The 57,671-nt window shown below is 38.3% G+C and carries 53 protein-coding genes and 1 pseudogene (1 of these 54 running past the window's edge); 39 read left to right on the top strand and 15 right to left on the bottom strand.

Annotation, left to right across the window (positions count from 1 at the left end; all coding sequences use genetic code 11):
* The 4 genes in view from pglZ to EHQ58_RS10270 are tightly spaced (at most 16 nt apart) and all read left to right on the top strand, a layout consistent with a single transcriptional unit that may run on beyond the window.
* On the top strand, nt 1-66 hold the final stretch of the coding sequence (pglZ, locus tag EHQ58_RS10285) for a BREX-1 system phosphatase PglZ type A (RefSeq protein ID WP_135623816.1). 2,433 nt of this gene lie to the left of the window's left edge; 66 of the gene's 2,499 nt are visible here — the last part of the coding sequence; its start codon lies beyond the left edge, outside the window; its stop codon occupies nt 64-66.
* A gap of 16 nt (nt 67-82) precedes the next feature.
* Nucleotides 83-2,137: a BREX system Lon protease-like protein BrxL gene (gene brxL, locus EHQ58_RS10280; protein WP_135623815.1), complete on the top strand. Its 2,055-nt coding sequence runs from the start codon at nt 83-85 to the stop codon at nt 2,135-2,137.
* An 8-nt stretch (nt 2,138-2,145) separates the two neighbouring features.
* Complete coding sequence (locus EHQ58_RS10275) at nt 2,146-5,148, top strand: DEAD/DEAH box helicase (RefSeq protein ID WP_135623814.1); 3,003 nt, start codon at nt 2,146-2,148, stop codon at nt 5,146-5,148.
* Between the two features lie 13 nt (nt 5,149-5,161).
* On the top strand, nt 5,162-6,016 hold the full coding sequence (locus EHQ58_RS10270; protein WP_135623813.1) for a hypothetical protein: 855 nt from the start codon (nt 5,162-5,164) through the stop codon (nt 6,014-6,016).
* A gap of 23 nt (nt 6,017-6,039) precedes the next feature.
* Here EHQ58_RS10270 and EHQ58_RS10265 read toward each other — a convergent pair whose 3' ends face one another.
* Together EHQ58_RS10265 and EHQ58_RS10260 are read right to left on the bottom strand one after the other, a co-directional pair.
* Entirely contained in the window at nt 6,040-6,420 is a 381-nt protein-coding gene (locus EHQ58_RS10265; RefSeq protein ID WP_135623812.1) for an ASCH domain-containing protein, read from the bottom strand.
* 24 nt (nt 6,421-6,444) lie between these two features.
* Entirely contained in the window at nt 6,445-7,251 is an 807-nt protein-coding gene (locus EHQ58_RS10260; protein WP_135623811.1) for a DUF488 family protein, read from the bottom strand.
* Nucleotides 7,252-7,565: 314 nt separating this feature from the next.
* Here EHQ58_RS10260 and EHQ58_RS10255 point away from each other — a divergent pair, with 314 nt between their 5' ends.
* The 3 genes from EHQ58_RS10255 (at nt 7,566) to EHQ58_RS10245 (ending at nt 10,480) form a co-directional block, all read left to right on the top strand.
* Nucleotides 7,566-8,855: a transglutaminase domain-containing protein gene (locus tag EHQ58_RS10255; RefSeq protein WP_167883599.1), complete on the top strand. Its 1,290-nt coding sequence runs from the start codon at nt 7,566-7,568 to the stop codon at nt 8,853-8,855.
* A complete protein-coding gene (locus EHQ58_RS10250; RefSeq protein ID WP_135623809.1) occupies nt 8,852-9,637 on the top strand; it encodes a hypothetical protein in 786 nt (261 codons plus the stop codon). Before EHQ58_RS10255 ends, EHQ58_RS10250 begins: the two co-directional genes overlap by 4 nt.
* Before the next feature lie 327 nt (nt 9,638-9,964).
* Nucleotides 9,965-10,480, top strand: coding sequence for a hypothetical protein (locus EHQ58_RS10245; RefSeq protein WP_135623808.1), 516 nt, complete (start codon nt 9,965-9,967; stop codon nt 10,478-10,480).
* Nucleotides 10,481-10,484: 4 nt separating this feature from the next.
* Here the strand turns inward: EHQ58_RS10245 and EHQ58_RS10240 are convergent, their stop codons facing one another.
* From EHQ58_RS10240 to fic, 3 genes are all read right to left on the bottom strand, one after another.
* Nucleotides 10,485-10,838: an ASCH domain-containing protein gene (locus tag EHQ58_RS10240; RefSeq protein ID WP_135623807.1), complete on the bottom strand. Its 354-nt coding sequence runs from the start codon at nt 10,836-10,838 to the stop codon at nt 10,485-10,487.
* A 32-nt stretch (nt 10,839-10,870) separates the two neighbouring features.
* The gene (locus tag EHQ58_RS10235; RefSeq protein WP_135623806.1) at nt 10,871-11,731 is read right to left on the bottom strand and encodes a hypothetical protein; all 861 of its coding nucleotides are present in this window, start codon (nt 11,729-11,731) and stop codon (nt 10,871-10,873) included.
* Nucleotides 11,732-11,933: 202 nt separating this feature from the next.
* Entirely contained in the window at nt 11,934-13,052 is a 1,119-nt protein-coding gene (gene fic, locus EHQ58_RS10230; protein ID WP_135623805.1) for a protein adenylyltransferase Fic, read from the bottom strand.
* Nucleotides 13,053-13,237: 185 nt separating this feature from the next.
* Here fic and EHQ58_RS10225 point away from each other — a divergent pair, with 185 nt between their 5' ends.
* From EHQ58_RS10225 to EHQ58_RS19050, 8 genes and pseudogenes are all read left to right on the top strand, one after another.
* Nucleotides 13,238-13,642, top strand: coding sequence for a hypothetical protein (locus tag EHQ58_RS10225; protein ID WP_135623804.1), 405 nt, complete (start codon nt 13,238-13,240; stop codon nt 13,640-13,642).
* Nucleotides 13,605-14,078 carry a DUF3293 domain-containing protein gene (locus tag EHQ58_RS10220; RefSeq protein WP_167883598.1) on the top strand — a complete coding sequence of 158 codons (474 nt, stop codon included), beginning with the start codon at nt 13,605-13,607 and terminating at the stop codon, nt 14,076-14,078. The genes EHQ58_RS10225 and EHQ58_RS10220 overlap by 38 nt, the downstream gene beginning before the upstream one ends.
* A gap of 842 nt (nt 14,079-14,920) precedes the next feature.
* The gene (locus EHQ58_RS10215) at nt 14,921-16,459 is read left to right on the top strand and encodes a P-loop ATPase, Sll1717 family (protein WP_135623802.1); all 1,539 of its coding nucleotides are present in this window, start codon (nt 14,921-14,923) and stop codon (nt 16,457-16,459) included.
* A gap of 196 nt (nt 16,460-16,655) precedes the next feature.
* A complete protein-coding gene (gene kwaA, locus EHQ58_RS10210) occupies nt 16,656-17,234 on the top strand; it encodes an anti-phage protein KwaA (protein WP_135623801.1) in 579 nt (192 codons plus the stop codon).
* Entirely contained in the window at nt 17,224-18,177 is a 954-nt protein-coding gene (gene kwaB / locus EHQ58_RS10205) for an anti-phage protein KwaB (RefSeq protein WP_135623800.1), read from the top strand. Before kwaA ends, kwaB begins: the two co-directional genes overlap by 11 nt.
* Before the next feature lie 114 nt (nt 18,178-18,291).
* Nucleotides 18,292-20,808, top strand: a complete 2,517-nt coding sequence (locus EHQ58_RS10200; RefSeq protein ID WP_135623799.1) for a DEAD/DEAH box helicase family protein — start codon at nt 18,292-18,294, stop codon at nt 20,806-20,808.
* A gap of 177 nt (nt 20,809-20,985) precedes the next feature.
* Nucleotides 20,986-21,777, top strand: a pseudogene (locus tag EHQ58_RS18940) (DUF2167 domain-containing protein).
* 10 nt (nt 21,778-21,787) lie between these two features.
* Complete coding sequence (locus EHQ58_RS19050) at nt 21,788-22,015, top strand: SRPBCC domain-containing protein (RefSeq protein ID WP_342776236.1); 228 nt, start codon at nt 21,788-21,790, stop codon at nt 22,013-22,015.
* A 215-nt stretch (nt 22,016-22,230) separates the two neighbouring features.
* Here the strand turns inward: EHQ58_RS19050 and EHQ58_RS10170 are convergent, their stop codons facing one another.
* Nucleotides 22,231-25,335 carry a DEAD/DEAH box helicase gene (locus tag EHQ58_RS10170; RefSeq protein WP_135623796.1) on the bottom strand — a complete coding sequence of 1,035 codons (3,105 nt, stop codon included), beginning with the start codon at nt 25,333-25,335 and terminating at the stop codon, nt 22,231-22,233.
* A 241-nt stretch (nt 25,336-25,576) separates the two neighbouring features.
* Here EHQ58_RS10170 and EHQ58_RS10165 point away from each other — a divergent pair, with 241 nt between their 5' ends.
* The 8 genes from EHQ58_RS10165 to EHQ58_RS10135 all read left to right on the top strand — a co-directional run bounded on the left by EHQ58_RS10165 (nt 25,577) and on the right by EHQ58_RS10135 (nt 31,078).
* Complete coding sequence (locus EHQ58_RS10165) at nt 25,577-25,762, top strand: hypothetical protein (protein WP_135623795.1); 186 nt, start codon at nt 25,577-25,579, stop codon at nt 25,760-25,762.
* A 224-nt stretch (nt 25,763-25,986) separates the two neighbouring features.
* Nucleotides 25,987-27,066: an ATP-binding protein gene (locus tag EHQ58_RS10160; RefSeq protein ID WP_210412804.1), complete on the top strand. Its 1,080-nt coding sequence runs from the start codon at nt 25,987-25,989 to the stop codon at nt 27,064-27,066.
* Between the two features lie 339 nt (nt 27,067-27,405).
* Nucleotides 27,406-27,546: a hypothetical protein gene (locus EHQ58_RS18725; RefSeq protein ID WP_167883595.1), complete on the top strand. Its 141-nt coding sequence runs from the start codon at nt 27,406-27,408 to the stop codon at nt 27,544-27,546.
* A 798-nt stretch (nt 27,547-28,344) separates the two neighbouring features.
* Nucleotides 28,345-28,653 carry a hypothetical protein gene (locus EHQ58_RS10155; protein WP_135623793.1) on the top strand — a complete coding sequence of 103 codons (309 nt, stop codon included), beginning with the start codon at nt 28,345-28,347 and terminating at the stop codon, nt 28,651-28,653.
* Between the two features lie 74 nt (nt 28,654-28,727).
* Nucleotides 28,728-29,024 carry a hypothetical protein gene (locus EHQ58_RS10150; RefSeq protein WP_135623792.1) on the top strand — a complete coding sequence of 99 codons (297 nt, stop codon included), beginning with the start codon at nt 28,728-28,730 and terminating at the stop codon, nt 29,022-29,024.
* Between the two features lie 4 nt (nt 29,025-29,028).
* Nucleotides 29,029-29,274: a hypothetical protein gene (locus EHQ58_RS10145; RefSeq protein WP_135623791.1), complete on the top strand. Its 246-nt coding sequence runs from the start codon at nt 29,029-29,031 to the stop codon at nt 29,272-29,274.
* Between the two features lie 66 nt (nt 29,275-29,340).
* A complete protein-coding gene (locus tag EHQ58_RS10140) occupies nt 29,341-30,288 on the top strand; it encodes a hypothetical protein (protein WP_135623790.1) in 948 nt (315 codons plus the stop codon).
* 310 nt (nt 30,289-30,598) lie between these two features.
* Nucleotides 30,599-31,078, top strand: coding sequence for a VOC family protein (locus EHQ58_RS10135; protein WP_135623818.1), 480 nt, complete (start codon nt 30,599-30,601; stop codon nt 31,076-31,078).
* 67 nt (nt 31,079-31,145) lie between these two features.
* Here EHQ58_RS10135 and EHQ58_RS10130 read toward each other — a convergent pair whose 3' ends face one another.
* Nucleotides 31,146-32,669 carry an adenylate/guanylate cyclase domain-containing protein gene (locus EHQ58_RS10130; protein WP_135623789.1) on the bottom strand — a complete coding sequence of 508 codons (1,524 nt, stop codon included), beginning with the start codon at nt 32,667-32,669 and terminating at the stop codon, nt 31,146-31,148.
* A gap of 141 nt (nt 32,670-32,810) precedes the next feature.
* Between EHQ58_RS10130 and EHQ58_RS10125 the strand changes: the two genes are divergently transcribed.
* From EHQ58_RS10125 to EHQ58_RS10115, 3 genes are all read left to right on the top strand, one after another.
* Complete coding sequence (locus tag EHQ58_RS10125) at nt 32,811-33,200, top strand: HEPN domain-containing protein (RefSeq protein ID WP_135623788.1); 390 nt, start codon at nt 32,811-32,813, stop codon at nt 33,198-33,200.
* Complete coding sequence (locus EHQ58_RS10120) at nt 33,197-33,580, top strand: nucleotidyltransferase domain-containing protein (RefSeq protein ID WP_135623787.1); 384 nt, start codon at nt 33,197-33,199, stop codon at nt 33,578-33,580. Before EHQ58_RS10125 ends, EHQ58_RS10120 begins: the two co-directional genes overlap by 4 nt.
* A gap of 93 nt (nt 33,581-33,673) precedes the next feature.
* The gene (locus EHQ58_RS10115) at nt 33,674-34,231 is read left to right on the top strand and encodes a dihydrofolate reductase family protein (RefSeq protein WP_135623786.1); all 558 of its coding nucleotides are present in this window, start codon (nt 33,674-33,676) and stop codon (nt 34,229-34,231) included.
* Between the two features lie 273 nt (nt 34,232-34,504).
* Here the strand turns inward: EHQ58_RS10115 and EHQ58_RS10110 are convergent, their stop codons facing one another.
* Nucleotides 34,505-34,837, bottom strand: coding sequence for a helix-turn-helix domain-containing protein (locus EHQ58_RS10110; RefSeq protein ID WP_135623785.1), 333 nt, complete (start codon nt 34,835-34,837; stop codon nt 34,505-34,507).
* Nucleotides 34,838-35,062: 225 nt separating this feature from the next.
* On the opposite strand from EHQ58_RS10110, the gene EHQ58_RS10105 reads away from it, so the two are divergent.
* Nucleotides 35,063-35,500: a hypothetical protein gene (locus EHQ58_RS10105; RefSeq protein WP_135623784.1), complete on the top strand. Its 438-nt coding sequence runs from the start codon at nt 35,063-35,065 to the stop codon at nt 35,498-35,500.
* 134 nt (nt 35,501-35,634) lie between these two features.
* Here the strand turns inward: EHQ58_RS10105 and EHQ58_RS18720 are convergent, their stop codons facing one another.
* On the bottom strand, nt 35,635-35,805 hold the full coding sequence (locus EHQ58_RS18720) for a hypothetical protein (protein ID WP_167883594.1): 171 nt from the start codon (nt 35,803-35,805) through the stop codon (nt 35,635-35,637).
* 135 nt (nt 35,806-35,940) lie between these two features.
* On the opposite strand from EHQ58_RS18720, the gene EHQ58_RS10100 reads away from it, so the two are divergent.
* Nucleotides 35,941-36,891, top strand: a complete 951-nt coding sequence (locus EHQ58_RS10100) for a hypothetical protein (protein WP_135623783.1) — start codon at nt 35,941-35,943, stop codon at nt 36,889-36,891.
* Nucleotides 36,892-36,974: 83 nt separating this feature from the next.
* Here the strand turns inward: EHQ58_RS10100 and EHQ58_RS10095 are convergent, their stop codons facing one another.
* Nucleotides 36,975-37,220 carry a hypothetical protein gene (locus EHQ58_RS10095; protein WP_135623782.1) on the bottom strand — a complete coding sequence of 82 codons (246 nt, stop codon included), beginning with the start codon at nt 37,218-37,220 and terminating at the stop codon, nt 36,975-36,977.
* 308 nt (nt 37,221-37,528) lie between these two features.
* Between EHQ58_RS10095 and EHQ58_RS19010 the strand changes: the two genes are divergently transcribed.
* Both EHQ58_RS19010 and EHQ58_RS10090 read left to right on the top strand, forming a co-directional pair.
* Complete coding sequence (locus tag EHQ58_RS19010) at nt 37,529-37,651, top strand: hypothetical protein (protein WP_281277111.1); 123 nt, start codon at nt 37,529-37,531, stop codon at nt 37,649-37,651.
* A gap of 892 nt (nt 37,652-38,543) precedes the next feature.
* Nucleotides 38,544-41,507 (top strand): hypothetical protein, encoded by a 2,964-nt coding sequence (locus EHQ58_RS10090; RefSeq protein WP_135623781.1) that lies wholly within the window; start codon nt 38,544-38,546, stop codon nt 41,505-41,507.
* A 30-nt stretch (nt 41,508-41,537) separates the two neighbouring features.
* Here EHQ58_RS10090 and EHQ58_RS10085 read toward each other — a convergent pair whose 3' ends face one another.
* The 5 genes from EHQ58_RS10085 to EHQ58_RS10065 form a co-directional block, all read right to left on the bottom strand.
* A complete protein-coding gene (locus EHQ58_RS10085) occupies nt 41,538-42,461 on the bottom strand; it encodes a HipA domain-containing protein (RefSeq protein ID WP_135623780.1) in 924 nt (307 codons plus the stop codon).
* A gap of 250 nt (nt 42,462-42,711) precedes the next feature.
* On the bottom strand, nt 42,712-43,272 hold the full coding sequence (locus EHQ58_RS10080; protein WP_135623779.1) for a helix-turn-helix domain-containing protein: 561 nt from the start codon (nt 43,270-43,272) through the stop codon (nt 42,712-42,714).
* 469 nt (nt 43,273-43,741) lie between these two features.
* Nucleotides 43,742-44,617, bottom strand: a complete 876-nt coding sequence (locus EHQ58_RS10075; RefSeq protein ID WP_135623778.1) for a ParB/RepB/Spo0J family partition protein — start codon at nt 44,615-44,617, stop codon at nt 43,742-43,744.
* A 27-nt stretch (nt 44,618-44,644) separates the two neighbouring features.
* Nucleotides 44,645-45,376, bottom strand: coding sequence for a ParA family protein (locus EHQ58_RS10070; RefSeq protein ID WP_135623777.1), 732 nt, complete (start codon nt 45,374-45,376; stop codon nt 44,645-44,647).
* Nucleotides 45,377-45,522: 146 nt separating this feature from the next.
* Nucleotides 45,523-46,047: a DUF6933 domain-containing protein gene (locus tag EHQ58_RS10065; protein ID WP_135623776.1), complete on the bottom strand. Its 525-nt coding sequence runs from the start codon at nt 46,045-46,047 to the stop codon at nt 45,523-45,525.
* 431 nt (nt 46,048-46,478) lie between these two features.
* On the opposite strand from EHQ58_RS10065, the gene EHQ58_RS10060 reads away from it, so the two are divergent.
* The 9 genes from EHQ58_RS10060 to pglX all read left to right on the top strand — a co-directional run.
* Entirely contained in the window at nt 46,479-46,886 is a 408-nt protein-coding gene (locus tag EHQ58_RS10060; protein WP_135623775.1) for a hypothetical protein, read from the top strand.
* A 1-nt stretch (nt 46,887) separates the two neighbouring features.
* Nucleotides 46,888-47,079: a hypothetical protein gene (locus EHQ58_RS10055; protein ID WP_135623774.1), complete on the top strand. Its 192-nt coding sequence runs from the start codon at nt 46,888-46,890 to the stop codon at nt 47,077-47,079.
* A gap of 3 nt (nt 47,080-47,082) precedes the next feature.
* A complete protein-coding gene (locus EHQ58_RS10050) occupies nt 47,083-47,694 on the top strand; it encodes a hypothetical protein (RefSeq protein ID WP_135623773.1) in 612 nt (203 codons plus the stop codon).
* Between the two features lie 93 nt (nt 47,695-47,787).
* The gene (locus tag EHQ58_RS10045; RefSeq protein ID WP_135623772.1) at nt 47,788-48,903 is read left to right on the top strand and encodes an AAA family ATPase; all 1,116 of its coding nucleotides are present in this window, start codon (nt 47,788-47,790) and stop codon (nt 48,901-48,903) included.
* Nucleotides 48,904-48,933: 30 nt separating this feature from the next.
* Nucleotides 48,934-49,821 carry a hypothetical protein gene (locus tag EHQ58_RS10040; protein WP_135623771.1) on the top strand — a complete coding sequence of 296 codons (888 nt, stop codon included), beginning with the start codon at nt 48,934-48,936 and terminating at the stop codon, nt 49,819-49,821.
* Between the two features lie 138 nt (nt 49,822-49,959).
* Complete coding sequence (locus EHQ58_RS10035; RefSeq protein WP_167883593.1) at nt 49,960-50,574, top strand: DUF1819 family protein; 615 nt, start codon at nt 49,960-49,962, stop codon at nt 50,572-50,574.
* Nucleotides 50,571-51,167 carry a DUF1788 domain-containing protein gene (locus EHQ58_RS10030; protein ID WP_135623769.1) on the top strand — a complete coding sequence of 199 codons (597 nt, stop codon included), beginning with the start codon at nt 50,571-50,573 and terminating at the stop codon, nt 51,165-51,167. Before EHQ58_RS10035 ends, EHQ58_RS10030 begins: the two co-directional genes overlap by 4 nt.
* A 14-nt stretch (nt 51,168-51,181) precedes the next feature.
* A complete protein-coding gene (gene brxC, locus EHQ58_RS10025; protein WP_210412803.1) occupies nt 51,182-54,655 on the top strand; it encodes a BREX system P-loop protein BrxC in 3,474 nt (1,157 codons plus the stop codon).
* Nucleotides 54,656-54,658: 3 nt separating this feature from the next.
* The coding region (pglX, locus tag EHQ58_RS10020; RefSeq protein ID WP_135623768.1) for a BREX-1 system adenine-specific DNA-methyltransferase PglX at nt 54,659-57,671 on the top strand (3,013 nt) is incomplete at its 3' end.

Genomic DNA, 57,671 nt, shown 5'->3' with positions numbered 1-57,671 from the left:
TATGTGGAATACAAATCGATACGATATCAGATTCGAAGGTCTTTTGACTCTGATTTTGATTTTTAAATAAAAAGGGAAATTTATGAGCACAATAGATCAAAAAATCAATACCTTCTTTCCTGGTCTCGTAGTGAGAAAGGATCTCGTAAAAATCGTGAAGGGAAATGCGATTGTTCCTTCTTATGTTTTAGAATATCTTTTGGGGCAGTACTGTGCAACCAATGACGAAGCTTCCATCCAGACAGGTATTGAAACTGTAAAGGAAGTGTTACGCAAACATTATGTGCATCGCAACGAGGCAGGACTCGTCAGGTCCAATATTAAAGAAAAAGGTCGCTATAAGGTCATTGACAAAATTTCAGTTGCCTTAAATGACAAATCGGATGCTTACGAGGCGGAGTTTTCAAACTTAGGCATCAAAAAAGTTTTAGTTGACTCCGATACCGTCAAAACTCACCCAAAGCTTCTCGTAAGTGGCGTTTGGTGTATTGCAGATTTAGAATATACGTATTCAGAGGATAAAAATGCGATCCCTTGGATCATGACAAGCCTCAAGCCCATCCAGCTTTCTCATTTCGATTATGAAAGCTTTATTGCTGCCCGGAAGAATTTTTCAACGGATGAATGGATCGATTTATTGATTCAAAGTATGGGTTTCAATCCCGAAATGTTTGGGAAACGAAGCAAACTGTTGCAACTTGTTCGTTTGATTCCTTACTGTGAACGAAACTACAATCTCATCGAACTTGGTCCCAAAGGTACAGGCAAGTCGCATATTTATTCAGAGTTCTCACCTCACGGGATTTTAATTTCTGGCGGGGAAGTCACAGTTCCTAAGCTTTTTGTTAGCAATGCGGTAAATGGCAAGATCGGTTTAGTCGGATATTGGGATGTAGTCGCCTTTGATGAGTTTGCTGGAAAACAAAAGAAAGTGGATAAGGCCTTAGTAGATATCATGAAAAACTACATGGCAAATAAAACCTTCTCGCGAGGCATCGAAACCTTAGGCGCCGAAGCCTCCATGGTATTTGTCGGAAATACACAACATAGCGTTCCGTATATGCTAAAACATAGTGATCTGTTTCAAGATTTACCCGATAAATTCTACGATTCTGCCTTCCTCGACCGATTGCATTTTTTTATCCCTGGTTGGGAAGTGGACATCATTCGCGGAGAAATGTTCTCCGATGGATATGGTTTTGTCGTAGATTATTTAGCCGAGATATTACGTTCGCTTCGAAATCATGATTACTCAGATCGGTATTCAAAATACTTTACTCTGTCATCCGATATAAGCACACGGGATCGAGACGGGATCAATAAAACCTTTTCTGGTCTAATGAAGATCATCTACCCTCAGGACGGCGCTACAAAAGAAGAAGTAAATGAGATCTTGAAATTTGCGATGGAAGGCAGAAAACGCGTAAAAGACCAATTAATGCGAATCGATGCGACTTATAGCAAAGTTAATTTTTCGTATTCGGACAAAGAAGAAAAAACGGAGAGAGTAACCACACTCGAAGAGGTGGAATTTCCGAATTATTACCATCATATGATCAGTGAATCCGAAGATGGGGTAACTGAAGTAAATTCGGAACCAAGTCCCACTATTCCCCAGGCCGTGGCGAATCCAGTCTATAAGAGCCAATTAAAAGAACAGCACTTTAGCTACCAAGAAAATCAAAAGGGTGTCAGCTATGATGTCCTCTTTGGCGACTACCTTCGAAATTGCAAAACAATTACCATCGTAGATCCGTATATTCGAATGTTCTACCAGGTTCGCAATTTGATGGAATTCATTGAGACCGTCGTTAAAACAAAAAGCCAAGATTCTGAAGTAAAAATACATTTAGTAACCGTAGTCGATGAATTAAAACCAGAATTACAAAAAGAAAATTTTGAAAAAATCCAATCATCCTCTTTAGCATTGGGCATTCAATTTTCTTGGGAGTTTGATGCTTCCAACTCGATCCATGCTCGCCATGTAACAGTGGACAAAGAATGGAAAATACTCTTAGATCGTGGGCTTGATATTTTCCAACATTACGAAATGAATGATGCCCTTGCGATTTCAAATCGCTTACAGCAGTTTAGGTCGATTAAGGCATTTGAGATTACGTATATAAAGCAGAAGTAGGGGATGTGATGCAGGTTGGGAAAAAGGTATCTATAAAGAGCGATCCTTCTCGAATTGGTATCGTCCAAGAGATTCAACTTGGATATCCCAAAAATATTATCAGAATATTCATAGATAATGAAACTAAAGAATTTTTCGAGGATCAAGTAGAGGTTGCAGAAGAAAAGGGTGGATATCAATTTCAATCCACCTCGCATTTTAAAGCCTATTTAACTTCACTCTATTTAAATTTTCCTGACAAATCCAGCCTCTACTCTTTGAGTTCTGCTCGGATAGAAATGATCCCTTTTCAATTTCGACCTGTGATTAAGATCATTCAAGCGGATCTACCACGTATCCTAATTGCAGACGATGTCGGTATTGGTAAAACCATTGAAGCAGGTCTCATTCTAAAAGAACTCTCCGCTCGTTCAGAACTTAATACTGTTTTAATTATTTGTCCAAAGCCATTAGCGGTATCAAAGAAATGGAAGTATGAGATGGAAAGATTTGATGAGCAGTTTGATCAAATTGAATCATCCAAAGAATTAAAATTCTATTTAGGAGAATTTTCAAAACATAATATTTGGCCCGAAAAAAAATCCAGAATTATTATACCATTTTCAATAATTCTTGAATCGACTTTTAAAGATTTCGATTTTGAAGAAAATCCGATTTCTTTTGATTTAGTGATCGTTGATGAAGCTCATAAAATCAGAAATCCTTCTACTCAAGCTCATAAATATGTTAAGAGATTTACGGATCATGCCAAAGCAGTAGTTTTTTTAAGCGCTACGCCCATTCAAACGAAGTCCCAGGATTTATTTAATCTACTGAAAATGCTAAGAGAGGATATGTATAGACGATACGATTTTTTTAAAGACTTAATTGGGCCTAATCAACACCTAAATAATGCTATTCGAATGACTCGCGAGATGAAAAAATTTGAAAAAACCCAATTCTTAAATGAATTAAATAGTTTTGAACACTATCCTGGTCGTGAACCCTCGGAAAAACTGGCTGAAAAGTTAACGGAGATTCGGGAGATTCTAAATTCAAAAAAAAATCCCGAAGTTGATATGGTCGATATTCGGCGACATTTGGAAAAATTAAATTCGATGAACTTTTTAATGAATAGAACAAGGCGTAGGGATATCGGTAAAGAATATTTTAAGCCGCGACGTGTAAAGGCCATTAAGGTCTCTTTGAGTGTTGAAGAGAAAAAGTTTATAAAATATTTTGAAGAAATATATAAGACACTATGGAATTCTCAATTTAACAATAATGTGCTTCACTTAGTTTTAGCAAGTTGGAAGCAACAGCTTTCGAGTAGCATATTTGCGCTACTTCCGTCTTTGGAAGAATCTCTAAAAAGAAAATTTTATACAGTAAATCTAAACGAAATGGACGATTCTGAGCATTCATTAGATGAAGAAGAAGAGATCCCTACCCCTCTGAATGAGGTTACCTTAGACCTGATAGATCAAGTTATAAACTCTGGTCGCCAACTGAAAGCAGATTCGAAATTAAATCATCTAGTTAAATTAATTCGGAAGAAACAAGAGGAGCAGAATAAGAAGATTCTAATATTTTGTTCCTTCTTAAAAACAATTGAATATCTAACAAAAGAATTGAAGGCAAAATTCTCTTACGTATCTTCAATTACTGGACAAACACCACATGAAGAAAGAATCCGAATTAATGGGATATTTTCCTCTTTTGAATCTCGTGCAGATTCCATTGATATACTTTTACTTTCAGATGTAGGCTGTGAAGGTTTAGATTATCAGTTTTGTGATACTTTAGTAAATTATGATTTACCTTGGAATCCAATGCGAATTGAGCAACGGATCGGTCGGATAGATAGAATTGGTCAGAAAAGCGAAGCTATCAATATATTAAATTTTCTAATAGAAGGCAGCATAGATGATAAAATATATACCAAATGTTTTGAGAGAATTGGAATTTTTACAGATTCGATTGGCGATCTAGAAGAAATTACGGGAGAGGTAACCAAGTCAATTTCTAAAATTGTTTTAAATCCTTCATTATCGGATGAAGAGCAAAATAGACAATTGGAAATTATCACCCAAGGCACTATAAATGAAGGTCGAGAAAAGCTTGAGTTGGAAGAAAAGGAACAAGAGTTATTTGGGATAGATCTGAAAGAGAATTACTTAGATTATGAAAATACGCATATATCTATCGAGAGTTTACAAAATTTAGTTTTTATCTATCTGGCAGAATTTGGTATCGACGGGGCGAAATTGTCTCAAAAAGAGGGAAAATTTAGTTTAGTACTAACAGATAAGATAAAACTAAAATTAATCGAAGATTTCAACAGTATAAATTATTTGAGAAATCAACTTTTTGGTGATTGGAAACTTAAATTAAAATCTAAAGTTGACTGGCGATTTGATTTTACTTTTGATCCAGCTTGCGCAAAGAGAAATTCGGAAGTAGATTATATAACTCCGGTGCATCCTTTGGTGAAGCAGGCAGCGCAAAAACTCTCATTCAAAAATCCAGCTCCGGTTATTCTTAGTTATGATAATGTTGAGACGAGCAAAGTAAATTGCGCTTTCTCGATTTATGTATGGACACTAAACGGAATAAAGAAGGAAATTTCAATTCAAATAATCGCTGAGGATGAGATTATTGAAAGTAAGTTTTCTGAATTTTTAAAGGATGCTGTGGTTTCCCTTGAAACTCGAGAAATTGACCAAACAAAATTACGAAAGCTTGAAGATCGCCATCAAATGAAGTTTAGAACTGAAAGAGAAAACTTCCTAAAGAGAAATAATTTGGAAATTAACGAAAGAGTTCTAAATTTAAAACAAGCTTTGGATCGTGATATTTTTTTATTGGAAACAGAGATTTCAAGACAAGACAATGAGAAAATTCAAAGAATGCATTTAGGAAGTATTAGAAATAAAAAATTGGCACATGAGCGTTTAGTCAAAGAGCTTGAGACGCGGCGAGAATCTTTAGATATTTTTCCCCACCGAGTTTGTCTAGGCTTGTTAAAATGAGTAGGAGATTAATTTGAACTTTAATTTTAAAGAATTTGATAAACGTCTTAAATTGAAGGATGAAGAGTCTTCTTTTAAGACTACCTATTTAAGAATGCACTATTCTGAAGAATCGAGTAATGAGATAAAACAAGTTAAATGTTTATCCTGTTCGGAATATTTCCCTGAGGATAAATTAGGAACAATGAAAATATTACCGAAGCAGTTAAAGGTTAATTCATATGTCTTATATATTTTTGTTTGCGTCAATTGCAAAGTAGTTGATACGTTCGATAATGAAGATTTTATATTGGATATTTTGTCACTCAATACACTAAATTCCAGAAGAAAACTCGATTTTGAAATAGGTCATATTCGTGATATTCGGAACACTGTTTTAGTAGATTTGCGAATGCGAATTTCAGAGTATATTACTGATGGACTAAGCTTCTTTTCAGTAAATGAAGAGAAAAAGTATCTGTATTATTTTGGAGAGCTGTTAATTGATTTTTTTTCTCTTTTGCTTGATAATGATCTAATTTTTAAAGACAGAGCTGTGTTTTACGAAAAATTAATACATGTTTTAACATACGTATGGAAGAGGGAGGACTTTCTCCCAGAGAAAAATTATGCCTACCGAGGATTAGGAGATGATATTTTTTTAAAGATAAAATTTATTATCGCCCTAGAGGAAAATAGAATTCTATCCGGTGAGGAAATAAATGAAATATTTAGCACATTAATCAATAAAACTGAAAATAAAAAAGTGAAAGAAGTTAAAGTTGAAGATACTCTTTTTTTCTCGATGAAAGAATCTATAAAGAATCGAAGCTTGTATATGAATGATATTGTGTATAGCCAACTAAGAAAAAAGTTTGATTTTGTCTGAGTTGAAATCGTATTTACCTCACCTCACACCTCAACATTAAAAAAACCCAGTTGTCCTTTCAAAGGAATAAATCTCTTTCTCTTTGCATTCTTCAACACAAACCCATAAGGCCCACCAAACCATTTTGACTTCGACTTTTCCACGCAGTCAACGATCTCCGCTTCACCTACAATTCCACCGAGTTCAAATTCTTCAATCGGCGGAAGACTGATTTTATGCTTTTTTAATACATAATAATATGCTTCTGTTTCAAACTTTTTGCCTGCATGTATTAGCACCTTTCCTCGGAACGATGTTGACCAAGATCGATTTTCTATGTCTTTGTATCTATTTACGATTAGATAAGCCCAAGGCTGACGAATGCTAAGTGCCTTACTCGTTTTCTTTTTTTTGACTTCACTCATATTAGCCCCTTATCATCTTCCTTTTCAAAAATTCCTTAATTCACGAACCGAGTAGCCATTCTCTTTTTGATTCTTGATCATCAGGGCTTTAATTTTGGCTGCCGACGCTTTCTCTATGTCCGAAATTTCCACTCGCACAATCCACTGCTTTTTAACGAATTGAGTGGGTTCCGTTTTCAAATGAATGGAATGATCATGTTTCGTTGAGTTCAACACAATAATGCTGGAATACGGCAATGCCTTCCACGCTGTAACATTTAACGGAGATTTCAATTTACCTAACGGAATTCCTTTTTGGGCTCTACTCACTTTAGAGAAGGTATCCTCATCGGTTTTTGCTTGGATTATTTTCCCATCGCCCCCGGGCCATTCAACAACCGTAAGTGGCTTTTTATTCTCCTTTCCACTCTTGAGCAAAAGGCCGGAAACAGTGACTCTATGACAATAGGGAGAGTGTTCAGGACCAGGAATGGCACAACTACAAAAGAAGATGATCCTTTGATTCTTTTTAGAAGCATCCTGAGCGATTTGAAGCAGTGTTTCTGCAAATTCTGGTTGGTCGATTTGGATTCTTTTTCCTCTCTGTGATACAATCCTTCGATTTCCTAACTCCGGCATATTGATTACCCGTTTCTCACCGAGTAATTTCTGGAAACTGTTCCCATTAAAGCCTGGTGCCCGTACCGCATGACTCATTCGTATATCGACGAATACCGGAGGCGTATAACCTCTCGATTTTTCAATGGAATCGATTGTCTTTACGAGGGTAGGAACCTCCGTTCCCCATCCCCAATAGCCAAACGAGAAAATTGTGAGAGGGTCTTTTTTCATTCGAGTTAGATTCTGAGATTATGGAAATATGACATTCGTTAATAGGCTTAGTTGCTCCTGATTTGGGCAAGGGAAAAAAGTATCGAACGCTCATGATACAAAGGATGAGAATCCTTTGTGCTTTAAGTTTAAAACTATTTTTCAAACCCAGGTGGAATCAATCTAGTAATAGATTTAAGACCAAAGTCTTTGCCCTATATAAAGCCCGCGCCCGGATAGCAGCGGAAATCCGTTGCGTAAGCAAAAATTGGAGCGAATAGCCGGATAGGCGCTCCCCCTAATTTGTCCGACCCTTAATGTATAATATCATTATCATGGAAAAAACAATCATTCATAGAAGCATGTTCGTCGCTCTCGGAATCGTTTCGATGTTTTCTTTTTTCTGCTCGAGTCCGAACGATAGGGGAGAACCTGTTAGGAGCCTCCAGAATCGAAATGGCGAGTCTCATCGGGCTATAAACGAGGATTCAATCGATATTCATGCCCTAAATGCGCCACCCGATGCAGAGGGACATTTAGACGATCTTGTTATCTACCTCACCGAACCTTTTAAAAATGATAGGGACAAGGTCAGAGTCATCTTCCGTTGGACGGCCGATCGCATTGCCTATGATTGGAAGTCATACCTGTCCGGAAAATCCAAAGCATCCGATGCGAATTCTGTTCTCAAAACTCGCCTTTCAGTCTGCGAGGGATACGCAAATTTATTTACGGCGATGGCAGACAAGGCAGGAATCGAGAGTGTCGTTGTTTCCGGTTTTTCGAAAGGTCTCGGGTATTCTCCGAATCAAAAATTTAAGGTGCCTGATCATGCTTGGAATGCAGTGAAACTTGATGGAGAGTGGCACTTGCTTGATGTTACGTGGGCATCTGGTGTGATTGAAAATAATTCGTTCAAGAAAGTTTACAATGAGTATTACTATCTAACACCTCCCGAACAATTTATAAATGATCATCTGCCGGCGGACAAAAAGTGGCAACTATTGTCTCGGCCCATCTCTGTTAATGACTTTAAATCAGCAGTAAAAAAACACTCCGCATTTTACGAGTTGGGAATCAGCGAATTATCACCAAATTCGGATACCTTAAAAGCAAATGATTATCTGGAAATTGAAATAGTCGGGCCGCCAGGTCTTAACTTTTTGGCTGATCTCAATAAGTCACATGATTATACGTTTGTGGAAAGCCTTGGAACAAGTCACAAAATACTTGTTCTGTCACCTGGTCGCGGTAAGTATGAGTTAAATATTTACGCGAAGCATTCTTCCGAACAAGAATCTTATCCTGCAATTCTTTCCTATACGATTCATTTTCAAAAAGGTAATGTGAGAAATCAATTTGTCAAAGTTTACTCGGGCAATTTTTATTTGTTCTCTCCGAAGCAACGCTTTCTCAGTGAAGACTACACTTATGATTTTCAAATAGAAGTTCCACATGCCCTGGAAGTGGCATTTATCGATAGTTATGGGAAATGGAAACGATATTCTCGTGGATCAAATGATACGTTTTATATTAGAGACAGTTTTCCACGTGGGAAACTTACCATTAACGCAAAGTATGGAGAGGGGAGTTGGCCCACCTTAGTCGAGTATATCGTAGAATGAAAAGTCAGAATAAATACACTTTCTTTTTCGGAGTATTCTTGTTAGGCCTAGTTCTTAGCATATTTGAATACTTCAAGAAACTTGATTACTGCCTGAGCCCGCAGGTTTGTTTTGATCAGAGGTTGCTAAGCATTCCAATTGCGATTTTCATTCTCTGGTTTGTTTCTAGATCAAAATGGATCGCTAGAATATTTGATTGTATCTTTCATCAGAATCCAAAGCAGGTGATTCGGGAAGATTTAAATCAGATGGCGCGTTTTAAAACCAATGAATCTTATTCGCGGGAAACAGTCGGACGAATTCAATACAAACGTCTATTCTCTAAATCAATCAAATCACAAGAAAATGCTAGAAAAAATACTTGGTGGGATTACTCGGCTGAGTATATAGTTGGGCCTTGGGTAATTATTTCACTGCTCATCTTGATGCCACGAGTTAGGATCACGGGTAGGTTGGTCGGGCTGCTACTGGGTATAGTCCTTACAATTGCTTTGTATTTTTCCTGGATCACCTTTGACTACTGTCTACCGTTGAGCATGCATCAGACGGCAATGACAATTGGTGCAGGTTTTCTACTTCTCTTCGTTTCTACCTTTGCTTTCCTGCCTTTCATATCCCATTTCGCGTTGATGGGTATGTTGATTTGCCTGGTAGGGGTCACGGGGTACTTTATGGATGCGGTTCAGTTCATGGGTTGGATGACGTTATTTGGCCCATTATTTCTGGACTTTCTTTATCCTTGGACAGTGCAAGAATTCGGAAAAGACAAATTAGAAATATGAGCTTATTAAGAGGAAACTAACAAGTCGCATACTTTGGAAAATGTTTTTGCCGCTACATCATTAATCGAGGAAATTAATTTGTAAAAAGCCCGTTCCTGCACTAAGAAGGATACCCTTCGACGACATGGAGTCGGAGTTCATGCAGAACAGGCTAGATATGATTTAGACTCGACTCTTTAGAATGCCAACGGTTTTTAATTACAAATGAAATCTGACCGGCCTGAAAATTATCGTTTTTTAGTCGAAGCTGGAGATGCCGCCTTTTATGGTACGGGGCGCATTACCATTGTTGGCTCTTATGGAGTTTCTTAATCCTTTATTCTTGGAATGGTTAAATTCAAGACAAATCTGCAAGTGATTAGAAATGAGATCCTAGAACTCCAAAGTCAGGTGCAAAAAGATTCCTACTATAAATCTATTCCAAGTATTCAAAAGAGAGAGAAAACTGGTGGCTACTACTTTCATGCAACAGACGATATCCCTGAGGTTAGAAAGCTTTTTTTTGATTATATTAAAAAACTTGATCTAAGTTTCGAAGCTGTAGTTGCTCGGAAAATTACTGAAATTTTTGTAGCCAAGCATAACAGAAAGGAAGATGAGTTCTATGCCGATTTACTTTCGCATTTGCTAAAGAATAAATTGGAAAGTGAAGAGAATCTAGTTTTAGCCATTGCAAGTAGAGGGAAATCAACGCGAAACCACAATCTTGAAAATGCTCTAATTAAGGCTAAGTCCTCATTTTTTAAGAAAAATAGTCCATTAACGGCAGATAACGTAATAAAAGTGGATGAGTATAAACGATCCTGGCCGCCAAGACCCATTTTTAAATCTAAGCGAGATTAAATCATCACACCTCCACATTGAAAAACCCGAGTTGACCTTTCAAGGGCTTAAATCGCTTTCTTTTCGCATTTTTCATTACAAAACCATACGGACCAGAAAACCATTTCGACTTTGACTTTTCGACGCAGTCAACGATTTCTGCCTCACCTACAATACCACCCAGTTCAAAATCTTCGATCGGTGGAAGTTTTATTTTAAGATTTTTTAATACATTATAATAAGTTTCATTTTCAAACTTTTTGCCAGCATGTATCAAAACTTTTCCTCGAAATGAAGTAGGCCAAGATCCGTTTTCTACATCTTTATATCCGTTCACAATTAGATATGCCAATGGCTGACGAATGCTAATCGCTTTCATAGTTTTAGTCTTTTTCTTTTGAGTCAAATTCATTAGCTTCTCTTAATTAATTCTTTTAAAGGACTTTGTGTGAATTCTTTGAGTTCCTTTAAAGTAGAATGATCGTGCACATCATATCCCCAAAAAGATCTTTCTTCCTTCAAATAGGACAGCAGCTTTGAGTTATGTTTGGATTGGGAATCAATCGGGAAAGCCTTGAGAGTATACTCCGATTCAGACCATTGAACTCGATCGCTTTGGAATAGTAATGGATCATTTTCTTTATTGTTAAAACGAAGTACGGAACAGGGAGGAAGACTTAGCATTTCCTCTTTACTCAAGCTCGAAGCTAAATCCTTATAGAAGATCGTTCTCGGATATTTTGACAGTCGTTTGTATTGAGAGTCATTCACCGTAATTTCAAAGATAGACGGTTCGGCACCAGGCCATTCCATGACTCGAGCCTTTAATTTTTGCTTGGTTGCATAATGATATAATAATGCGGCAACAGTATAACGGTGACAATGAAATGTATGTCCTTCTTTCGGATATAGACAGGAACAAAAAAAGATTGTTCTTTGTCCTTGTTTGAACTTAGTCTTGATTACCTCTAACAAGACCTCTGCCGACTCAGGAACACTAATCTGTATCCGTGGACCGACCTTGGAGGTGATTCGTTTATTGCCCAGTTGTTTGAAGTTAAGAACTCGTTTTTCTCCCAATAATTTCTGGAAGGCATTCCCATTGAACCCAGGAGCCCGAACAGCATGATTCATTCTGATATCGACAAAGATAGGGGGAGCATAACCTCTAGATATCTCTACTTGATCCATCATTCTCACCATTTCTGGGACTTGTGTTCCCCAGCCCCAATAGCCGAAGGAAAAGATCGTAAATTGATTTTGCTTCTTCATGATCTTCACTATACTTTAACGTCTATTCATTTTGCACTTTAATCTCTAGTCGAAGCAAGCAAAATTCACTGTGTCATCGCAAAACACAATAACTATGCAACACCGAAAACTAGAGCAAACCTGGTGATATCTAGCAATCCATCATGATCACCTAAGACATCTTCTATCTCTCTTTTTTCCTTTCCTTTAAACACCTTGAGTATCAACGCTTATACGGGACAAATACATTCTCGTCTTTGGTGAGCAAATTTAAAAGTTTTGGATGAATAAAAAGTTTTTCTCGTCCTGATGACTGCTCCTCTAAAACACCAATGTCACACAATGCCTTAAGATACTCACTCGCAGTTTGCCGTTTCACAACATCCTTCTCTACGAGGTTACTAATACGGCAGTAAGGTTTTTCAAAGATTAGATCTATAAGCTCATAGCTGTATATTTTTGGCAGTTCATTCCGAATGTACTCAGAAGAATTTTCTTGAAGATCCTTTATTGCCGTAATTTTTGAAGTTGTCCATAGAGCAGTTTCCTCAACACCTTTCAAAATATACAATATCCATTCCTCCCAAAGATCTTTTGTGGTAACACTGAGCAGGAGACGGTAATAATCGGCTTTATTTCGGATAATATAACGGCTAAGATAAAGAATGGGAAGTGTCAATAGATCCTTTTGTATTAGAAAAAGTGAATTTATAATTCGGCCGGTACGGCCGTTCCCATGTGTAAAAGGGTGAATGGCTTCAAACTGGTAATGAATGATAGCCATACATATCAGGGGATCAAAATCATCGAACTCATGAAGGAACCTCTCCAAGTTCGTTAGAAGATCTCGGATCACAGTTTCACCGACAGGAGGAGTATAAATAACCTTGCCCGAATTTTCATTACTTAGTGCAGTCCCTAGAACCCTCCGAACAGTCATTTCATGCCCTTTAATCGTACTGCAGATGATTTCGGCGGTTCTCGTTCCGAGGGGCCTCCTATCGAGCGACTTATAACCTTCAAAAAGAGCAGTGCGGTATTGGAGAGCTTCTTTCGTTGCCAAATCAGCCTGATCCATGCTATCAGAAAAACGAAACAGCTGATCGAATGTTGTAACTATATTTTCTATTTCGGAACTCGCTTGTGCTTCAAGCAGAGGAAGGGTATTAATCAACATACTCTGATTTGGTATCAGATTGGCTGCTTGTTTAAGCTCTGCAAGCGCCGTGCGAGCTGCAATGCATGACTTTAGAACAATTCGTGTTTCTATTTCAATAGGCGGAGGTAGTTGCGGAAGATCATTATAAGGCCTTTCGGGTACCCATCTGTTTTTTTGTGCCATAATTCTAATAAATTTCCAATGATCGACTGCAGATGATTTCCTGTCGAAGCATTCGACATGTCATCCTTATGTGTCGACATTTTTCATTTCTATCGACACATAAGGATGACTTTGTTTTGGAGTCGGAATAGAAATTGAATGTTAATGAAAATGTTTAAAATAAAAAAGCTACTTAGCAATCCATCATGATCAGCTTCTACATTTTCTTACTCCTTTTCCTCCTTTCCTGGGCTATCTCTTTTCTCCCACAGATTCGTGTTTATCTTCCCGAAGGGAAATTTCATTCCTTTAAAATCCTATACACCGCTGGTGCCAGTTTTCTCTGCTTTTGTTTCCTGCAATGTTCCCAGGAAGAAGGAGAATCTAGCATGGTTTGGAAAGGGGTAGCGGTACACGAGTTCGTGCACCAAAAACAACAACGATGGCTTTCTCCGCTTCTCTTCGGACTATTCTATTTCGGGGAATGGCTATTTCGAAAATGTATCCTTCGCCAAGGTTGGATGACAGCCTATGAAAATTTAATTTGGGAAAAGCAAGCGGAGAGGGCAAGATTTGCTTATTTGCAGAGCGGAAAAAATCGTTTTATCTGAGTTAACGATCCTCAATTATAATTCTATGGCCGATATCAAATCATATTATTTAGCAACAAATTACAAAGTAGCAGTTTTCACGCTTCCGATTCGGATCGGTCAAATCCATCCGGAACTCGAGGCCTTACTATTGTCATACGGCCATACACAATGGTGTTATCTCACATCCTGGAATCCTCGGAGCCAGTGGCAAGAATTGGAAACAAATCAATCTCGAAATAAAGAATTGCTTTCGATGATAGAAGAAACTCCGAGTTATAAAGTTTTCCCAGGAGTAGGGGAGTCGCCTGACGGGGATTGGTCGGAAGAAAGTTTTTTAATTTTGGGGATGGATGAGAAGGCTGGGTACAGACTTGCTGTGAAATTTGAACAAAATGCCTTCGTATGCGGGGAGAAGGGAAGTGTCGCAAAACTTGTCATGACCGAATTGAGTTAAACATTGGCCTAGGCCTACATCTTCAATAAACCTTCCATCTGCGATCCGATCATTCCTGGGCCTTTAAATTTAAATAGATAAAATAGATTTCCTTTTGCATCCGTCTCTTCAGAATCAACTGCCAAACCATATTTCCAATATTCTAAATCTCGTTAGATGCTACTCGCAAATCAATAATCGTGTCCGCGCCGACGAAATCCTAGTTTTTGCCATCAAAACAGTGGAGGATGACGGACGCTTGAAGCAGGCAAAAGAAGGCATTTATATCGAGTAGGGTGCGATTGTTTGTGCCATCTTTTCTATCGATTTATATTAATGCCATTTGGACGCGATGAGTGTATCACAAATCGAGAACCTGATTTTAGTCGTTCTACTTAGGTTTTCGTAAACTCTTGGTGCAATTAAATATCAACCTCGAAGATTCTATTACTGTCTCCTATTATATCTCGTATCGAAAAAGGAGAGGGGAGCTTACGACAAAGATAAAGAATTTTATATCTAATAAGAGTAGAATAAAGTAAGTTTAACACGCTTCAAAGAAGGGTAGTTAGAAGTTACTAGCCAGGAATCTTCAATATTAAGCCTTTTATAGCTCAATTCTGTATCACTTTTATAGGAGAAAGTTACAGGTTCGCATCGATTGAGTAAATTTTTTTGAAAAATATCGCAAAACTTAGAAAATACTCACATAACATGTTTGACGAAACAAATAAGCAGGCGTAAGGTTGACGGGATTGATTGATGTAACGGGAAAGTGGTGGGATTGAGGTGGCATAGCGAAATACGGCTTGTACCTGTTATGCGCCATGATTTTATATTTTACTTAAAAAAAGGATACACAAATGAATATATTAGAATGGATCGATGTTGGAAAAGTTTCAGCGGAGAGAGATGAAAACTTACATTATTATTTTTCTGATAATGGAATCCTAAAGAATATCATCGCTAGTCCTTCTTCGTTTCTGATTCTAGGCAGAAAAGGGGCAGGCAAAACTGCTTTATTTAATTTCCTCAAATCTAACGAAAACGATTACCTGGAAAAAGGAAATAAATTGACTACTCTAAATTTTGATGATTATGACTGGAATGTTCACACATTACTATTTGATTCATCTAAGGCAGAATCAATGGCATACAAACAATCTTGGATATTTGTTATATTGGTCGAAAGTATTAAGCAAATTTCAGAATATTATAAGGAAAATAGGATAAACCCTCCAAAATTATTCATCAATACAAACAAATTACTAGAAAAACTTTTTGAATCACCTATACCGTCGCTTTCAAAAATTATAGGAAGAAAAATTCTAGGATTATCTAAACTTAAGCTACCATCCGGTGGTTTAGACTTAGAATCAGGCGATCTAGATTCGATTTCTATCAATGCTGGTGAAATTACCTTTGAGGAGGTAAGACAAAACCATACTTTACAAAGCCATCTAGCGGAGAATATTAAAAATATAATCGCTCACTTACAAAATGCTATTTTAAGTTTAAATAGAAATGATATTTCAATTTTTATAGCTTTCGATAGAGTTGACGAAGCGTGGGATGAATCTTCCTTTCAACAATCAAAAAAAGTAATTGCAGGGTTAATCTCTGCTAACGATTATTTTACTTCAAAATTTAAAAATTTAATAAGACCTATTTTATTTCTTCGGGAAGATATTTTCCATTCATTAAGTATCAATGATGCAAACAAATTATTGGAAGATTGCGGTAGATTACTCTCATGGAAAAAAGAAAGTTTAGAAAAACTAATTCTAGAAAGAATCAACTATTTTGCCAAGAACTCGAATATCCCAAACATTACATCAATTGATAATTTATTTGATAAAAAGGAAATGAGACAAAGAACAAAACCATTTACTTATATATTAAAAAGAACTATGATGCGTCCAAGAGATTTAATTTCTTATATGAGAAGAATAATAGAAACGATGAAAGAAAATAATGACGATCCATTTCAAGAAAGTAAAAAGGATTACAAAAAACTTGAAACCGAATCAATCTATTTAGCAGAGCCTGGTTACTCGGAATGGCTCAAACAGGAAATTATTGATGAATGGAAAGTACAAAAACCAGAAATATTTAAAATCTTTTCAGTTCTGCAAAACAATTCTTATACAACTATCACAAAAGAAGAATTCATTAACGGGTTTTCTACCATTGGTGAAGAAATTACAAATGAACAAGCGAATGAATATATTAGATTTCTCTTCAATAACTCTATAGTTGGCTTTAAAATTGGCAGTTCAAATGAATGGAAATATAAATGCTTTTATCCAACCCAAGGATTCATAGATTCACCTGAGTATAGAGTGCACGATGGTCTATCTCGGGGATTAAATTTAAAAGAAACCCGAGGAAAGGATAATTAAAGCACGGCGGATAGCTACGCATTATCGCTGCGCTTCGGGACTGCCGCCCTCGCCTGGGCTACGCCACTTTCCTCTCCGTCAGGCTTTCTTGGCTGCGCAAAAAGCGCGCCGACGCTAACGCCTACTACGTAGGCTCAGCTACGAGGAACGTCAATAATGCTAATTCGTTATACGCCAGATCTTAAAAACAATTGTCATGAAACAGAAAATTGAGTTATATATATTATCATTGTGGCTACTTTTTATTATGATAGCATTAAGAACCATAAATATACCCATATACATGGGGTTAGATGCGAAATTTATTGGTTTTTTTGAGTTACTAAAATTGAATATTTTGCCAACCGTTTCGCTTTTCATGTGTATCATTTGTTATATATTCTACAATAGATTTACACATGATATTTCAAATAATTTTACTAATATAGGAAAAGTAATTAAAACGGAAGATATGAGTTATGAGCACTTAGTATTCTTAGCTACTTATATACTTCCGTTCTTTACTTTTGATGCAAATGATATTAGATCGTTTGTATCAATGGTAGTTTTATTGATCGCAATAGGGTCAATATATATAAAGACTGAAAAATTTTTTACAAATCCTACCTTGGCACTATTAGGATTCAAACTATACAAAATTGAATTCAAAAATCACAATCAAGCAGTAATTAACATGACAATTATTTCAAAAAAAATAATAAAACCCGAGGATACAATTCATATACGACTGCTTGGAGAAAATATAGCTTATGGCGAGGTAAAAGATGGAATTTGATGACTTAAAAATAAATCTTTCTGCATTTATAAATAGCGACCAAATTATTTCGAATCTTATTTTTATACTCAGAAATAACGAATCTATATATGGAAGACAGGCAATAATTGACCAGCAAACCCAAGAAGAGCTAACGGTAACTTTCAGAAACTATCTACTAGAAAATATTTTATATAATGAAGCCTTTTCATTACTTCCTTTATCAAAGGCAGATGAAAGAAAATCTGTACTATATCGATATGATATAGACGACTTACCAAAGGAATTGAAAGAAATCAAAGAATTGTACCAGGATAACTCGACTCAAGTATTCAATCATTCAGAAGATAATCTAAGCAAACTAAAAGGAATAGGGCTTCAAATTTCTTCGTCATCAAATAAGCTTTTACTTTATAAACAACACTACCCAGTCCAATTTATGAAGAATACAAAAAATTTTAGTATCAAAAGATTAAGGAACGAAAGCAGATTCGAAAAACTTCAAGAGGATATAATAAAAATTAATACATCACTGGATTTCTTTTTCTTTAATGATGAATGCTTTATTCAGAACCTTAATGTAGTAGAAAAATACTTCGGAGTTCACGAAGCTATAATCAATACAGCCATATCAGGAATTTCTAAAATTAAAGAAACTGAATTGTTAGAAGATACTAAACCACTTGAGGATCGAATCTCCGATATCTCATTTGCGCGAAAATTAATACGGGCAGAAAGAAATTCTCCCGTTTTGGGAGCTATTTCCAATACAGACATTATCGAATTCACAAAACAACATCTATTTTTTAAAGATGTATTTGAATATACATCAGATAATAAAAAGATAATTTTAAATACAAAAACCTCTTCAGATAAATTTTTACTTATGCTTAATGATGATTACCTAAGGTCGGAATTGACTCAAAAAAGATATTCAATAAGAGCAAAAGATGAGATAACTTAAGATCCAGCGTATAACAACGGCTGAGACGCTAACGTCTTTGCGAGACTCAGCTACGGACAACGTCGTGTATCCAAGTTCGTTATGCGACATGATAATAATTTCTAAGGAATAACGATGGTAGACTTCAAAGAAAAATTAAACTCCCAGAATTTAGAAAAAGGAAAAGACCCCTTTAAGATATATGACAGTTTAGATAGATCAAGTGAGAAAGGTCCTCTTCGACCCGCGCAACAAGAAATTTTAGATAGATGGTTTAGTGAATCCCTGGAAGCAAAGGATAGTATCATTAAACTACAGACTGGCCAAGGAAAAACTCTCATTGGCTTACTAATACTACAAACATATTTGAATAGAGAAGAAGGTCCAAGTTTATATCTTTGCCCAAATAATTATTTAGCGAAACAGACACATTTGCAAGCCACATCTTTCGGTTTCGACACAGTTCTTATCACAAAGGAAGATATTCCTGATGAATTTTTAAATAATAAAAAAATACTTATTACATCTATTTCCAAACTTTTTAATGGCTTAACTAAATTTGGATTAAAAAATAGATCCGAAAAAGTTGGAACTATTGTTATAGATGATGCTCATTCTTGCGTTGAACATATAGCTTCAACTTTTCAAATTATATTTCCGGCAAATAATCTCCCCTATCAAAAGATTTTACATTTATTTAGAGGTGACTTGGAATTTCAAGGAAAAGGTACGATGCTTGATATTGTATCTGGAGACCCCCAATCACTTTTAAAAATTCCTTATTGGGCTTGGATAGAAAAACTTGAAGAAGTAACAGCGATTATTCACGGAGAGAAGGATAAGAATGACTCTGTAAAATATTCTTGGCCAATATTAAGAGATCGACTTTTAAATTGCCAGGCGTTCATAAATGGAAAGAGTATTCAAATTAGTCCTTATAAAATTCCAATTTCAGATTTTGGTTCATATTTTGATGCAAAACATAGAATTTTTATGTCTGCTACCATTTACGATGATTCTGCATTAATAAAAAATCTCGAAGTCTCTTCGAATGCAATACTCAATCCTATCCGTTTAAAAGAAGAAAAATGGTCTGGGGAAAAAATGATTTTAATACCAGGATTGATAGATGCCGAGCTAACTCGGGAAGAAATTATTCCTTACTTTGCAAAGCCTTCAAAAAAAAAGTATGGAGTTATCGCTGTTTCAAATAGCGAAAAAAATGCAAAATTATGGGAGGCTAATGGTGGTATAATTGTTAAGAAAAATAACATTTCAGAGTCGATAGATAATCTAAAAAGACAAAAATTCGAAAATACTTTTGTAATTCTAAATAGATATGATGGAATCGATTTAGCAGATGAACTATGTCGAATCCTAATTATTGATGGAAAACCATATTCAGAAAACCTCTCTGATATTTATTTAGAAACTGTTATTGAAGAAACTTCTCTAGTAATTACTAAAACAGCACAGAGAATTGAACAGGGTTTAGGTCGAAGCGTTAGAGGTGAAAAAGACTACAGCGTAATAATTTTGCTAGGTAATGAACTTATAAAAGAAATAAGAACTAAAACTACACAAAATTTATTTTCGGAATATACAAAAAAACAAATTGAAATAGCTCTAGAAATTGCCTCTGATGCTTCAAAAGAACTTAAACCAGAAGAAAGTAAGTTCAAGGTAATAGAAGATCTTATTCTGCAATGCATAAACAGAAATGAAGGCTGGAAACAATATTATAATCAAGAAATGGCAAAAGTTAGCCATTTAAATAAAGAAAACGATAAAATTTCTTTAGTCGAATTAGAATTGGAGGCAGAAAAATATGCTGAGCATTTTAATTTCAAAAGTGCTGCTATCAAAATTCAAGAATTAATTGATTCGCTGACGAATGAAAAAGAAAAAGCTTATTATATACAAACTTTAGCTCGATACACGTATCATTTCAGTAAAAACGAGTCACTTAACCAACAGATTTCAGCCCATAAAAAAAACCGTCTTCTACTTCGACCGAAGGAAGGAATGGTTTTTGAAAAAATTGAGATAATAAGTCAAAATAGAATAAAAAATATAATAACTACTTTAAAGAGATATGAAAATTTCAATGAGCTTCAACTTTCTATATCACTTATTTTGACAAACCTTGATTTCGGAATAAAGTCAGACAAATTTGAGAAAGCTTTGGATGATTTGGCTAAAATTCTAGGCTTCGAAAGTCAAAGACCAGATAAAGAATGGAAAGAAGGACCAGATAATTTATGGGCAATATCAGATAACCAATACTTATTATTTGAATGCAAAAATGAAGTTGAGCTAGATAGGAAGGAAATATATAAAGGTGAAGTCGAACAAATAGATCAAGCAATTGGCTGGTTCAAAAAAAATTACTTAGGCGTTCAGATGAAGCCATTTTTGATTATACCAACCCTCAGGATTCCGGAAAAACTTTACTTAGACAAAGATGTCAAAGTTATTAGACAAGGTAAATTGAACGAATTCAAAAAAAATATCAAAGCTTTTGTTTTAGAATTTCATAATCAGGATTTTCAATCTTTATCAACAGAATTCATTAATAAACTCTTAACAATTCACAATTTACAGAAAGAGGATCTTTTACAAAAATATTCTGAAGATCCTAAATATTTTTAATCAGAATCATGTCGCTTAACATCAGATGTCTGTTACTGGAGGGAATAGTCTTCTTTGCATGCTATTTGGTATTTACGAAATATTATTTTAAATATGGAAGGCTTTAAAATAAACTGAGAAGTTCAATCAAATTTGTCGTCGTTTGAATGCTTTTGGGAACGAGTTTACTTGCTGTTGATGTACCCCAATTCAATGTTGAAAAACTTAAATATGAAAACTGGGAAAGTTACCCTCTCGGGTTATATGGCGAAAATTCACGTCCCAAATGGTTTCAAATTCTCAGATTCGAAGCAAAGTCAATTTGTATTGCATGATGTTTGGGGAAATCCTCCGAATGAGGAGATTCTAGGAATGATTTTTCAGAAAAATGAATCTCCGATTAGTGAGAAATTTTCTTAAACCGTTTCCATCTCCTTTACTGATGAAGGTCACGTCGAGGATGAAAAGGCTAAAGCCTTAGACTATGATGAACTTCTTAAAAAAATGTAGGAAGAAACTTCTGATTCGAATGAAGATCGAGTTAAAGAAGGATACCCTTCACTGGAACTTGTCGGATGGGCATCCAAGCCATTCCATGATGCAGAATCTAAAAAATTCCATTGGGCTAAAAATATAAAATTTGGCAATTCTGATATTAACACCTTAAACTAAAATATTAGAATGCTAGGAAGAAAAGGGGTTCTCGTTCTAAATATTATTTCGGATATTGATAAATTTCCCATCGTTGAAAAAGATATACCTACTCTTTTAACATCAACGGAATTCAATTCAGGAGAAAAGTATTCTGACTTTAATCCCATTATAGATAAAGTTGCAGCCTATGGAAATGGTGGACTGATAGCGGGAAAGGTTCTTGCAAAAGTTGGACTTTTCGGAATGTTAGCTAAATCTTGGAAGTTGATTGGCATCGGATTCTTAGCTCTCATCGGTATTGTAAAAAAATATTTCAATAAGTCGTCGGAAAATTAGTAACGTATAACTGTGTTCAACATCGCTTACCGCAGATTTAAATCTGGTCTGGAATTATTCTACGAATCCCCGGCATATTATTAAATGGAATTTCGCAGATCCATCCTGGCATTGCACTAGTGCAGAAAATGATTTAAGAAAGGGCGGGAAATACCGTGCAAGAATGGAAGCGGAAGATGAAAGTTTTGGATTCGATTTTGAAGCGAGATATGATAATGTCTTAGAGAAAAAAAGTTAGAATATATTATGACGTATGGAAGAAAAGCCAGTATCGTATTTAAAACCGTAGGTAATCAAACGAATGTGAACTTGAAATTTGATACTGAGGATAAGAACCCTTTAGAAATGCAAATTCGTGGCCGGCAATCGATTCTAGACAATTTTTAAAGATACGCTGAAAATAATTAGATTAATAGAAAATTCAAACGAGATGTTAGGCCTATTAGCATTTGATCAAAGCATTTTCACTTCTTCAAAGAAAGATGCTGGCATCGGATATTCTAACTCCCATTCCATGGAGATAGGCCTCTCTCCATGATAGCTCAATAATTCTTTGGCAGGTCCGAGATATAAATAGGGACTTGTTTCTCCTTCCACTTTTTTAGCAAGTCTCGCAAAGAATAAAATCGTATATCCTCTCTCATGAAAATGAATGTAGTTCTGTCCAGCCACTCCATCAATGGTACCTGATGATTGGCTTTGCCAATGAAGTTTACTCCGGCTTATAGGATAATCATTATAAGAAGTAGTGCTTGAAAATAGTTTTTCGTCTTTGTGGAAAGTGACCAGATGAATATATACTTTTTTATCGGCATAATGAATGACACCTTGGCCAGATGGCCCTGGATTTAAAATAGTTGCAAGGCCTAGGCAAGCCTTAATTTCATAAGATCCAACTTCGCTATGCAATGGTATTGGAAACGCAAAAGGCAATTGAATCTCTTTCACGGGAAATTCATACGTTGTTTTTTTCCATTCAGCAATTTCTTTGGCATCCTGAACGACAGAAGGATTGCGCAGCCATCTCGCCAATGACTCCTCCCAATTTTTTACGCCTATCTCGCTGCCTTTAATACCCCACATTACATAGTGTAGGCAAGTCTGTAACTCGGGATCAGCATCTATCGTTTGGAAATTACCACGAGCCAATTCAATAAAAGCATTCAAGAGATTCGGATACGTTCTAGTAGCAAGTCTCGAAAGTGCGGATCGTCCTTTTTGCAAATCTGGATCTATTAGACTAATTTGATTTGGTCGAGATACTTTCCATTCTGACCAAGTTTTACTTTTTAACACTACCAAGGCGCTAAGTGCACTTTCCGTAAGAAAATTGGAAAAATTGAATTCACCGGATCGTGAAATATCCCAAGTATTAATTAATTCGGGTATGAAGTGATTTAGATCCTTGAAAATTTCTTTAAGTTTCTTTAGTATAGAATCTCGAGCAATACGCTCCAACTGAATTGCACAACCTGATGGCAAGTTAGGAAATTCCTCTTCAACTTCGTTCTCTAAACTTCGACGCTTCTTCTTGAGTAGCGCTGCAAACTTCCTATCTATGCGATACTTTTTATGTGTATGTCCGATGAAGTCGAGTACAGTAAGACAAACTTTATTTGGAGCATGTCTTAAACCTCTACCGAGTTGTTGCAGAAAAATTGTTAAACTTTCGGTAGGTCGTAAAAATAAAACTGTATTGATCTCAGGAATGTCGATGCCTTCATTAAAGACATCCACTGTAAAAAGAAATTTTAAAATGCCCGCACGGAAACTCTTCAGACGCTGTGCACGTATCTCCGAGTCGATCTCGCCAAGTATGACTTCGGTAGGTATTCCAAATTGTTTGAAACATTCGGCCATATAATGAGCATGTTTTACGCTCGCACAAAAACCTATTCCTCTAACCTCATCTAAATTTGGTTGGTATTTCAGAAGTGATTCATAGATTAGAGCTGCCCTTTGTTTGGCTCTAATGTCATCTCCAGTATAAACATTTTCTAATTCTTTAAGATCAAACTTTCCATTTTTCCAAAACTTATCTTCCGTAAGATCTACATTATCACTCACACCGAAGTAATGAAAAGGACAGAGAAGTCTTTCGTCCAAGGCTTCGGGTAATCTGATTTCCGCAGCAAATCGATTCCCAAAATCACCCAGAATGGAATCGCCATCCATTCTCTCAGGAGTCGCAGTTAATCCCAACATAATATCACATTCAAAGTTATCAAATATAGGCCTGTAACTTGATGCCGCTGCATGATGCGCCTCATCTAAAATGATAAAGCGAAAGTAATCTTTTCCAAGTTTATCCCATAGCTTCTTTGATTGGATGCTTTGGATCGAGGCAAACAAATGTTGTGGGGAATCATTTTCGACAAATGGATCAAGTCCATCCACTAGGAGATAACCGAAATTTTGGTCTCTTAATGCCATTCGAAAGCAACCTAATGCTTGTTCTAAAATCTCCTTTCGATGAGCAATGTAAAGAAGGGTAGGCTTGGTACCTGAGATCTGACAATAGTTTCTATAATCAAAGGCTGAGATTACGGTTTTTCCCGTTCCCGTCGCCGCAACAATTAGATTTCGTCTATGGCCTAATTGTCTGTCGGAAGCAACCTGTTCAAGAATTCGCTCTTGATACGTCCTTGGAATTAAATCTGCAAAAAAGGTATTTTGGGTATTAGAGGGATTTTTATATACTAGTAGGGCTTTCTTAAATCGAAGAAGGTCCAAGTCGGATTGTAATACTTGGTATTCTTTGTCCTCCCAGTAGGATTCAAATTCGGCCGTGAATCTATCCAAAATGTGAGGCATATCTTGAGCCGTGACTTTCACGGTCCATTCCAGCCCCTCGGTCATTGCCGCATCCGTCATATTCGCCGAACCAATGTATGCAGCTGAATAACCAGTCTTTCTAAAAAAGTGATAAGCCTTCGCATGGAGGCGAGTCCGTCCCGGATCATAGGAGACTCTAATTTGTACGTTTGTAAGCTGGGAGAGCTTTCGCAGAGCCTCCGGATCACTCACACCCATATAACTTGTAGAGATGATTCGAACGGGAACTTTTCTTCCCTGCAAGATTTCAAACGCAGGATAAAGTAGTCGCAATCCTGACCATTTAATAAAAGAAACAAGAATATCCACTCGATCAGCCGTCATTAGCTCGGCCCGGATCTCATGATCTAACGAAGGATCATTGCCTTGACCAGTTAATAATGAACTAATATGTAAGGAAGTAGTCGGTCTCTTAAGAGCTTTGTCTGTCGAAAGTAGAAGCTGAGAATTATCAATCCCTATTAATTTCTTTCTTTTGATATAGTCAAGACCCTCTGTGGAGGATAAGAGCTCCAAAATTTGATTATAAATTTCCACTTGCTTCGCGGATTCTAACCCGGACAAAGCTTTATTCAATATCTGAGATAGAAAGAGAGCGTATACGGCAGGTGCTTCTTCATCATCGATTTTTCTCAAAATGGGAGTCAAATCGGTTCGGCCCAAAATCTCGCTTAACTCGAGATCGATTAAGCGATCGTATATTCCTGGGACGATTTCTTCCATGAAACTGAATTAAAGCTTATATTATTAATATTCAAGTAAATTTCTAAGGTCCCAGCCCCAATATCAAAATGAAAACATCGTTAAATCCGGTTTCTTTCTCATATCTAGTTTGCTCCCCACATCTCACATAATGCGATTTATAGCACATTTAAAAACTCATTTGCTTGACGGAATGTAATTTAGAAAAAGCTTATATTGAACCACCTGATTTCGCCTATGTGAGGCCCAGGGCAGGAGTTAAATGGCTTCGATCAGTGAGCTTGATTTTGAAACGGGGGTTTTTGTCAGGTTCTCTGTATTTGCAAGAAAGAGTTCCAAGTTATCCTGCTTAAAGAATACGATGGATTACTTTCTTGATTTGTTTTCAATGATCACAACGTCAGAGGTTTGGAAAAATTTAAACAGCATCCATCCTGATCTTTTGTGAACAGACGATTTAAGGGAATCGGTTATCGAATTGCGCTGGCTCTCAGAATTGCAAAGATACCAGACACAAATTTAATATAGATAAGAGATTCAAAAGACAATACGCCGGATTATTGGCAAGTCCGCAATATTCAGTTGACTGAAGAATACTCATGAGTATTCTTCACTTATATGAAGAATACGCGGAGCATATTTCCCTTTATGAAAGAGGATCTGGGATCTCGAATGACCTTCATTGGAGGCCCCAGACAAGTAGGAAAGACGACCCTAGCAAAATCTTTTCTGAAGTCTGAAAGTCAGTATTTGAATTGGGATGATTTAGGTGACCGAAGTATCATTAAAACACACCAGATCGATCCTAAGTTAACCACCGTAGTTTTGGATGAAATCCATAAATATAGCCGATGGCGTATGCTCCTAAAAGGACTCTATGATAAATACAAAAACTCGCTTTCTATCATCGTAACGGGAAGTGCGAGATTGGATACACTCCGCAAAGGAGGTGATTCTCTATTTGGCCGTTATCGTTATTTTCGGCTTCATCCCTTTGCCCTGCATGAGGTTGATTCAAAATGTAGCCGAGAGAGCACTCTCGAATTATTGAAGTTTGGTGGATTTCCAGAGCCATTGATTGCAAAAAGTGAACGAAAGTACCGCCTATGGAAACGGGAACGTCTGAGTCGTCTTGTTTACCAAGATTTGAGAGATTTAGATACCGTGAAGGATTTATCAAAGATTGAACTTTTGGTAGATGCCCTACCGAGTAAAGTGGGCTCTGTACTTTCCATCAACAGTTTAAAAGAAGATTTAGAGGTATCTCCGAATACGGTAAGTCATTGGCTCTTGGTATTGGAAACTATCTATTATTCCTATCGCATCCTTCCCTTAGGTGGACCAAAGATTAGAGCAGTTAAAAAATCGAATAAACTTTATTTATGGGATTGGGCTGAAATTGAGAGTGATGGAGCGAGATTTGAAAACTTTGTCGCTAGTCAATTGCTCTATTATTGTCATTTCCAAGATGATGTAAATGGATATGATATGGAACTTAGATTTGTCCGCGATACCGACCTTCGAGAAATAGATTTTGTCGTTTTGAAAAATAAAAAACCGATTTTTGCCGTTGAATGTAAAACGGGTGATAAAAAAATTTCATCTCATTTACGTTATTTTAAAGAACGATTATCGATCCCTTTTCTTTATCAGGTCCATCTCGGAGAAAAAGAATGGGATGAGGGGACGATAAAAGTTAGACGATGGGAATCGTTTTGGAAAGAGCGAGTGAAAGAACTTGTGGCTTCTTAAGGAAGAGAGTCAAACTCGTTAATACATTCCTTTGAAAAAAACTTTGCCATACTCTCAAAAATTCCTTAATTAGGTAATTTCCGAAAATTAGGTAATAAATTAGGTAAAAGAATTATCAAGCGAAAATGAAGTGTTAATATTAGAGAAATTATCTATAAAATGAAAACAGTTGAAGTATTAATAAATAATTTGGAAAGCATTCCAATTACAACATCTTAGCTTCTTTCAGCCTTAGGCGAGTGTAAGGGAAAGCAGGCACTTTAAAGTATACATTCTCCACAAAAATAAAAGAATCTGAATGAACATGCCCTGATTGAGAATTCCATTTCCTCATATCGTATGGAAGGTGTTAACATTGCACAAAATCGTATTGGAACTGTATCGTTTGGAAAAACGTTCTTGAAGGATAGCAATAAAGAGGAAGTCAGTGGCTACCAAAAAGCACTCCGATGGATACATGAATCACATAACAAAATTTAGATCAATCTACAGACGATTCTAAAATTACATAAATTAAGCAGAGGAGATTTTTGGGACGCAGGTCAACTAAAAGAAAAACAAATTGATATCACTGAAATATTGCCAATTGGAAAATCAAGGATACGTTTTAAACACCTGGAGTAAAAGATAGTAAAATTCATTTAGACAAGAAAGTAGAAATGATGACACTTACAATCTTTATCGGAGGTATTCCCGGTTCCCTGGAAGGAAACCAAAGCGACAGAAGACACAATCAAATTTATTGCATCCGTTAAAAGTTGAAACTGGTGTTTTGCTGATCTATGCAGAGACTTCAATATTAAAAAAAATGGATATAAATATTTCAAGAACACTGAATCAGTAGGTATTGAAGGGCTCAAAGATTAATCCGGAATGAGTATCTCTTAATCAAATGAAAAACAAGAAAACGTCATTCGATTAATCCTTGATTTGCGGGAAGTGCATTCGTCTTGAGGACCTCCGAAACTTCGACCCATATTAAAAGCTAGATTTAATAAACTAAAACAAATTCCGAGCGATACATTGATTGGCAATATTTTGAGTAAAAAAGGACTCATCAAACACAAGATGAAGCGTCTGATAGTGCCTCTATTTTGGCAGAAACCCAAACTTAGAAGAGGGAACCAAGAATAGGAAGGGAAGGGAGCAATGCCTTGTCTGCCTTTGCAGTTTCGCCTCCCTCTATTTTGAAATAACAAAGTGCCGATTAATTGGAAAAAATTTCAAATATGGAGTAGGGGGAAAGTTTGACCGGAAACTTGGTCTTCGATTTCATTATTGAAAGCTTCAACTGAACTCACCGGATATGGTTTATTTTTTTGGGAGATAGGGAAAATTATATATATTCTGAGCTTACACGGTATATACCTAAAACATGGAAATCGGCTGGAACAGCTAAAACAGGAAGCGAAACAAAAACAATTTCCAAGACTTCCCTTTGAATTAGTTGCAACTGAAATCATAAAAGGTCGATTCACTTACGGATTTAAAAAAAGTAATAAATCTGAAAAAGTGATCATCGTAGAACTTCCTTGGATTATAGAGAAAAAATATCAGATCCGAGTAGCAGTTGTTATTGATAAATAGCTTTCTGAAGCTAGTGAAATTAGAATTTTTTTGAAAACTTTTCCCCAAACAGAGACCTTAAATAGGAGTAAATGATGAGCAAATTTAAGAAAGGCGAATTCGAAAGGGACATCAAGGAAGAGGCAAGGTTGAAATCCGATCTAAAGGACAACGGAGCTCAATTGAGGGTTGCGATTTCTATTAAATTAGATCCAAAACTGTTAGGTCGGATTAAGGAGCGCGCAGAGGTCAGTGGGGTAGGGTACCAGACATTGATTCATGAAAAGTTAATGGAGCTTTTTCCAGAAGAAGAAGTAAAAAACCAGAGTAAAAAAATCATCAAACAAATTAAGGTGCTACTCGATGATTTAACTGTTGCTATCGAAAAATAATCAAATGACAGGCGAATATGGACCACAATCTGATGAAGATCAGTTCGTTTTAACGGGCGAAGCGGAAAAATATTTGGAAGATAGCGGATACCATCCTGTTTGCCAAGTATGCAAAAAACATGTTCCACTTAAGAAGTTGAACTGGGATGAGCAAAAAATACATGAATCGCTAGAGTTCAAATGCCATGGTAAAGGGTTGAAATTTCATTTTTTCGAGAAAAAGGTTTTTAAGGTTGAGGAATTGATATGAGTGAATTAAGAAAAACTAATAAAAAAACACCTTTACCTACTCGGCGCCGGGGCTAGCCAGGGAGCTGTGCCTGTAGTTAATGAGATGGAAAGCTATGTCGAGAAAGTTTTAGGTAGTAGCCTTGGAACAACTTCTTTCTTGCGTGCCCTACGGCCAGAACTGGTAGAAGATTTAAGATTTTTAGATAAAGGAATAAAGGATTACGGGACGCCTGATATTTTTGCTCGGAAGGCATATCTATCAAACAATCTAGATGAATATGAGAAGATCAAAAGAACCTTATGCTTTTATCTCATTCTTATCCAGTTAATCAATGGTGTCGATAAAAGGTATTATGCTTTTCTAGCTGCCGTAATTGATCGCATAGGTAGCGATTATTCCATTAGGGAAAATCTAAAAATTGCAACATGGAATTATGATATACAACTTATTTCAGCGCTTTCTGAATTGACTTCGCAAAATATATCTGTTCTTAATCAGAAATTTGGACCATTGACAGATTCATTGCATTCAGCAAAGTTAAAAAGAAATCTTTTTTTTAGGCTTAATGGTTATGCAGCTTCTTCCTTTTTTATGGATGGAAATCAAAAGTATGTTACGGCCGATGCATTTGATTTTATCTATAATCAAAAAACTAATCCTTCCGAAAAGGTAATAGATTTAAACAAACTCTTCCTTGCTTCAAAGAACGGAGAATATTTATTTAATATTAGGTTTGCATGGGAGAATGAATCCTCTTTTGAAAGAGATTTAAAAGATACAATTAATTCCATTTCAGATACGGAAATTCTTGTTGTAATTGGTTACTCTTTCCCAAATTTCAACAGAGATGTTGATAAACGATTATTCTCTGCAATGCCAAACCTTAGAAAAATCTATCTGCAGGATAAATTTAATTATATTGAAAGTCGAATATTACCACTCTTAGATGAGGATATTGCAAAACAAATAAATCGAAGTTCCACTGAATTTTCCAGTGATATAGGACAATTTCTAATCCCGCATGAGCTTTAAGGTTTTTGACATAATGCTAATTATGGGAAGCTAGTTATGTCTCTTAAGATTCTTTAATCCAATCTCCTCTTTGGGATCACCCAAAAATACTACCCAGGCATCAAGGCATTAAGTTGATCTTCTGTGCCTCACGAAATTGCCTACACTATAATGTGCTTAGGCCGCGAGAGCGACAGTCACGAAGGGTGTGTATCAGCCGACGTTATGCGGCGTGCCTCTCATTTTAGAGAGAATGATTTAATCTAATTCCGTCCTCAATTTTTTTGATATACCAAAACTGTTTAAGCTGAAATTTATGATCCATAAATCTATGACAAAAAGCAAGCTACTTGAAATGCACAATGTTGGAATTGTTGTCGAGTCTCTCGACAATGTGATCTCTTTCTTCCAAGAGATTGGACTCACACTTGAAGGAAGAATGATCGTGGAAGGTGAATGGGCTGGACGTGTAACGGGTCTCGGAAACCAGACGGTCGAGATCGCAATGATGGTAACGCCCGATGGACACACACGCATTGAACTCTCAAAATTTATCACGCCGGGTATAATTTCTGACCACAGAAAAGCACCTGTCAATTCCCTTGGCTATCTGCGCATCATGTTTAGGGTTGATAATCTTGATGAATTGTTATCTAGGCTTGTGAAGCAAGGTGCAGAACTTGTTGGTGAACTGGTTCGGTATGAAGATATTTATAAGCTCTGCTACGTTCGCGGAGCAGAAGGAATTCTTATTGGACTAGCGGAACAACTCGGCAGTCAAACCGCGACAGAAATTTTAGAAAACTCTTGAACGAAAATTTTTGATTGTGATTCCGATAGGAAAATTGTAAAACAGATACCTTTAGAGGATGAGGCAACTAACCAGCATAAATCTGTAGCATTTCTTCTCTCCCCTTCAATTGAAATTTACCTAACGAATCCAAGTGAACGCTTGTCGGCAGGAATGTTTTTGTAGATTCCGAGAGAAGCAAATTTCGATTTGTTTCTTTACAGAGAGATTCAATGCGGGAAGCAACGTTGACGGCATCTCCAATCACGGTATATTCTAATCGAGAGGAGCTCCCAATATTTCCTGCTAAAACCTCGCCCGTGTGAATGCCGATTCCAATTTTCAATTCAGGAAATCCCTTTTCTTTAAAACTCGCATTCATTTGTTCCAGACGACTGAGCATTCGCCGTGCACTTACAAATGCTCTTTCTGCATGGTTATCAAGGGGAACAGGTACATTGTATATCGCCATGATGGCATCACCTATAAATTTGTTGATGAGTCCACCTTCTTGTTCAATGCACTTACTCATTGTATCGAAATGAGTGTTTAACATTTCAACAATTTGAACTGGTGTGAGTTGTTCAGATAGAGAAGTAAATCCTCGCAAATCACAAAATAGGATTGTTGCAGAACGCATTTCCCCACCGAGTTTTACATTTCCTCCGAGTAGATGATCACGGACCGCTGGATCTACCACTTTACCGAAGGTTTCCTTTATGAATTCTTTTTCCTTTAAACTAACGGCCATTTGCTCGATTCGTTCTCCGAGTAATCCTAGTTCATCTGTCGTTGTGACATCTAACTTTATATCAAAATTTCCCTCTTGGATTTTGCTTACTGCCGCTTTCATTTCTACTAAAGGTTTGTCAAAGGCTCGTGCTAAAAGCCAACTTAATATACCACCTAGGGAAACCATGATTAGCGGTACGCTTAGCATTGAAAAAGGAATCGAACCGAATCCAGCAAGTGATATCTTAGAGAGCATGAGAGTCAAAATAAGGATGGGAAGAAGAGTGACGGAAAAAAAGAAAATAAAAAACCGAAGTGCGATGGATGGCTTCAGGACTCCTTCAATTTCGCTGATTTTATAATCTCGGATATACCTAGTAATAAACTTTGTACGATTGATGTAGTCGAGAGTATAGTAAGTGAATACAAAGGCGATTCCACCTAAAGACAATGTATTCGCTATCGTAACTGTCATTCCTCTTAGAGTTACATTGTGGATATAATAAAATTGAAGGGAAACTGCAGTAGCATTGCCAATGAACCAACCACCGAGTCCCATCAAACTGATGATAAGCGGAGCATTGAGTAGCCTATTTGCCGCTCGGTCATCTAAGAAATTTACTTTTTCAAAATCCCTTAATTCTTTCATAAGTGGATAAAGATAGTATAGGACAGATGTTGCCGCAACTGTGAATGGCAATACATTGATGAGCCCGAGTGCCCATGGTACAACTTTTAGAAAACCGATAAACCTAGCTCTTTCCTCAGGGACAAAAATTAAGTCATTCAGTCCAAAACTTGCGATAACCGCAATTAAATTGGACACGATGGGAATCACCATAAATGTCAAAGTGAATGGAAAGGATTTGTTTTGAGTCATTGGAGCTTGCTTTCAAATTCTAACATATGCCCATCATTTCGGCGATCTCTTTTATGAAAAACGTGCCTGACTTCAGATCCTGAAATTACGATCCGGATTATTCTTCTTGGCAAAAGAAAGGACAAGCGAAAGAATTCATCCATGGGTTCCAACCGCTATTTAGATTGGTTTCGACAAGCTGAAAATGATTGGGAATGGGGAAATCATTCCTTAGAGGCTGGTCATTACTCTCAAACTTGCTTTATCGCTCAACAGGTGGCAGAGAAAGCATTGAAGGCATTTTGCTTTTTCAAAGGTTTCGATATCGTAAAAACCCATTCGGTGCGAAAAATTGCTCAGGAGCTTGAAATCAATGGGGAAATTGAAGCGATCGCCAAAGAATTGGATCTGTTCTATATACCTACTAGATACCCGGATTCCTTGCCAGAAGGTGCTCCTTTTGAATCTTTTACGCAGGCACAGGCAAAGCATGCGATGGATCAATCCATGATCATTTTAAATTTTGTACGCTCACACATCCAAACACCATGAACGCGTTAACCCATTCCAAACCGAGAGTAAGATTTGAAGGCTTAGACAGAGAATCCTATCTCATGCATCTAAAATCTTCTATTGAAATGATCCCTGGTTTCTCGTGTGCTTATTTATTTGGAAGTTTCGCAAGAAACGAAGATACGGACTGGTCAGATATTGACCTTGCAATCATACTTAAAGACGAGCCAGATCTTTCATTAGAGAAAACGAATCCAGAAATTTATTGGATGAGAATGAAGTTGGTTTCTAGTGCGATTAGCCATTTCAAAGATATTGATTTCATCGTCTACGCCGAGAGTCAGTGGACAATGCTAATAGAGGAGACAAATCCGCTTGGATTTTGGAAAGAACTTCGTAGAGATAAGATCCGCCTTTAAGTTTCGTTTAAATCCCTTCCGCTCATTTTTTATATTTCAATTTAGTAAATTTTATTACTTTTCTTTTAATCTCCATCTCTTATAAAAAAGCAAATGAGAAAAGTTGTTTTTGGCATCAATACCACTATCGATGGACACTGCAGTCACACGGACGGAATAGCCGATGATGACTTGCACAATTACTTTACCAACCTTCTAAGCAATGCCAGCCAAATCCTTTACGGACGGATTACCTATGAGCTAATGGTTCCTTTTTGGCCTGATGTTGCGAGAGACAATTCCATGTCAGAAAAAATAAATGAGTTTGCTCATATATTTACATCCCTAGAGAAGATCCTTTATTCCAACACCTGGAAACAAGTAGAGGATACAAACACCCGTTTATCCAATTTAAAACTCATAGATGAAGTAAGCGCTTTAAAGAAACAAACAGGAAAAGATATTTTGGTGGGCAGTCTGAGCCTCGCGAGTCAACTTTCAGAGCACCATTTAATAGATGAGTATCACATTGTTGTCCATCCGGTTGTTTCAGGAAAAGGACCTCGTCTATTTGAAAACTGGAAGCTCGATGAGAGTGTTCAATTAAACCTCCTTAGTACGAAAACATTCCAATCGGGTACGGTCGCACATCATTATACGAGAAATAAATAGTTAAAGGTAACGCTGTAGTGAGTAGCTGCCTGACTAGGTTCTAGCGAACACTTTTACAATTCATTTTCAATTCAAGCTTCTCTTTTCTCACATAGCCTAGAAAATATCTAGGATTTAAAACTCGAAATGAAGTCTTTCTCGATGGCACCCTTCTGTGTCAGCAGGAATTGTAATGATCCTCTGTCGAAGAAAATTTTACTTCATACCTCCTCGATTCTTCCGCAAATAACAGGAGTTACCTCGTTTTCCGGCCAAATCCGAGTGTAGACTTCTTTAGAAGTCATCTTTTACTTTCCTATTCTTCGAGCGGATTCGTTTGGGGAGAAGTGCGAGTTTTTCTGATGTTTGGCGAATGGATTTTGTTAAGGAGGGATCTTCCTCAACAAACAAAGGAATACCAAGAACCGCTGCCGTCTCAAAAACGAGTCCCAAAGCAACGGTCATATCTCCCGCCTCAATCTTTTGTAAGGTAGTGCGAGAGATCCCGGCACGTTCGGCAAGATTTTGTTCAGACCAATTTTTAATTTTCCTTTCATATTGGATTTCTTTTCCAAGAAGCATTCCTGCTTCCTTTGCAAATCGTGAGTAGGCCCGTCTTTTTTTCATTTTTCAGAGATCAAATTTTATTGACCATTATAATACTCATTATCTACCATTATGACCATTTAAACAATCATTTTTTACATACATCCCATAAGAACAAAATTATACCTAATCCTCGGGAAGCCCTCTCCCCTACTTTAAAAATCTAATTTTTTGCCAAAATTTCTTCTCCGATATCCATTTTCATTCTACGATTTTACTGATAACCCAAGGAGAGATTCAAAACGAATGAAAGCAAGACCAATGAGACCCTATCCCCAAGTCTCCTTACAAAAGGAAACTGCACTGCTATTAATCGAACAAGGATTCAGCTTCCGCAAAGTTTCGAAAGCTCTCTCTCTAAATGTCACGATCATTACGCAATGGTCCAAACGAGATCCTGAGTTCAAAAAACTACTCGATAGAATTGAGACGGAGAAACAGCTTGCTTATCGCAAAATGGCGCTCTCCTATCCAGTGTATGACGCCCTAGATCCACTCCATGAGTTCCAAGCCAAAATCGAACGCGCCTATCAGTATGGCGGGTTGCAACTTTCCCGTGAGGAGCTGGAAGAGATACGGGCAAAACTAACCTCTCTCCATGCTCTACTCGCATCGAAGCAAAAGAGCGCGGAAGATCTTCCGCCAACCTCAGATCAAATGCATCAGCTAGAATGCGCTATGTGAAGAGGCACTTCTTATCACTTTTAAAGTAGCAAAAGCCGGCTTTTACCAAATCGAAAATCCGGATTTGAAGGATCACATACAGCAATTGCATCATTTGTGGATGAAACCTCATTCATAAATCATGATATTCACTTTTACCAAAATTTTTTTGAAGGAAATAACTTACATACAATTTTCAAATTCATAATTTTTTTTCGTACAGCATTTATTAAAAAAACCTCAAAAACATCGCCAATTTCTTTTCCGATATCCGTTTTTTCTTTAGAATTTTTATCAAGGCGAGGCAGATAAAAAGCAATTTCCATCTGCCTGTTAGATGCCTAGAGACGACGACTTATGATCTTCGGAGCAGTTGTCACCATCTCGAAACAAAAATTTGTCAGAGCAAGGCTTACTATGCATAGCTATGCCCTGACAAACAAAAATTAAGGAGAGATAGAATGATTACTTCAAAATACAAGATTAACAAGAAAAATGTAAGGGATATTGCATGCAGGTGGGACAAATTAAGCAAGATACAATTTGAAAATATAGATCCTTTACTTACATGTCGCTACAAAGCAGAGAGAATTACTTGGAACAAATTTAAAGAGTTTATTTATGAATTAGACATTTTGTATAAGAGCATCAATTATCACGCTTACGCAATTACGATCAAGAGAGGACAACGAAACGCAGATTTAAAGGAGATGAAAGAGGCTCTTCGCATTGCCTTAAAAGATTTCAATAGAATTCACTTTCAAAATACTATCGCTGGAATGGAGCTCCCATTTTTTACCTTCGAAGGGAACGCCATTGATGGAAGTTACAATCCTCACCTGCATTGTGCAATTTGGATTCCGACAAGATATCGGATTCAGCTCAGATCTCACATCGAAGATTCCATCCTAAATAGATTAGCAAAGTTCAAAAAAAGGAAGATAACTTTTGAAGATAGAGATGGCCTTCACGTTTGGATGGCTAAGTTGAAAGGAGAGATTAAAAAATACCTTGGTTATTGCGCGAGAAAAGAAGATGAAACCAAGGGAATGAACTTCGATAAAATCGTTTGGGAATTGTGTTCATTTGGATTCAATTCTGAAGCTAGACACAAAATGAGTAAGAGAATATATAGAAGGATTGAATCTAAATTCCCACAGGTAAAACGAGATTCTTCAATCCGACACAAAGTATTCGTAATGCTCAATTGGATTCACAAAAGAAAATATCCAGGAAAAATGCTACGATCCTTTCTACCTATCCTCTCGACTGATACACCAATAGCGAATCGGCCTCGAAGCAGGATACCAATACGAGAAATCCTAATCAAGGACTATGAAAAGAAGTATAAACTTAAATTTAATTGCTGTCTGTTTATCTTAAAAAAGAAGAAACAAGGAGCGCGGGTATAACGGTATTTGAAAGAAGTTTTTCCTCATCACCGGGACCTCTTATGGATCACATCCAAGGTCCCAGAGAAATCCATTATCACTCGCTATAGATTCAACAATCCTTTTGGAAAGAAAACAGGTTCACGTGATGTATCTACCGGAATAAGATTTTTCTTTAATGTTTCTCTATGCTCGAGATAGGCCTGGCCCCATAACGTTGGTTCTGGATCATATGGCTCGGGCTCAATCTCTTCATCATCCATGGTTGCCTGTAAATAACGACTGCACTCAAGCATGTCCTCGTCTGTTAGTTCTTCCCAATTCTTTTGCAAATAGTTTTGTGTGATCATAATCACTCCTTGTATTTGAATGGAGAGTGAGAGAGAAAGTGTCAGTTTTTTTTGGAATAGACCAGGTAAATCGATTCTTGACCTCCCTAACCCTTTTGGGCACCTAAAACACCTAATTCACCTAATCATTGCAATTGCTGTACGAACATGCAATGGAATGACACCTACTCTCATTTTGGACATGGAATCAATGAGAGGTATCTGATGAACTTACAAGAACGAGCAGATTGCATGATTTTAGAATTGAAATGGATTTTAGAATTTAGCATTCCGCGAATGAAATACGATTTACATTTGGAGGAACTCAAATGCAAGAAAAAGAGAAAGAATTGAAACCAACACTTGCGGAAGAGATTGCAGCGGAACAAATTCTGGAATCTCTAAAAGGCAATTTGCAGAAAGAATATCCCAAAGTGTTGGAGGATCTGTAAGAGGGGAGGAGGAATCTTCCTCCTCCTTCTTGACGACTAACGGCGACAAATTCCATACAGCTGTAGGAAAATCTGGCTCGCTTACCCGCATAAACCAATCCTTAAAGTAACATAAATTATTCGAGTCTTTTGGCAGATTCATATTGATTAAAAAGGTTTATAGAATCCTCCCTTTCTCTTCAATTCATCGTCTGAAAATTGGAAAAAAGTGTATGGGGTTTGCTTATCTTGCGCTAGTCAAAAACGATGGGGGTTCTCGCGCCCCTACCCCCCTCATAAACGAAGGGGGTCAAAGTCGGGGAAAATCGGGTCAGGGTGATTCGCAAAATAAAGTTAAGAAATCAATATAGGAGGCCTCCAGAAGCGCACGAAATCAATTTCTAGGCCCCTCTTAGGTCTTTTCCCTTTTCCTCTCTAGGATCATGGCCCGTCCAGGGCTGTCTTCGTTTTCCTTTTCAGATAGTACTTTTAATATTGTACTTTTATACCCCTCATAAACGATGGGGGTGGTCCCCTCATAAACGATGGGGGTAGTCCCCTCATAAACGATGGGGGTAGTCCCCTCATAAACGATGGGGGTATCTCCCCTACCCTATTCATAAACGATGGGGGTTTGATAGATTCCCTGACCATAAATGCTAGGGGTTCCTCTTCTACTTCTGCCGAAATTGACCCGGGTTTTAGAGCAGATTAATACTCTGTGATACCGGATTTTCCTAAGCCAGAATCATGTAAGTTAACTGACTCGGACGCCATAATTAATCAATATATCTGTTTGCGAAACGATTCGGGATCAAATCTTCCGAGATAGAACCATTCATGAACTAGAATCAAATTAAAATAAGGGAATTGGATTGATTCACATCTGGAAAGGAGCAAAAGATACAAAATCATGACGGAGGAAACGAATACAAGTGAAGAGGAGGACGATAGTGAGTTTCTGAAGGAGATTCATTTGATCAATACCGTCGATGATCAAGTCGCTTTGGACAAAGAGTACGCTGAGTTTAGCAGGTTCCGCTCTCACGTTCAAAAAGCCGAAAATAGAGGGGTCAGTAGAAAACAAATTTTACCTTTTCGCGCACTCACAGAAATTGATGAGAACCGCAAGGAGAGAATTGGCCTAAAGGATTTGTTTGTTGCTTATTGTGAAAACGGGAACAGAGCTTGGTTAAATCCTGGCAAAGGAATAGCAGCCCTCGAAAATACGCTCCGAAAATTCAATGGAGACCAAAAGATACTAACTCCAATTATATCCCTGCTTATCGATGTCGCAAAATCCAAACTCTCTCCTGCTGCATTTTTGAAATATGTAATCTTACCACGACTCAGGTTAGACATGAATTGGAGAAGCTGGCCCAAGACCCATTTTCCAGCATTCCATATCATTAGGAAGATTCTCTCTGACGTGCAAGCTTCTCCAAGTTATGAATCCGATATCATCGCCAATGGCCGGCTATCGCTTGCTAGAGATATCATTCTAACCAAATACGTTGGTGGTCCCGTTGCTAGGATCGAATTGAGCAAGTTATCCAATGCTAGTTTTCAAACCGAATACGCAATGCATTGGAAAAATTTACAATATAACAACTATATGGCCTTTTTCTTTATCAAGAGAAATGTATTGCCATTTCTCTCCCAACTGTCTGGCAAACTAGAAGCTAACCAAATTTTAGAACTCGTTTTAGAACTTCCGTTACTTGAAGAAGCCTTTCACATCGCTTATCCGGATGAACTCTACTTCCAGAAAAAGCTGCCAAACTTTTCATTGTATCCAGTCTCGTTCCATCATAGTTATTACAAAAGACTTGGTCTTGGATATTCTCTCTTCCAGGTGTATTCTGAACTTTTAGGATTCACTCGAGTGATACGCACCACTCTTCCGACAAGAGCAGGAATCTATTTAGCAGAGCTCATAGCAAAAAAGATACTAAAAAAGCAGAGCCCATCTTATATTACAGAACTGGATCGACTCATCCAACTATTACCCGACAGAGGCGGATTATATACTTACGGTTGGCACATCGAACAGTTTGTAAACCTAGACCAAACAGAGAGAATGCGGTTTATAGAAAATGTTGAATCTAATGGTGGGCACCACCCAAATTTCGTCAGACCTTTTTGGATGGTTCGCGGCAATTGGGGAAATATTGATTTTGCCGAATATTACGAATCTATTAAAGAAGAGAACGCGCGAAATCTAATCGAATCGATTGCTTCTAACCTCAATATGTCTGATTATATTAGCGGACAAAAGAAAAAAGGATTCACAGTTGCAAGCTTCCTGGAAGCCTACTCTGCTCAATATCCTGAAAATAAAAATCAGGTTTTTGACTACCAAAAAGACATTGTAGATGGTCGCGACAGGGCTTGGACTAGACAAGATGTAGCCTATATTGACTCCATCCATCCACAATTCCAAAAATTATTGCTAATGTCTGTACTACGAGGAATCGGAATGCATTTTAGCAATTTCAAATCCACAACGCTTAGCGAATTGTTCCATAGCTATTCTGCGGCCAATACATTGCCTACACTACCATACGAAATCGGATTTGAATGGGAAGACACCAAAAAGGAAAGTAAGGATACTAAAGGTGAAGAGATAATCCGTAGCACAATCAATCTAAATTTGTTTCACGAATTGATTGCGGCACTTAATGAAGAGAATGGGCAATGTTCCCAGCTCATCCCTATTCTGGGAAGAGAACACCTGGAACTAAAGACATCTCTTGCCGAGAAACGAAGTGCGCTTGCAACTTCGAGCGATGAGAACATTAAAGAAAAAACCGAAAAAGCAATAAAGCACATTGAAAAACAAATCAACCAATTAGAAGAGATCCAGGTGAAATTTTCCAATTGGGATCTCGAAAGGCAGATCATCTTTCTTGTTTTTTATGCCTCCAAAAATGCAGACAGGTTTGAAAGCTTATTCCCACTCACAATTAGTATATTAATTCATTCTAAACTCGTAGGAGAAGAAATAGCAAGCGGCCGAGAAGAGCTTTTACAGGATATAGTCGTTGAAAACTTACAGATGTATCAAATTGATACTCTCGTATTATTTTGTAAAAAACTGGTAGGTGAACTCAAAGAGAATCAGAAAATTAAATCTGTATTTGATAGTAGCGATTCAGATTTTAAGGAGATCCTAGTCCCCTATTCTTCCTTAAAGAAACAATCACTCCAAATCAATTCCCTGGATGCTGCCTTGAATCGTCTTTTGCGTGTAGGAAAAATGGAAGCGGAGCGAGCCAAATGGCTAGATCATACGATCAAAGCCGATGCTGCACCTAAGCTTCGTAAATACAAACTCTATACTTCCAAATCATTCATTGATTCCTATTATGGAGATATGGGTGGCATTTGTTTGTCAATCGCACCAAAGGAAATCTTACGACCCAATCTGTTCAACTATCGAATTGCAGATGAAACCTCAGGAAAGATTGTTGGTATGTTTTTACTTACCTACTCAGCGCAAAAAATCAAGTCTCTCGGAATCTCTGAATTCTTTTCTGCCTTTGCAATCAATCCGCTCTATTCTGTTCTCTATCATTGGAGCAAAAAAGAAAAGCTACTTTTTTATTTATGGATTCGTAGCCTTCTCGAATTCATTTCCTTCACATCAGGTAAACCTCTCTTTCTTGCCGGCCGTGGTACCTATGGTTTGTTATCTGAGGGATCAGAATACGCAGAGATCATCGAATCGACAGAAAGGCAGTTCCAATCGCCTAAAGTAGACGATGCGTATTCCTTAGATATCTACTATAATAAGTCTGCCTATGGAAGGTCTTATATGATTATTGATCCAATGGATGCAGGCACAAAACATGCACACCGAATCTTAAAACTTTAGTTTGTTTCCGTTCAGCAATTCCTTTGATCGTCAGATCTTTTTCATTCGAGTCTTTAAAAGTTGCACATACCTCTTCTGGAAAGAATCCGTAAAGGGATAGGATTCAATAAGATTTATTAGAATCGGTATCTTAGATTTAAATGCTTCCATCGTTTTTTCGAATACATTGGTTGGGAGGGTGATTGAATTTGCAAATTCTTCCCAGTCTTTTGTCGATATTTTATTTTTCTTCCCATTTAACGTTAAAGCCATTTCTTCCTTATCTTCCGGTAAAATCATATGCACCGAAAGTAAATCATAAGCTGGAGCAAGTCGAATCCGCCCATCCAGATCTGTCTGAATGGAAAAGTTTTTAAGATGCATATCTGAGTTTCCCGTTAAGTAAGAGAATAAAACCAATTCAAAAAAGCGAACTAGGTCAATACCGGGCGCCGTTGTATTGCTTCTAATCCAACGAGCGATGCTTTCGTAAGATCCCTTATATTTATCTTCTGTTAATCGCTCCGTCAATTGGCAAAAATCCTCTTGTGCCAATTTGATTCCATCTTTGCGATCAGATCTCTTTGTTAAATGACACAATTCGCCGGAAGCGAGTCGTATAAGAGAAGATGTAGCTACCTCAAATGAGAATTGTTTGGCCATGAGCATGGTTAGATGTTCGTTTTCAGGTAAGTTTGGATATTCGTCGGAAGGTGCTCTCAAAATATAATCGGTTTGAATGTGTACACGAGCAGGCTTTGCTTTATTTTCCCCTATGTCTTCAAGCGCAAGGGAAATTTTTGACTGCATACCAGTGAGCGAAATTCGCGAAGATAGATTTTTTTCCGCTATCTCTTTAAAATCTTCCAAACGAATGGAGAATTCGGGAACTTCCTCTTCACCAAATATCAAGTTTGCGCATATTGGATGAAATTCAGCCACACTTGGTTTGGTGCAGAACAGACAATGACTCATTTCTCATCTACCATGGCACGTAATAATTACTATTCTTTCTTTTCCCATAAATTTCCCAATTTTTACTTATTCAAAGACTATACCTTATTGGGTATAATTTACTTCTAATCAGTTGCCTCTATACCCGATCGGGACAGCTGCAATATATCTGAAAAACCGACTACACCTTCGAAATGAATGTAATCTAAAATTCTAATCATCTACCGTAAAATCAGGTGAATTCGCACAACGGGTTCCTTTTTCCATCCAATCAACTTGTAGCCGCACTCCAACGATTCCAATACACTTGAGCTGACCCCGTTAGATGTGAGGGAGTTTGGCAATCCTTTAGGCTGGCCCATGTTGTGGGTGAGACTTTGCCTTTGCTCCATTCCAAAAAAGAATCCCAGCTCTTTTGTAATCTATTATGTACCTCTAATGTACTCTTAAGAGGGGTGACAGAAATTACAGAGGCAGCATTGGATTTTGTTCCAGGTCTTCGTTGGATTTTTATCTCGTCCATTTCTTTGAGACTAGGATTTTTTTCCAAGGCTTGTTCTTTCTGAGGCGTTCCCAAAATTGGTGTTAGGAATCTTCTTCGGCCATCGAAGCCAGTTTGTTTTATGATCCCTTTCTTTTTTAGTTCTGCAATCAGTCTTGAGACCGTGTCACTTTTTAGGCCGATCACTTCTGCAAAGTAATTATTGGATGCAAAGCACCCGCCCTTTTCATGCAGAGATACAATCTCCGCGAGTAGTTTTGTTTGGCTGTGGGATAAGCGCAATCGTTCGATCCACACAGGAATCCAAATGCCTGTTCGGTTTGTTTTCATTTTTAGGTTCCAATCCCATCCGGACACGCCTTCGGCCAAAGCAGATGTTTATATTTTTTGCCGCACCTCACTCCCCTACTCTGCCGAAAGACATGCCTACGGCGTTGTAAAAAAGTTTGGCGTTAACTGGAACGTTTTGGATTCCAGATTTTCTTCTAAGCTGGCAATGTGAGAGAGCCAGAAGACGATCCGTGTCAGAAAGTCTTGGTACCGATGAAACGACAGAGGGAAAATTCTGTCAATTCCTAAAGAGACATATTTCTGATTATTTGCGTATTAGATTAGGAGGGGGAAATGAGTCGTTGGGGAATCTCTCACAATCCCCCAACGAAAAGAGAAGAAAATCTGGTTAGAGATTTGTATTCACAATATAGCAGGTACCGATTTTGGGTACCACTTTTTTTTATTTTCCTAGAGAAAAAAATTGGGCATTTATTTTAACTGCCCGTACAAAAACAGATCCCGTTTTTTAGGATCGTTTGGCCTTTTTGATCGCATCTTCAATTTCTTGCTTCCGGTATTGCAATTCGGTGATCTTTTGTTTCACTTTGTTTAGTTCAGCTTTGAGAGAATCAAGAGAAACGGATTTTGGTTTTGCCTTCTTGGGATTTGTGACCTTTAGTGGTCGGACAAACTCACGAAAATCTGCACGTGCAGGAAATTCACCGGTCTTTGTTTTTGTCGCAACGAGAAAGTTCAGCGCTTTTTGTCTTCCTGCTTTCTCGAGTGGCGCAAGTTCCGTAAATAGACTTGTTGGAATTTCACTCAATACATCTTGGTCTGGAAGCTTGGCACTTCCCTGCCCTTCTTTTAAGACTTCGGCATGTGTGATTTTCATTTTGATCCACTGGGCTGATTTGTTCAAACGCTTAGCCAATTGTTCATTGGTCTCATTATGACGTTTTTTCAATTCACTCAGTGACAAAGCTAAGTCTGCATCTCGCAAATCTTCTCTTTGTAGGTTTTCAATCAATTTGATCTCGGGAAGTTTGGATGGATCTAGTTGCTCTACATTTTTAATGATGGCGATGATCGTTTTTCTCTTTAATAAAAGATGAGCACGAAGCCGTCTTTCTCCGTTGATGAGCTCGTACTTGCCGTCCTTCTTTCTGACGACAATGGGTTGCAAAAGGCCATAAGCGGAGATGGACTCGGCAAGTTCCCTGATCGTAATATCATTGAATTGTTTTCTGGGATTTTCTTTGACTGTGATTTCTGAAACCGGAATATCGATGGTGTTGTGCTGGGTCGTGCCGTTTGTATTTAAAAATACGTTCGGACTTGCACTTCTTTCTCCTGCTCGGGAAAGAATGGATGATGGATCAAAATTCGATTTTCCTTTCATAATAACTCCAAGGTACGCTGGCGTACTTTATGCCAATTTATCTGCAAGGGCTTCAAACGATTTCCAGGGTGCAGACCCTTCTTGTAAAGGTTTGCCAGTCTCCGTTCGGTCCTTGATCCCGTCGTTTTTTAAGATCGGGTCAAAGATCTTTAGGTTTTTAATCCCGTTTAGTTTTTCCAAAAGATCAGACTGCTTCTGCGATGTGCCCCATTGAGAAGGTAAAATAAAAATGGATTTTTTCTTCGCAGTTGGATCAAATCTTTCTGCTTCTTCAATTTTTTTACGAACCTGAGCAACTGTTCTTACTGCCCATTTGGAAGGAGTCACGGGTATCAATACTACATGAGCTGGTAAATAGGAAGTGATGTTTTCTGCTGATCCAGATCCGGGTGTGTCTATGACAACGTAATCGTATTTAGTTTTTTGTAAGATGTTTTTCAGCCTAGGAATGATGGAAAAATCTTTCGAGGCTAGATGGCCAAGATCAGAGAGTTCGATGATCGCAGGGAGCACATCCACAGAGTGAGACTCTTTCACAGACTCTTCCAAAGTGGTCTCGGCGGTAAGAACAGTTAGTGAATTGCCAGAATCAAAAAACTCCACAGGTTCTTCTGCGAAAAAAAAGTCGGAAAGATCCGCTTGTGCGTCCATATCAACAGCAAGAGTTTTCCCGCGTCTAGAAAGTGCGAGTGCCAGATGGATCGCGGTCGTTGATTTGGAAGTTCCTCCTTTGATATTGGCAACAGTAATTATCTTCATTGAAAGTACAAAGAATCTCTGTACTAAATCTCGCAAGCACCTTTTTGTTTTTGAACAGAATTTCCTGGAGCGCGAAAAAGTACGCCGGCGTACCTGGGCTTCCGCTTAGATCGCTTGCGCAGGCCATTCAATCTTAAAGTTAAATTTCAAATCAAGTGTATCATCTGTTTTCTCATCATACCCCGAAAAGCATCGATAGGAAATTGCATCTCGATGGCAGTCATGGGCATACGGTTTAGTTCGCATATAATCGATGAGATGTCTGCTATATCTATCCCTCCTTGTTCAAGGATCATACCTTTGTAGTTCTTTGCGATATCATTCATGGAACCGAGAACGCTACGATTGGTCGCACCGCAGATCTGAAAATCCAGGGATTCTTTCTTGATTGCCTCGATCATTGGATCTGGGATTTCCTCATGCTTTAAGAGCTTAATTAGGTGCCTCCGAAAGAGGTCGGGTAGGTTTTGTATCTCAGCTTGTTTGGTCCCAGGAATCAGAAAATGAAGGAGAGTTTCTTCATTTGCGAAAAGTACACATTTCCGTCTGCCAATGGTGATTAAATTGGCATACCAAAAGTCTAGAAACGATCCTGATCTTCTGATGTTTTGACTATCGGATTTGAGTGATCTTAACTCTTTTCTAAGTTTAAAAGTACAATGGATGAGCATCGGGGAGTACGAATCCTAATTTGTAATCTGTTGGAGGCTCATGGAATTTGTATAGAAATATTTGGTCTTCTGGAGAAGATCGTTATGCGTTAGGCTGAATTGTTGGGCTCGGTAGCACCGTTTCGTAGGCTTCCGGTTAAGGAATCAGAGAAGGAGGAGCCAGTCGGTAAGGTTTTTTCGGGAGTAGGGGAGTTTTGTCCGAGCTTCATGCTAGGATGCTTGTATCCTCGTTATGTAAGGCGAATGTATATGCAGACTTTGAAAAAAATTATAAAAAACAATAAATTTATTCAATTTTTTGAGAACAAAATGGAACCCTCGGAGTCTAAGTGGGACATAGCGACCAGATGAAAAAGTCTAGGTCGCCCTAAAAACAAGTGTTAAGACTGTCGATGTTTCATCCTCAGTCTTTTTTATTTGGGGAGAGTTATATGAATCTTTTTTGGCAAAAGAAGAAAAAAGTAAAATTTGAATATGTGCCGAACACTGTGATTGGAGGTTATCCGAAGGGTGAGATCCCTCCTCGGTTTACTTCTCAGCCCATCGTCAAACGCCGCACACTTTCGCCTTTGTTTGCGGGGGCACTACGTATGATGGGAGATGGTGAGATCATTACCTTAGTCATCGGAACAGATGAAAGTATGACCAAAAATAACAAACATCCAGATGTCCTCGTCTGCTATTTTCGTAAGGTGGGGCGCTTAATTGTCCTAGGTATGGTAGATGATGACATAGCATGGGGAGCGCAACTACAACTCGCACTATTTGAGTGGAAGCTGTTGTTTCGGAAACAGTTCGATCGCATCCCTTTTTGGAATGAGTGGTTTAGGAGGATCTAATATGAGAAATTGGAGTGGACTCTGGAACGCGTGTTTTACTGTGATTCAAAAAAATGGAATTGTGGAAGGGATTCGGTTTTTATTTCCTTGGAAGCGAATCTATGACAATGATATGGAGATCGTGCTTTGGAAGAAGTTTTCTCCTGTATCTGAAAACGGAGTCTTTTCTTGGGAATGTAAGTGGGAGGAGTAAGCAATGTTCGGAATTGTAAAAATTTTCGTTATTCTATATTTTAAGGCAGTTGTGTTGCTAGGGATGTTTCTCTTACCTGCCGCATTTGCGATTCAATTTTGGACAGATCACAGTGTTCCCAAAAAAGAAAAAATGATAACTTACTCGGAGCCAGACCTTGTTTATTACGAACGCAAAGGTTGGTATCCTGGCAACCATATGATGCAATGTGGTTCTCAGGAAAAGTGTAAAGTATGGCAATCGGAGGCAACAAAGGGGCGTTATCAGACAAGGCATGGGATGATTTACAAATGCCGAGGAAGAATGTATCGAGATTTTGAAATTTCAAGTTACGATACCTGTGTTAAGTCGGTCGCGGGTAAGGTTAACTATCAATGCAAAATTTGGGAACCGTTTTGTATTTCGCCAAAAACAGGGATCTTAGTTTGGAATACACATTTTGATCCAGAAAACCCAGGTTTGTTGGTAGACCCACTTAAACCTTTTCCAGAGAAAAACATTTTGGAAGAGGAAGCTCTTTATGAGGAAATGCTTAATTCCAACACAGTTCTCAAAAATGCAAAGTGGCGGGGGTATAATCGTGTAACCGCCGGCATGATCTGGAGAAATTTTTGATTCCAGAAAAAATTGCGAACTTGGAACAAATTTGTCCCATACTTCAAGTACAAGTAAAATGATTAACATTGCTTAAATAGCAAGGATAACAAAATGAACTACCAACAGAGAGAGCCTAAAAATGAAGAAAAGTCCATCTTTAAGACAATTTGGAATCACCCACTTTACCGCCTCTATTTGATCATTTGCTTTATGCCTTTGTCTATGATCTATGTGATTGCATATCGAAACAAACTTTTTGGTCCGACAAGGATTTTCGGAATTGAAGTAGAGCCTGTTGGTCAGAGCAAATACGAGGGACTCATACCTGAGCGCAAAACACAAGTGGTATCGGCCTCTGTTAAATCTGAGGCCAATCTGACTCGTAAAACCCAGCAGAAGCGTAAAACGAAACCAACAAGAAAAATGCCGACCTACCAGGACAAGTTAGCCGAACTTCGGGCGATGCCTGGGATGGGATCAGTTGCCACACAATTGGAAGACCTTGTTGATTTCTTAGAAGTGCAAAAACGGAGGGAACGTGCTGGCTTTAAAGTGAGAGGTATCTCACTGCATACCATTTTTAAAGGGCCACCTGGAACAGGAAAAACGACAGTTGCACGCATCTATGGCGAGGTGTTAGGCATACTTGGAATTCTAAAAAGCGGCCACGTTGTTGAAGTCAGTCGGCCTGAACTGATTGGACGTTATGTTGGGGAAACGAGCGAAAAAACAAGTGAAGTGATCGATGATGCCTTAGACGGCGTTTTGTTTATAGATGAGGCATATTCCCTCACAAGATCGGGGAGTGATGGGGATTTCGGCCCGGAGGCGGTTGATTGTCTCATCAAACGGATGGAAGATGAGAGGGACAGGCTCGTTGTCATCATTGCAGGCTATGCAAAAGACATTGACAAGTTCCTACAAACTAACGAAGGTATGAAATCCAGATTTTCAAGGGAGCTCGTGTTTGAGCCGTATGACGCAGAGGCGTTGGTCGAGATTTTCCGATACATTGCCAGTGAAGCGGAATACACTTTACACCCTGACGTGATTCCTCGCCTTGCGCCCATCTTTGACAGAGAAAGACGCCAAACCGGATTTGGAAATGCACGTTTTGCGAGAACATACTTTGAGAAGGTGGTGCAAAATCATGCAAAGCGGATTGCAAAGTTGGTTAAGGTGAAGGATTTAGATTTGGAACAGATCTTAGTTGAGGATCTGGGGTAGGGAGGTGGATAGTAGGAGATTAGTAAGTTTATGACTAAGAAATCAATAGCCAGTAAACACTCTGCCAGGCAAAATCCAGCCTACGAGTCGGCACGGGCTGTCTACAAGGAGTATCTGTCATTTGATTTAACTTATGAAGAATATGCGAATCAGGATACGTTATTTAATAATCAGAATTTTATTCTTCTCGATAACGGGTTAAGTTTACCAGAAACACGATTTATTTCTCCCTTAATCGCTGCTCATTCTGGACGGCTTGTTGATTTAGATCGTGATCCAAGGTTTATTATTGTTGCGGATTCCTTCAAAGAAGATTTACGACTTACGCAGCTTTTAGGGAAGGAAAGGGCGTTAAACATAACTATAATTACTGTCGATGAATTTAGATCGATGTTACTAGCTGGAATCAGGCCGATTCATTTTGAAGATGATGGTGTTACAAACAAACATTCGGGCATGAAATTGATAGCAAAACATGGGTTTAAATGGCCGACTCTTAACTTGAATGTAAAATCAAAATATTATAATAATTCGGGACTTCCCCAGCTGAATCCAGAGTCCCTCCTGAAATCTCGGTATGGATATTCTGCAGATATGAAATCAAATAAATATGTAAGACAAGAAAAGCTTTCGCAAGCTGTCTGTGATATCGATTTAGGTCTTCGAGACGTCGCCTATCATCTACAGTTTTTGGTTTTATATGGAAACAATAATCATAAAATGCAGAACTCAATCAAAAAGTGGATTGAGGATCTAGAATGGCTAAAAATGAACTATTTTGATCGAGAAATCGCAATTGAATTTGGCTTTTTAGATCCGAATAAGGAGGACGAGTTTTTAGATCTATTAGGAAGGTTTGTGCGCGAAAAATCGTTTCCCGAGTTGAGTCGTGGGCTCATTTTTCTACTTAGCAGATGAACGTACGAGACTACTCTTGAAAGATTTATTGAAGAATAAAGTATGCTAATTCGAGCTAAGTTTTTGTCTACCGGTGGATTGTTTTCGTATGGCGCGTCTGGCAGTCTCTCTGAAATACTCAATTTTTACAGCCATAAAATGAAATACGAAAAATACAAACTTTCATTTTCCGTAAATCGAGTCTTTTTGAACGAGTCTGTCAGTATTGCGAATCTCTATTTAAAATTAAAGGATTGGGAAGAGGTAGCATTAGAGGTCTCGAAACAAAATCTCTTGCAAACTCGGATGCAATCTTCTTCAAAAAGACTGTCACGAGAGATTTTAGGAAGGCTAATTACATTTGATATGACGGAACTTGAATTTCTTGCAGAGGCGTCATCCATCGACCAAAAGTATCTTCTTTGGATCGCGATTTGTAGAAGGTACTCTCTGATTGGAGAGTTTAGCACTGAGGTTTTGCGTGAGAAGTTTCTGGCATTAAACCTTCGTTTAACATATGCAGATTTTGATGCCTTTGTGTTTGCAAAAGCCGTCTTTCATCCTGAGTTAGATTTTCTACAAGAGACTACGCGTAAAAAAATCAGGCAAGTTTTATTTAGTTTGATGCGAGAGGTTGGCCTTTTGACAGAAAAAGGAAATATCATTCCCGCGCAACCTTCTCAGCAATTTGCGAAATTTATGTTCGGTAGAAAGGCAAACGAAGTGATGTATTTCCCGATTTTCGAATCTGATGTTAAGGCAATGGTTCTATGAGCATTAAATTACAAGAAAAATTCAATCATCTATTGGCGGTTATTTCGAGCGAAAGGTTTCTCAAAATGCAAGGTCTAGGCAATGAGATACCATTTTATATTTGCCCATTCAATCAAAATGAATTTTCAGGTATGGGACTCCTTCAAAAGCAGTTGTTAAATAGTCTTCAGTCTACCGGAATTGCCGTTTTGGAGGTCAACTTATATGATCTCTCCATTGAGATTCTTAAAGAAAGAGAGATTTTGAATCAAATATTTGAAGTTGAAGAAACGATCTCAAAGGATCAACTGAAAGAACTCTTGCAGGGAGTTTTAGATTCTGAAACGAATCTGATCCCTGCCATCGCGAAAAAAATTCAAAATGTCGAGTATCAAGTGTTATTTTTGACTGGAGTAGGGGAAGTCTTTCCTTACATTAGATCGCATAACGTTTTAAATAACTTGCAAAGTACGGCAAAGGAAAAGCCAACAGTTATGTTTTTCCCTGGAAACTACACCCATTCGGTAGAGAGTGGAGCTTCCTTAGATTTGTTTGGAAAGCTCCATGATGATAAATACTATAGAGCATTTAATATATTTCACTGCGAAATTTAGGAGAGAAGATAACGATGGCTATTACATTACAAAATATTTTTGAGAAGCCCGTCGATCGGCCCATTGAAGGTGTAATCAAGGCAGATGATCAGGCAAGCCTTCGGACAGAAATTGATGAATACATCCTCACCAATCAGGTTGAGCAACGATTGGAAGATTTTTTGGATGCATACATTGATCCAAAGGTCGCAAACGGTGTGTGGATCTCCGGATTTTTCGGATCGGGGAAATCGCACCTTCTGAAGATGCTAGCTCTACTCTTGGAAAATAGGGAAATAGAGAATCAAAAAACGGGGGATATATTTCTCAGTAAAGTTAAGGATAACGAAATTTTGCGCGCAAGCATCCAGCGAGCTGTTGCGATTCCTTCGAAAAGCATTCTCTTTAATATAGATCAAAAAGCAGATGTGATCAGCAAAACACAAACAGACGCCTTGCTTGCTGTTTTCGTCAAAGTGTTTGATGAAATGTTTGGTTATTATGGCAAACAAAGTTATATTGCTCAGTTTGAACGGGACTTAGATGAAAAAGGTTTGTATGAAAAGTTTCAAACATCCTTTGGAAAATTTTCTAAATTTACTTGGGTTAAGGGACGTGAACAATCATTATTAGAAGTCAATAATATTGCCAAAGCATATGCCGATGTCACTGGCGAAAGTGAAACCTTAGCACATGGAATATTAGAAAAATACCGAACGCAATTTAAGCTATCAATCGAGGATTTTGCAGAGAATGTAAAACGATATTTAGATAAACAACCATCAAATTTTAGATTAAATTTCTTTGTTGATGAAGTGGGTCAATACATTGCAGAAAATAAAAAATTAATGACCAACTTGCAGACGATTGCTGAAAGCCTTGCTACAAAATGCCGCGGTAGAGCTTGGATTTTGGTAACAGCCCAAGAGGACATGGCGACTGTCGTTGGCGATATGACGACGAATCAGAGTAACGATTTTTCAAAAATTCAGGCCAGATTTGCAAGCAGGCTGAAGCTAACGAGTGCGAATGTGGAAGTCGTGATCCAAAAGCGACTTCTTCTCAAAAATGAAAAAGGGATTCGGGAGCTCGCTGATATCTATAAGGAGGAGGTAAATAATCTTAAAACGCTTTTTGATTTTGCTGATTCCTCTCGTGAATATCCTAATTTCACCGATAAGGACAACTTCATCCATTGTTATCCATTTATTCCTTACCAATTTCAGTTATTTCAAAGTGCCATCCAAGAGTTATCGCTTCACAATGCTTTTGAAGGAAAACATAGCTCAGTTGGTGAACGTTCTATGCTTGGAGTATTCCAGCAAGTTGCGATTCGAATCTCCAAAAACAGTCTGGGCCAATTGGCAACGTTTGATTTGATGTTTGAGGGGATTCGAACATCTTTAAAATCAAATATACAAAGAGCCATCATACAAGCGGAGAAAGACTTGGGTTCTACTTTTGCAGTCAGTGTCTTAAAAACTCTTTTTTTAGTTAAGTATGTAAAAGAATTCAAGCCGACCATTCGAAATATTTGTGTACTTATGATTTCGGAATTCAAGATGGATCTTCCTAAACATAAAAAAAATGTAGAGGAAGCGCTAAGCATCTTAGAGCAACAAACTTACATTCAACGCACGGGTGAGCTCTTTGAGTTCCTTACGGATGAGGAAAAAGATGTAGAAGAAGAGATCAAGAGCACCGATGTAGATACGACAGATATTTCACAAGAGATGGAAAAAATAATTTTCGATCAAATCATTAAAAATAAGAAGATCCGCTATTCATTGAATGGCCAAGATTATCCATATTCGAGAAAGTTAGATGATAAAGTGCATGGCCGTGAATTTGAACTCGCGATTCATGTGATCAGTCCATTCAATGAAAATGCCAATAATGAAAATGTGCTCATCCTTCAGAATAGTGGTAAAGATGAGCTTCTCGTACTCATGCCAACTGATGACCGCATTGTGCGTGATCTGATGATGTATAAGAGAACTGAAAAATATGTGAGACAAAATATTTCGAAAACGCAAGCAGAGACAGTGAAACGAATCCTCAATGATAAAGCTCATCAGAATCAAGATAGATACCGAGACATTGAGGCACGTTTGAAAGTCTTACTTGGGAAAGCAAAACTTGCCGTTGCAGGAACGGTCTTTGATGTTTCTTCAGAAGATGGACAGGCAAGAATCACGAAAGGATTTGATCATTTGATCTCAAAAGCATATCCCAATCTCCGAATGCTCCGTTCCATTGAATACAAAGAGGAAACGATTAAGTCGGTATTTTCATCTGCCAATCGGAATTTGGAATCGGAGTCTCATCTGCATGAGTCGGAACAAGAACTACTTTCTCAAATTAAACTCAATCATGCAAGCGGAGTCAGAACAACTTTAAAATCTCTCATTGAAAAATTTGAAAAAAAGCCATATGGATGGAGTCAGGCGGCAGTGATTGTAACCCTCGCCGAAATTTGTGTCAGAGGAAAAATTGACGTACGCCAAGATTCCAATTCATTAGAAGATTCCGCCTTAGAGAAAGCCCTGCTGAATTCCCATGGATATAGCAATCTGATACTTGATCCTTTGGTAGAGGTGACTGGTTCTCAGTTGAAGTCATTGAAAAGTTTTTACCATGACTTCTTTGATAAACCAGCAGTCAGCAGTGACGCAAAAGCTCTTGCAAAGGACACAAGTGTTGCTATGCAAAGTTTAGCCACAGACGTTGAAGGTATAGTAAAAACAACTTCACAATATCCATTCCATCCTTTGCTTGTATCTGCAGCGTCAAAGATCAAGGAGGTGTCGATCAAGCCTTCTTCCTGGTACATAACAGATCTATCCTCTGCGGAAAATGAGTTGTTAGATCTCAAAGAAAAGGTTCTGACGCCTATCAAAACTTTTTTGAATGGTTCCCAAAAAGGGATTTTTGATTCAGCTATTTCCTTTCTAAAATCGAATGAACCAAATTTTACCGATTTAAAAGCACCTGAAGTGAAACTGTTATCGGATCTGATTAACGATCAGGAGTGTTTTAAGGGAAATAAAATCCAATTGATCAAAACAAACCTAGATGTTCTCCAAGATACTTTAAAAGTTCGCCTCGCTCAGGAATTTACCAAAGCAAACGGCTTTGTTACGGAGCTGAAAGACAAACTAACACATCTGGAAGACTTTGCGAAAGTGGGAGAAGAAAAAAAGAAAGCGGCAGAGGCTAAATTCTCAGAATTCGCTAAATCGCTAGAGGGAATTTCGCTCATTCCCGTGATACGGGATTCGGTTCGAAAGTTTGAAGAGTATGACTTCCAGTCCATTATTAATTCAATGCTTTCAGGTGCGGAAACTGGAGCGTCAACACCGCAAATCGTGATCAAAAATATCCGTTCCCTTCCTTTTTCTTTCCCGAAGGCGATTCTATCTCTTGAATCTGACGTGGATGAGTATCTGCAAGTGATGAAGGCATCACTCATGACTGAAATTGGAAAAGGCAACAAGGTGCAAATTTAAACTATGGACACCTCCAAACTCAAAAACTTCGCTCAGTTAGCACGCCGAAGCCTGATGGACCAAGTGAAGACAAAACTGAAATTAGTTTTGTCCAAAGATAGTCTTGCAAGAAGAGAAAATCCGGAAGCGGTCAAAACATTGGAAGAAAAGATCGCCTTGTCGAATGAGGCATCTCTCATTGAGGCTGTCGCCTATACCTGGTTCAATCGATTTTGTGCCCTCCGCTTTATGGATGTGAATGGATACAATCGAATTCGGATCATCTCCCCGGCAGATGAAGGCCAATTCCAACCAGAAATTTTAGCGGAAGCCAAGGCGGGTCATATCGATGCCGAGATGGTGGCCGAACCGATCAGAAAGAATATCTTATCTCTACTTGCTGGCACGACAACGAGTCGCGACCCACAGCAAGAAGCCTATAGATTGTTAATTGTAGCGGCCTGTAACGATTTCCACCGAGCGATGCCCTTTCTCTTTGAGCGAATTGCTGACTATACAGAGCTCTTGATGCCAGAGGATTTGCTTTCTGGTAATAGTATCCTTGCTTATACACGTGAGGCGATGACACCTGAGGCGTGCCAAGATGTGGAGGTGATCGGTTGGTTGTATCAGTTTTATATTTCTGAAAAGAAAGATGCCGTGATGGCGCGCAAAAGTGCCGTGCCAACAGAAGATATTCCTGCGGTTACCCAACTTTTTACTCCTCACTGGATAGTGCGTTATCTTGTTGAAAACTCGCTCGGTAGGCTGTGGCTCTTAAACCATCCCAGTTCTAAACTCCGTGAACATATGCCGTACTACATCGAAGGCGATTCGGAGACTGATTTTCTCAAAGTTTCCAAACCAGAAGAGATCCGTTTGCTTGATCCTGCTGTGGGTAGCGGTCATATGCTCACCTATGCATTTGATTTGTTGTATCTGATTTACGAAGAAACTGGTGCAGAGCCAAGCGAAATCCCAGAAAAGATCCTCACCTATAACTTGTATGGTGTAGAGATAGATCAGCGTGCCGGAGAACTTGCCGCATTTGCTTTAACAATGAAGGCCCGGGCAAAGCAGCGGCGTTTTTTTACAAAAGCCATCAAACCAAATATCTGTGTGCTAGAAAACGTTAAGTTTGCAGAAAAAGAACTTCGTGAGTACATCAAAGCGCTCAATCTCGACGACCTCTTTAATCAGCCCGTAATACAGCTGCTCCACCAGTTCGAGGAGGCGAAGAACTTCGGCTCGCTCATCCAGCCGTGCCTCGACAAACAGGCAATAACGGACGCCCGCCACGCCATCGAGGCGAAGGACCTTAGCGGTCAACTTTTCTTACGCGAAACACACTTGAAGGTTCTGCGTGTTCTCGAGCAAGCAGAGATACTCACTCAACGGTATCACGTCGTCGTAGCGAATCCGCCGTATATGGGGAGTGGGTTCTTCATTACAATCGTCAAGGAGTTCATTGCAAAGAATTATTCGCCTGGTCGATACGACCTATACGCAGCCTTCATCCAGAGAAACATTTTACTGGTTCTGAAACGAGGTTTCGTGGCGATGATAACGATGCCAAACTGGATATTTTTAGGTTCTGACTCTTTCGTAAGATTGAGGAAAACACTGCTTTTTGAAACGCATATTTCCTCCTTGGTTCACGCAGGTAGAGGCGTCTGGGGTGCAGACTTTGGAAGCGTCTCATTCGTCCTGCACAGCGTGGCAGATTCTAAAACCCATGGAACATTTAAGAGACTTTTCACCAATACAAGTGAGGTAACTTCCAACGAAGTTCTTAGTCGCCGTTTTTTTGATCGAGAAACATATCCTTCGTATTCCTGTGTTTCAGAAGATTTCCTACACATTCCTGATTACATCATTGCATATTGGCTTTCGGATAAATGTCGAAAGCACTTTAATTTACTGCCTCCATTGGGCTCAGAGATTACATCAAGGGAGGGTATGGCAACCGGGAACAACAGTCTCTTTCTTCGCAAATGGAATGAGGTTTCTTTAAGTCGGATTTGCTTCACTCAAACTGGTTCTCCTGAAGAAATGCAATCTCTTGGCAGGTGGTTTCCGTACAATAAAGGCGGGGACTATCGAAAATGGTACGGCAACAATGAGCTGGTAGTGGATTGGGAAAATAACGGGGTTCGAGTAAGGACATATCAGGACGAGGAAACGGGGCGTATTCGCTCACACAACTACAATGGGGATTATGCTTTTCGTGCCGGTATTACTTGGTCAGCACTTAGCATAAGTCGGATATCCGTTAGACATTCAGATGAGGGATTTCTTTTCGATTCTAAGGGAGCAAAAGCATTCGCCAGCAAGAATACGGATTACTACATGGCATTGATAAATAGTGCCATTGGTGAGGAGTTCCTGAAAGCCTTATCACCTGGTGTAGATTTCAAAGTCGGCGATATCATTAAGATTCCATTGATTGAAGAATTAGAGTTGTCCTCAAAAGTCTCAGAAAGGACTTTTCAAGCCGTTTCACTCGCTCGTACCGATTGGGACAACTTCGAGACCTCTTGGGATTTCCGCGACTTGCCCTTACTTCGGCCTGGGCTCAAAGGTGGGACGCTATCGGCCAGTTGGCAGAACTGGGAGAGACATTGCACTTCCGCCATACGCATGATGCAGGAGTTGGAGACAGAGAACAACCGACTTTTCATTGCCGCCTACGAACTCGAAGGCGAGTTGCAACCCGAAGTGCCAGAGGAACAAATCACACTTGCTCGCGCTGAACTAGCAAAGGATATGCGCGACTTTATTTCTTACTCTGTTGGCTGTATGTTCGGACGCTATTCCCTCGATGAACCTGGGCTCATCCTTGCAAATGCAGGAGATACAATTGAAGACTATCTTAAAAGGGTTCCTAAAACAAGCTTCCACGCCGATGACGACAATGTGATTCCAGTGTTAGACGGAGATTGGTTTTCGGATGATATAGCCGGTCGGTTTCGAGAGTTTTTAAAGGTCACCTTTGGGCAGGAACTTTTGGAAGAAAACCTTCGTTTTATCGAAACCG

This window comes from Leptospira ognonensis, assembly GCF_004770745.1.
In the GTDB taxonomy this organism is placed as follows: domain Bacteria; phylum Spirochaetota; class Leptospiria; order Leptospirales; family Leptospiraceae; genus Leptospira_A; species Leptospira_A ognonensis.
The sequence above is the reverse complement of the archived record's forward strand: the minus strand, read 5'-3'. Positions and strand labels throughout refer to the sequence as shown.

Coding starts and splice junctions, on each gene's coding strand:
- EHQ58_RS10215 (WP_135623802.1), top strand. CDS start 14,921: ATGAATATATTAGAATGGATCGATGTTGGAAAAGTTTCAGCGGAGAGA.
- EHQ58_RS10255 (WP_167883599.1), top strand. CDS start 7,566: ATGGAAAAAACAATCATTCATAGAAGCATGTTCGTCGCTCTCGGAATC.
- fic (WP_135623805.1), bottom strand. CDS start 13,052: ATGGCACAAAAAAACAGATGGGTACCCGAAAGGCCTTATAATGATCTT.
- EHQ58_RS10110 (WP_135623785.1), bottom strand. CDS start 34,837: ATGAAAAAAAGACGGGCCTACTCACGATTTGCAAAGGAAGCAGGAATG.
- EHQ58_RS10100 (WP_135623783.1), top strand. CDS start 35,941: ATGATTACTTCAAAATACAAGATTAACAAGAAAAATGTAAGGGATATT.
- EHQ58_RS10080 (WP_135623779.1), bottom strand. CDS start 43,272: ATGAAAACAAACCGAACAGGCATTTGGATTCCTGTGTGGATCGAACGA.
- EHQ58_RS10225 (WP_135623804.1), top strand. CDS start 13,238: ATGATCAGCTTCTACATTTTCTTACTCCTTTTCCTCCTTTCCTGGGCT.
- EHQ58_RS10170 (WP_135623796.1), bottom strand. CDS start 25,335: ATGGAAGAAATCGTCCCAGGAATATACGATCGCTTAATCGATCTCGAG.
- EHQ58_RS10060 (WP_135623775.1), top strand. CDS start 46,479: ATGAATCTTTTTTGGCAAAAGAAGAAAAAAGTAAAATTTGAATATGTG.
- EHQ58_RS10045 (WP_135623772.1), top strand. CDS start 47,788: ATGAACTACCAACAGAGAGAGCCTAAAAATGAAGAAAAGTCCATCTTT.
- EHQ58_RS10145 (WP_135623791.1), top strand. CDS start 29,029: ATGACAGGCGAATATGGACCACAATCTGATGAAGATCAGTTCGTTTTA.
- EHQ58_RS10065 (WP_135623776.1), bottom strand. CDS start 46,047: ATGCTCATCCATTGTACTTTTAAACTTAGAAAAGAGTTAAGATCACTC.
- EHQ58_RS10090 (WP_135623781.1), top strand. CDS start 38,544: ATGACGGAGGAAACGAATACAAGTGAAGAGGAGGACGATAGTGAGTTT.
- EHQ58_RS10265 (WP_135623812.1), bottom strand. CDS start 6,420: ATGAGTGAAGTCAAAAAAAAGAAAACGAGTAAGGCACTTAGCATTCGT.
- EHQ58_RS10050 (WP_135623773.1), top strand. CDS start 47,083: ATGTTCGGAATTGTAAAAATTTTCGTTATTCTATATTTTAAGGCAGTT.
- EHQ58_RS10135 (WP_135623818.1), top strand. CDS start 30,599: ATGACAAAAAGCAAGCTACTTGAAATGCACAATGTTGGAATTGTTGTC.
- EHQ58_RS10245 (WP_135623808.1), top strand. CDS start 9,965: ATGGTTAAATTCAAGACAAATCTGCAAGTGATTAGAAATGAGATCCTA.
- EHQ58_RS10250 (WP_135623809.1), top strand. CDS start 8,852: ATGAAAAGTCAGAATAAATACACTTTCTTTTTCGGAGTATTCTTGTTA.
- EHQ58_RS10275 (WP_135623814.1), top strand. CDS start 2,146: ATGCAGGTTGGGAAAAAGGTATCTATAAAGAGCGATCCTTCTCGAATT.
- EHQ58_RS10040 (WP_135623771.1), top strand. CDS start 48,934: ATGACTAAGAAATCAATAGCCAGTAAACACTCTGCCAGGCAAAATCCA.
- EHQ58_RS10115 (WP_135623786.1), top strand. CDS start 33,674: ATGAGAAAAGTTGTTTTTGGCATCAATACCACTATCGATGGACACTGC.
- EHQ58_RS10075 (WP_135623778.1), bottom strand. CDS start 44,617: ATGAAAGGAAAATCGAATTTTGATCCATCATCCATTCTTTCCCGAGCA.
- EHQ58_RS10095 (WP_135623782.1), bottom strand. CDS start 37,220: ATGATCACACAAAACTATTTGCAAAAGAATTGGGAAGAACTAACAGAC.
- EHQ58_RS18720 (WP_167883594.1), bottom strand. CDS start 35,805: ATGGAAATTGCTTTTTATCTGCCTCGCCTTGATAAAAATTCTAAAGAA.
- brxL (WP_135623815.1), top strand. CDS start 83: ATGAGCACAATAGATCAAAAAATCAATACCTTCTTTCCTGGTCTCGTA.
- EHQ58_RS10160 (WP_210412804.1), top strand. CDS start 25,987: ATGACCTTCATTGGAGGCCCCAGACAAGTAGGAAAGACGACCCTAGCA.
- EHQ58_RS10235 (WP_135623806.1), bottom strand. CDS start 11,731: ATGAAGAAGCAAAATCAATTTACGATCTTTTCCTTCGGCTATTGGGGC.
- EHQ58_RS10260 (WP_135623811.1), bottom strand. CDS start 7,251: ATGAAAAAAGACCCTCTCACAATTTTCTCGTTTGGCTATTGGGGATGG.
- kwaB (WP_135623800.1), top strand. CDS start 17,224: ATGGAATTTGATGACTTAAAAATAAATCTTTCTGCATTTATAAATAGC.
- kwaA (WP_135623801.1), top strand. CDS start 16,656: ATGAAACAGAAAATTGAGTTATATATATTATCATTGTGGCTACTTTTT.
- EHQ58_RS10030 (WP_135623769.1), top strand. CDS start 50,571: ATGAGCATTAAATTACAAGAAAAATTCAATCATCTATTGGCGGTTATT.
- EHQ58_RS10200 (WP_135623799.1), top strand. CDS start 18,292: ATGGTAGACTTCAAAGAAAAATTAAACTCCCAGAATTTAGAAAAAGGA.
- EHQ58_RS10055 (WP_135623774.1), top strand. CDS start 46,888: ATGAGAAATTGGAGTGGACTCTGGAACGCGTGTTTTACTGTGATTCAA.
- EHQ58_RS10070 (WP_135623777.1), bottom strand. CDS start 45,376: ATGAAGATAATTACTGTTGCCAATATCAAAGGAGGAACTTCCAAATCA.
- EHQ58_RS10165 (WP_135623795.1), top strand. CDS start 25,577: ATGGCTTCGATCAGTGAGCTTGATTTTGAAACGGGGGTTTTTGTCAGG.
- EHQ58_RS10035 (WP_167883593.1), top strand. CDS start 49,960: ATGAAATACGAAAAATACAAACTTTCATTTTCCGTAAATCGAGTCTTT.
- EHQ58_RS10125 (WP_135623788.1), top strand. CDS start 32,811: ATGGGTTCCAACCGCTATTTAGATTGGTTTCGACAAGCTGAAAATGAT.
- EHQ58_RS10130 (WP_135623789.1), bottom strand. CDS start 32,669: ATGACTCAAAACAAATCCTTTCCATTCACTTTGACATTTATGGTGATT.
- EHQ58_RS10240 (WP_135623807.1), bottom strand. CDS start 10,838: ATGAAAGCGATTAGCATTCGTCAGCCATTGGCATATCTAATTGTGAAC.
- EHQ58_RS19010 (WP_281277111.1), top strand. CDS start 37,529: ATGCAAGAAAAAGAGAAAGAATTGAAACCAACACTTGCGGAAGAGATT.
- brxC (WP_210412803.1), top strand. CDS start 51,182: ATGGCTATTACATTACAAAATATTTTTGAGAAGCCCGTCGATCGGCCC.
- EHQ58_RS10120 (WP_135623787.1), top strand. CDS start 33,197: ATGAACGCGTTAACCCATTCCAAACCGAGAGTAAGATTTGAAGGCTTA.
- EHQ58_RS18725 (WP_167883595.1), top strand. CDS start 27,406: ATGGAAGGTGTTAACATTGCACAAAATCGTATTGGAACTGTATCGTTT.
- EHQ58_RS10105 (WP_135623784.1), top strand. CDS start 35,063: ATGAAAGCAAGACCAATGAGACCCTATCCCCAAGTCTCCTTACAAAAG.
- EHQ58_RS10085 (WP_135623780.1), bottom strand. CDS start 42,461: ATGAGTCATTGTCTGTTCTGCACCAAACCAAGTGTGGCTGAATTTCAT.
- EHQ58_RS10150 (WP_135623792.1), top strand. CDS start 28,728: ATGAGCAAATTTAAGAAAGGCGAATTCGAAAGGGACATCAAGGAAGAG.